This window comes from Nitrospirota bacterium (assembly GCA_040757335.1).
Classification (GTDB): Bacteria; Nitrospirota; Nitrospiria; order 2-01-FULL-66-17; family 2-01-FULL-66-17; genus JBFLXB01.
On record JBFLXB010000003.1, the window covers coordinates 71,190 to 126,991 of the forward strand.

The window sequence follows — 55,802 nt, forward strand, 5'->3', positions numbered from 1 at the left end:
GCGGTGTAGATCCGGCCGTCCGCGAGCTCAAGGACGCGATCGCGAGCGAGAGAGGGGCGACCGGCGGTTACCGCGTCGACGAAGCGCAGGTATAAGTCGTCGATGACGGTCTGGAACAGGGCGCGCTCGTCATCGTCGAGCGGATGGAACGGGGAACCCATCCCCTTGTACGGGCCGGACGTGATCTCCGCCGTCTCCACCCCGATCTTTCCCAGGAGCCCGCTGAACGACGGCCTGACCATGATCACGCCGATGCTGCCTGTGACGGTCGTGGGTTGGGCCACGATTCGGTCCGCGGCTTGGGCGATGTAGTACGCCCCGGACGTCCCGAGATCCAGAATATGCGCGACCATGGGCACCCGCGCGCGCTGCTTGTAGGCGAGCAGCTCATGGTAGAGCGTGTCTGACGCGGTGACCGTCCCGCCGGGACTGTTGATGCGGAGAATGACGCCCTTGACGCGCGAATCTTTTTCGGCCTTGCGGACGATCTCCGCAACCTCGGACACGAGGCTCGGCCGCGTGTCTCCCAACACCGCGTTGCCGCGCTGTTGACCGGAAAGAAAGCCCGCAATCTCGACCAACAGCAGCTTGTTCTTGCCCTGACCGCTCAGGCGGGTTTCCTGCAACGGCTGGGGAACGGACCGGACATTCACCGTGATGCAGGCGGTGAGGGACAGGCCGAGCAGCAGGGCAACGGCGGTGGAAGTCCATCGTGGCATGTCGATCCTCGCGAAATCGAAGAGGCATTCTACCGTGTCGGGTCGCCACATGCAACGGCTTGTCCCCTGATGACGCGACGGCACACGGGCGGTATCGCCCCCCGGGGTGAGCGCGGGTGGAGCGGGCCGGCTACTGGAGGAAATTGATGAGCAGACCGACGAGGCTGAGCGCGAGGATGACGAACCCTAACCCCCGTTCAACGCTGGCGGAACCCGGCTGGCGGGCGGAATCCGTGGTCTTCATGGAGCACCCTGATATGAACGTGTGGCGGTGAGTATAACGCGGGGAGGAGAAGTGTCAAAGGCGCAGAGAAAAGGCAAGAACGGGATAAGGTGGTTGCTTGCCCCGCGCGAATCGCGGGGCGGCGCCACCCGTAAGGTGAGAACCGCGATTTTGATCGCAAGCCCCTGGCTCGCTGCGGGTTTGACTTCATTTTGGGCGCACGTTACACTACCGCTGCTCAAGCCCATGATGTCCGTCCAACGATGATGCCCACCTCGGTTGTCGGGCACGAATCCGACGAAGAGCTCAAATCCCTGGTGCTGCGCGGTCCCTTGCCCCGGCACGTGGCCATCATCATGGACGGCAACGGTCGCTGGGCGGCGATGCGACACCTCCCGCGCGTCGCGGGACACCGAGAAGGGATCAAATCGGTCCGGGAAACCGTGACCGCCTGCCGCGAACTCGGGATTTCTGCGCTCACCATTTATGCGTTTTCCGCAGAAAACTGGCGTCGCCCCACCTTCGAAGTGCAGGAGCTGATGCTGCTCCTGGAGCTGTATCTCCAGCGAGAGCTCGTCACGCTCATCGACAAGGACATCCGCTTTCGAACCATCGGGCGGATCGAGCGGCTGCCCGCCAGCGTGGTGGATTGGATTCGGCGGGTCGAACACCAAACCGCCGCGTGCAGTGAGATGACCCTGACGTTGGCGCTCAGCTACAGCGGCCGCAGCGAGCTGGTGGATGCGGCGCGCCGCATGGTGGCGGACGCCCAAGCCGGCGCGCTCGACCCGGCCACGATCGACGAAGACACGTTGGCTCGGTATCTGGATACGCGGGACGCTCAGGATCCCGACCTGGTCATTCGCACCAGCGGCGAATACCGTATCAGTAACTTCCTGCTGTGGCAGATCGCCTATTCCGAACTGTACTTCACCAAGACATTGTGGCCGGACTTTCGTCGCCGCGATCTGATGTTGGCGTTGCTGGATTATCAACGCCGTGAGCGGCGGTTTGGTCGCACGGGGGAGCAGCTCCAGGGGAGCACCGGGTGAGGGAACACGCCGGGCGGGTGATTACCGCCCTCGTTGCCCTCCCGCTTGTGTACGGGGCCGTAGTCTGGCTGCCGGCCTGGGCGTTTGCCGTTCTGATAGGCGTCGTGGTGGTCGTGGCCCAGGTCGAATTGTACGCGATGGTTCTCCCGCTGGCCGACCGCAGTACGTGGCGCTCCGGCAGACTGCCGGTGTTCGCACTCGGGGTGCTCGGGGGTGTGGCGCTGACTGCGATCGTCGCCAGTCAAGGCGCGCGGGCGACCGCCTTGCCGATAGCGGCGACGGGGCTCGTGGCCGGGCTTGCGGTCACCGCCCTGGCATCTGGCCGCGATTTGCGGGTGGCTACCACGGACGCCGCGTTCGCGTTGTTCGGCGTCTGGTACGTGGCGTGGCTGCTCGGGCAGATCGTGTTGCTTCGAGGCGCCCCGCGCGGTGAGTGGCTGGTCTTGTTCGCGCTCTGGGTGACGTGGCTGGCGGACGCGGCCGCGTTCTACGTGGGACGTCTCTGGGGTCGGAGGCCGCTGGCGCCGCGGGTCAGTCCTCGCAAGACAGTTGAGGGCGCGGTCGCGGCGCTTGTCGGCGGCGTGTCGGCGGCGGTGCTCGGGGCCGCGTGGTTCGTGCCGGACTTCTCCCCGGGAGAAGCCGCGGTCTTGGGAGCGCTGATGGCTGCGGCGGGAATGGCCGGCGACCTGGTGGAATCGCTCATCAAGCGTGGAGCGGGCGTGAAGGATTCGGGCGGGCTCATCCCGTCGCACGGCGGCCTGCTCGACAAGATCGACGGCCTGTTGTTTACGGCTCCTCTCATCTATCATTACGTGGTGTGGGCGAAGGGATATGGAGGCGCCGGGGCCTCGCCCTGAGGACGCGACGACGCGATGACGCGCAAGCGACTGACGATTCTCGGGTCGACCGGATCCATTGGATGTGCCGCGCTCGATGTGGCGGCGTCGTTCCGCGACGAGTTCGAGGTGGTGGGGCTGGCCTCGGGTCGGGGCGGAGACGCCTTCGAACGCCAACTCCGGGCGTGGCGCCCCCAGCTGGCATCCGTCGCGTCGGCTGATGAAGCCGTGCGCCTACGCTCCCGGTGTGCTGATCTTCCGACCGAAATTCTGGGCGGCCGCGACGCGGCGGTGACTGTGGCGGCGTCCACCGACGCCGATGTGGTGGTGTCCGCGATCGTCGGCGCGGCCGGACTCCTTCCCACGTTGGCCGCGATTCGTGCGGGTCGGACGGTGGCGCTGGCGAACAAGGAGACGATGGTGATGGCCGGCGCCCTGGTCACGGCCGAGGCCGTACGTTGCAACGTATCCATTCTGCCGGTGGACAGCGAGCACAACGCGATCTTTCAAGTTTTGGCCGGGCATCGCCGCGACGACGTCAGACGGCTGATCCTGACCGCTTCGGGCGGGCCGTTTTGGGACTTGCCCAGCGATCGGCTGTCACGGGTGACGCGCGAGGACGCGCTCCGGCACCCCACGTGGTCGATGGGTCCGAAGATCACGATCGACTCGGCCACGCTCATGAACAAAGGCCTGGAAGTGATCGAGGCGCACTGGTTGTTCGGAATCCCCGCGGAGCGGATCGACGTGGTGGTCCATCGACAGAGCGTGGTGCATTCGATGGTCGAATACCGCGACGGGTCGATTCTCGCCCAGATGGGCCCGGCCGATATGCGCGGGCCCATCGCCTATGCGTTGAGTTATCCGAGGCGGCTGCCGCTGCCGGTGCCCGCGCTCGACGTGGTGGCGCGCGGTGCGCTGACGTTCGAGCCGCCGGATCTGGTCAGGTTCCCGTGCCTAGGGCACGGATACGCGGCGCTCAAGGCGGGTGGCACCGCACCCGCGACGCTCAACGCCGCCAACGAGGAGGCCGTGGCCGCGTTCCTGGAGGGGCGGATCGACTATGTGCGAATCGCCGACACGATCGACCGGGTGTTGAACGCGACGGCCGGTGGTTCGGCGGCCACGGTCGACGACGTGTTGGAGGCCGACGCCGCGGCGCGCCGCATCGCGCGCCGCGCCCTGGGAACGGCGCCCGCGGAATCGCTGGTCTCCAGCGGCGCCGGATAATGTGAGGTGATGAATGATTGACACGGTGTTGGTGTTTCTGGTTGTCCTGGGGTTTTTAATCTTCGTCCACGAGCTGGGCCATTTTCTGGTTGCGCGCTGGACGGGGGTGCGCGTGTTGCGCTTCTCGCTCGGCTTCGGTCCCAAGATCTACAGCCGGCAGGTGGGCGACACCGAATACATGATTTCGGCGATTCCGCTGGGGGGATACGTCAAAATGGCGGGCGACGACCCCACGCAGGAGACTCCCAAACAACCGGACGAGTTCTCCGCCCGCACCTTGGGAGAACGCACGCGCATCGTTCTCGCCGGTCCCGTGATGAACATCTTGGTCGCGTTCCTGTTGATGCCCGTGGTGTACCTGATCGGGACCCAGGTTCCGGCCTTCTTGGAACAGCCGCCGGTCGTGGGGTGGGTGGAAGAGGACTCTCCTGCGCAGACCGCGGAGTTTGAAGCCGGGGACCGGATCGTGTCCATCGGCGGAACCGACGTACCCACGTGGGAGGCTGCGGTTTCCCAACTCGTGCGCAACCCCGAACAGGCGGTGGACGTCGTGGTGGAGCGCGGCGATCAGCGACTCACCTTGCCGATCACCGTGCCCGCGCAGTTCGAGAAGGGCGCAGGCACGCTGGGATTCCTCCCGGAGAAACCGCCGGTGGTGGGGATGGTCAGCCCCGGCATGCCCGCGGCCGTGGCTGGGCTCAAGCCGGGCGATGAAATCGTCTCGCTCAACGGCGAGCCGATTCATAACTGGTATCAGATGTCCGCCGCGATCCAGAAGAACCAAGGTACCCAGATGACACTGGGGTACCGGCGCGACGGCGTCGAGTCCACGGTGGAACTTACTCCCGCCATGGACGACGTCTCTGATCGGTGGGTCATCGGGATCGGGGGGAAAGACGCGACGCTGGTGCGCCAGTACGGGTTCGGCGAAGCCGTGGTCAAGGGCACGGAAAAGATGTGGGAGCTCACCGGCCTCACGTTCCAAGTGCTCGGACAGCTGTTCACGGGGAATCTGTCGATCAAGGCGTTGGGCGGCCCGATCATGATCGCGCAGGTCACGGGTGAGGCCGCGGACTCCGGGTTTACCGACGTGATACGGCTGGTGGCCTTCATCAGCCTTCAACTGGGCATCATGAACCTATTGCCCATCCCGGTGCTGGATGGTGGGTGGCTGGTGTTTTTCTTGATCGAGGCGATCCTGGGACACCCGCTGAATCGCCGCGGGTTGGAGATCGCCCAAACAGTGGGGATGGTATTGCTAATCACTCTCGCACTGGTCGTGTCGTATAACGACATAATGAGGATTATTGGGTAAGCCTGTCCATGAACGGCCATCTGCTGCGTTGCCGCTGCGCTTCCGGTGCTCACGTACAACTCAGTACGCTGCGCTCCGGTTCTCGCGGCGCCTTGCATCTGACCGTTCCTGAACAGGCTAAGGGCCAACGTCAGTGAACATCGTGAGGCGCAAGACCAGACAAATTCACGTCGGCAATGTCGCCATCGGCGGGGATGCGCCGATTTCGGTGCAGTCCATGACCACGACCGAGACGTGGCAGATCGACAAGACCGTGGCGCAGATCGCGGAGCTGGAGCGCGCCGGGTGCGAGATCGTGCGGGTGGCGGTGCCGGACGTGCCCTCGGCCGAAGCGCTGCCGGAGATTCGCCGGCAGACCGCGCTGCCGCTGATCGCGGACGTGCACTTCGACTACAAGCTCGGGCTCAAGGCCCTGGACGCGGGGGTGGATTGCCTGCGCATCAACCCCGGGAACATCGGGGATCGCGACAAGGTCGAACGGGTGGTGAAGGCCGCCAAGGAGCGGCGCACGCCGATCCGCATCGGCGTGAACGCGGGCTCACTCGAGCGCGAATTGCTCGACAAGTACGGCTATCCCACTCCGGATGCGATGGTGGAGTCGGCGCTGGCGCACATCCGCATCCTCGAGGAGCTCGACTTTCACGACATCAAGGTCTCGCTCAAAGCCTCGAACGTGGGTCTCGCGGTCGCCGCGTATCGCGCGTTCTCCCTGGTCAGCGACTACCCGCTGCACCTGGGCATTACCGAAGCGGGCACGACGTTCTCCGGCGGCATCAAGTCCGCGGCCGGGTTGAGCATTCTCTTGGCCCAGGGGATCGGCGATACGATTCGCGTGTCGCTCGCAGCCGATCCGGTCGAAGAAGTCAAAACCGGGTTCGAGATTCTGAAAGCGCTCGAGCTCCGGCGGCGCGGCGTCAACGTGGTGGCCTGCCCCACCTGCGGGCGGCTGGAGATCGACGTGATCCGCATGGCCAATGAGGTCGAGCGTCGTCTCGCACACGTCAAGGAACCGTTGACCGTGTCGATCCTCGGCTGCGTGGTGAACGGGATCGGTGAAGGCAAGGAAGCGGACATCGGCATCGCGGGCGGCCGCGGCGTCGGCTTGCTGTTCAAACACGGCGAGATCGTACGCAAGGTGCCGGAGTCCGAGCTGTTCGAGGTGCTGCTCAAAGAAATCGACGCCATGCTGGCGGAACGCGGAGAGCCGCAGCCCGCCAGCCTGCCTCTTCATTCGTAGGGCGGGTTTGACCCCGCTCCGACGAACGTAGTCCCATGCGGTATTCCACCCTGCTGATTCCCACGCTGCGCGAGGACCCCGGCGAGGCCGAGACCGTCAGCCACCGGCTGCTGCTGCGCGCCGGGATGATCCGCAAGGTCGCGGCCGGGATCTACAATTTCCTGCCGCTCGGGTTGCGCGTGCTCAAGCAGGTGGAGCGCATCGTGCGCGAAGAGATGAACCGTGCTGGCGCGCAAGAGATCCTGATGCCGTTCGTGCAACCCGCCGAGTTGTGGCAGGAGACCGGACGGTGGGGCCAGTACGGGAAAGAGCTCGCCAGGCTCAAGGACCGGCACGACCGCGACTTCTGCCTGGGCCCCACGCACGAGGAGGTCGTGACCGACCTGGTGCGCCGAGAGGTCAAGTCCTACCGACAGTTGCCGATCACGCTCTACCAGATCCAGTCGAAGTTTCGCGACGAGGTTCGCCCGCGCTTCGGCCTGATGCGCGCGCGCGAGTTCCTGATGAAGGACGCGTACAGCTTCGACCGAGACGATGAAGGGAGCAAGAAGAGCTATGACGCGATGTTCCAGGCGTATTCGCGGATTTTTGCGCGCTGCGGGCTCACGTTCAAAGCCGTCGAGGCCGACGCGGGATTGATCGGCGGCAGTTCGTCGCATGAGTTCATGGTGCTGGCGGAAACCGGGGAAGACGCGATCGCGAGTTGCGATCGCTGCGGGTACGCGGCCAACCTGGAACGCGCCGAAGCCAAAGCCACGTCCGCTGCGGAGGTGCCCTCGCCGGCAACGGTTCCTTCGGCCAAAGAGGTGTCTACCCCGGGCAAACATACCGTGGCGGAGGTGGCGACGTTTCTCAACGTGCCGACCGAGCGTTTGGTCAAAACCATGCTCTACCAGGCCGGCGAGCAGATCGTCGCCGTGCTCATCCGCGGCGACCACGAGGCCAACGACGTCAAACTGAAACGCCATCTGAAGGTCGATCACGTCGCGCTCGCCTCTGATGCAGCGATCGCCCGGACGACCGGCGGCCCCAAGGGGTTTTCGGGCCCGGTGGGCCTTGGCGGAGTCAGGATCATTGCCGATCATGCGGCGGTGGTACGCGACGCGGTGGTCGGAGCGAACAAGGCCGATGCGCACTTCGTGCACGTGGAGCCGTTTCGAGATTTTCAGATCGACGCGATCGCGGACCTGCGGAACGTGGTCGACGGTGACCCGTGCCCTCGGTGCGAGGCCGGGCGGCTGTCCATCTTCCGGGGAATCGAGGTCGGACACGTCTTTCGCCTCGGCACCAAGTACACGGAGGCCATGAAGGCTATGTACTTGGATCAGGACGGCAAGGAGCGCGCCATCGTCATGGGCTGCTACGGCATCGGCGTGAGCCGCATCGCGGCCGCCGCAGTGGAGCAGAACCATGATGCCAAGGGCATTATCTGGCCCGCGCCGCTTTCTCCTTTTGCGGCGCATCTCATCCCGTTGAGCGACAAGCCGGCGGTGGTCGACGCCACTGCACGCATCGAATCCATTCTGGCCGAAGCCGGCGTGGATGTGCTGATCGACGATCGGCCCGAGCGCCCGGGCGTGAAGTTCAACGACGCGGATCTGATCGGCATATCACTCCACGTCGTGCTCGGCGACAAGTCGCTGGCCCAGGGCGAGGTCGAATTCAAAGAACGCCGCACCGGCAACGTCCGCAAGATCAAACTCGACGACGCAGCCGGCGCGATCGTCGCCTGGGCGAACGCTTCGCAATGACCCGGCGCCCGGCTCGCTGGCGTTTGCGCGGTTTCGCAACGAACGTTCATGAATAATCCGGGCTGGACGCTCGCGCGGCCCATGTCCACGGCGCGGTCGCACTGCGCGGCTGCGGTTTACAGCGATCGCATCTATGTCTTCGGCGGCGGCGGCCAAGCCTTTGCCGCGCTCAAGACCGCCGAATGTTACGACCCCGCCAAGGACACGTGGACGCCGATCGCGACCATGCCCACCGCGCGATCAGGCATCGTCGCCGTGCCATTCCAGAACCGCATCTACGTCATGGGCGGCGGTTTCAAGAAACCCGACGGCACGTTCCAGTTCCTCACGGTGGTCGAGATCTACGATCCCGGAAAAGACTCCTGGACCAAAGGCCCCGACCTCCAACGCCGCCACGACGCCCCGGCCGCAACGGTCATGGGCGGACGGATCTACCTGGTCGGCGGCCACCTGCCGGACACACCGGGCGGCCCGTTGACCGATCCTGCGTTTAATTTCTTCGAGGTGTTCGACGTTGTCAACGGCCGCTGGCTCGAACTCTCCCCCATGCCGACGCCCCGTTTCTCCCTTGCTCTAGTTCCGTGGGAAGGTAAGTTGCTTGCGATGGGCGGCGGTGCTTTTCGCGACAACACGTTCCGTAACTTCGACGTGATTGAAGCCTACAACCCAGCCAAAGGCGCTTGGGAAACCTCAGACATCAGCCCGCTCCCATGGCCCACCGCCGGGGTGGCTGCCGTGCTGGTCAATGATTCGATCTACGTCTTCGGCGGCAACGACGGTATCGGCATTCAGCCCAAAGCTGCTCGCTACACACGCGATGCCGGCTGGACCATGCTGCCGCCAATGCCCGAACCCCGGGCCGCAGCCGCTGCGGTGACCCTCTGCAGCGCCATCTACCTCATCGGTGGTCGCGCCGCTGACGGGAGGACGCCGTCGGATACGCTCATGGCTTTCCGGAACCCCTAATCTGGACGATTTGTTTTCTGCTAACGAAAATCTGCTCGGTCGATTCCCGCCTGTTTGAGGATTGAGAGGAGGGTGCCTTTCGGGAGATCGCCGCGGTGAAAGGGCACGGTCACCCGGCGTTTTGTAGTGGGGTGGTAGTACAGGCGATGGCTTCCGGACGAGTGGTCCAGGATGAAGCCGTGACGTTCGAGGATTTTGATAACCTGTTGCGACGTCAGCGTCGGCAGCTTAGGCATACCGGACGCGTAGCGTGCTTTCCAAGACCTCCGAATCGTCTGGGATGGGTTCCCCGTGTTTTTTCAGGCTCTGCAGATACACCGCGATGGCGTCGGAGGCCATTAAGCGAGCGTCCTCGACCGTTTCGCCATACGTCACGCACCCCGGAAGTGAAGGGACAAGTACGGTGTATCCCCCCTCAGGCTCCGGCCGCAGCAGGATGCGGTAGGACAACTCTTTCTTAAGAACGGGTGCCGCTTTACGTCGTTTAGTCGCCATGCCTTGGGTTTGGAGCGTCTTTCGCCGCGATATTCCTTGCCAGCGTGCTTTTGATCGTAGCGGATCGCGTCAGATGCGGTCAAGTGCGGACTTCGTTTCGGGGTGGGCTTGCATTGCCACATGGGCCGCGATAGATTCGGTCCATGACGCGCCTTGAGCGCCTCTTGGGGATCGCGCTCCTCTTGTCCGCGCGGCGGCGGTTGCGTGCGGATGACCTGGCAAGCCATTTCAGCATCAGCCTACGAACCGTGTATCGCGACGTGCGCGCGCTGCAGGCGTCCGGGTTTCCGGTGGTCGGCACGGCTGGGGACGGGTATCGGCTGCCGCCTACGTCGCAGCTCAGGCCGCTGGCGCTTGATCCGCAGGAAGCGGAAGCCTTGGCGGTCGGCGCTCGGCTGCTGGCCGGGCTCGCCGATGCGCCGTTAAAGGACCGGCTGAAAACGGCGATGGCCAAGCTGGAGGCGGTGCTCCCGCCGGCTGCGATCGACCGGGTCGCTGATGTGAGCGAGAAGGTGGTGGTGGAAGGCTCTCGGTCGGCCACCGGGCCGCTCGCAACGCTCCTGGAAGCGGTCAATGATCGGCGCGTGGTGGATCTGACCTATGACGGCATTGCGCGCGGAGAAGTCACGCGGCGCGAAATCGAGCCGTTGGGGCTCGTGCGGTATGCCAATGTCTGGCTCATCCCCGCGTACTGTCGTCTCCGCGATGATCTCCGCGTGTTCCGCGCCGACAGGATCTTGGGCGCCAAGCTGACCGCATCCACCTTCACGCCGCGGCCGGGATTGAGTCTCAAGGACTACCTACACAAGGCCGAAATAGAGGCCGCGCGTTTCCCGCACGACTCCTGACACCCTCCTGTCACCAGCGCGTTGTATTGTCCATCCGCGTGAGGATCGGCACCACTCACCCGGAGGACAAAATGAACGCGCACACGCAAACCATCACCATCAACACCGCACCCAAGGTCGTCTTTGATTTCGTCGCCAACCCGGAGAACCTGCCCAAATGGGCCGTCGTGTTCTGCCGCGGCCTGCGGCATGAGGAATCGCGGTGGATCGTCACCACGCCCGAGGGGGACATGGTGATCCGGTACGAGTCCGACGCCAAGACTGGGGCGATCGACATGTACGTGACGGTTTCGCCGAGCGTCGAGAGCCCGGCGTTCTCGCGCGTGCTGGCGAACGGCGAGGGGTCCGAGTACGTGTTCACGTTCTTTCAGCCGCCCGGCCTTCCGGATGAGGAGTTTCGCAACCAGACGGAGGCGCTGAAGAAAGAGTTGGGTGTGCTGAAAGGACTTTTGGAGGCGTAGAGGTATCAGAACGACATTGGAGGAGGCTGATCATGGATCGAGCAGACACGACAGGACAGATTGACCGGGGGCAGGTTGTCGAGTGGGCACCGTTCGAACTGGCGGACGGGGCGAGCGAGGCCGACCTGTTAAAAGCCTCTGCGGCCCTTCAGAGCGATTTCTTGGACAGGCAGCCGGGGTTTGTTCGCCGAGAGCTGCTCAAGGGCAAAGACGGCAAGTGGGTCGACCTCGTGTACTGGAGCAACCGCGAGGCGGCGGAACGAGCCGTGCAGGAGGCGGCGGCCAGCCCGGCGTGTCATCGGTACTTTCAACTGATGCGTGAAGCGGACCACGCCGACCCCGGTGCCGGCGTGGTCCACCTCGAACGGGCCATGACGTATCCCGCTTTGCCCGTTGCGTCGTGACCCCCGGGTGATCCCGGCCAGCGACAGATCATTGACCGCCAGCTTCGTACATCAGTTTCGCCTGCGCCAGTGTGGTGCCTGACGCGTCCACTACCGACACGGTCCATTCGCCAGTCCAACTCGGATCGAGTTGTTTGCTGGACCACACGCGCCAGCGCGGGGCTTTCACGTCGAAGGTCACCGCGGCCTTGACCTCTCCGGCGTATTCCCATTTGTGCGCGACGGCCTGACCTTCGAGGCCCGTCAGTTCGGTGTAGAAAAAGACCTGGGGGACGTCGTTCGTAAGCGAGGTGATCTGGTCCGCGGGTTCGCGGTCCGCCACGCCGGTGGTGAACATGGCGCGGGCGACTTTGTCGGAAGCGGGAGCTGCTCCTGGCGGAGTGGATTCCTGGGCGAAGAGCGGGGCGGTGAGCAAGAGTCCCAAGACGGTGAACACGAGTCGTTTCATGGGAGGCCTCCTTTTTTGCGGTGCCGAGAGCGGTTGGCGGGCAAAGCCTAGCGCATTGTGTCGGGTTGGCAAGGCGTGTTGTTTAGCCACGTGAGGGGGGCTGCGGCGCGCGGGATGGCGCGCTGCACCTTGCTTCGCCATGTGAGGGGAAGCCTGCGGCGTCATAGAAGGCGCACCACTTTGTGGTGCGCTGCACATTGACATCCCTCGGGCGGCTCCGGTATCATCGATCCTTCGTTCGATACGTATGGAGCTGCGGTTATGAAGATTATTCTACGAGAAGACGTGGATCACGTTGGCAAAATGGGCGATCTGGTGACCGTCAAAGACGGGTACGCCCGCAACTACCTCCTGCCCCGCGACATGGCGGCGCCGGCCACCGAGCGCAACGTGCGGGCCTTGGAGCACCAAAAGCGCCTGATCGAAGCTAAGCGCAAGAAAGAACGCGCAGCCGCCGAGGAACTGGTCAAACGGCTGACGTCGATTCCTTTGACGTTCCCCGTGCAGGCCGGGGAAGACGACAAGCTGTTCGGCTCGGTGACGAGCAAGGATATTTCCGAGGCCCTGGCTGCAAAGGATTTTGTGGTCGATAAGCGGAAGATCGTGCTGGACAAGCCCATCAAAGCGCTCGGGACCTTCACGGTCCCGATCAAGCTCTCCTCGGAAGTTGTCGGCGAGGTGACGGTCTCGGTGGTTAAACAGGAAACGGTTTAAAGCGGTCCCTCGTGGCCGCGGTTGCCTGACCTCCCCGCATCAGCTAGACTCATCCCCGTTCCCCGTCACAGAGGGCGTGGCGATGGTTTCCTTCCCAATTCTGGTCGGCTTTCTGGGATTCTTGAGCGCGTCGTCTCCGGAGACGTCCCACTCGCCCTTCCTGACCCGTGTGGATCCCGCGTGTGAGCGTACGCTGTCAACGCGCCTGGTCCAATCCGTCTCGGGGCGGTCCGGGGTGACCCTGGTCCCGCGCGATTCCCGTTCCGGCGCTCACGGCACCTGCAACTATGCGATCAGCGGCGAGATCGTGATCTTGTCGGTTGCCATCAACCCGCTGACCAATCCTGCGTTTTACGAGAGCTACCGGCGCAACTGCGGGCATGAAGCGCCGGCGGTTCGTATCACGGGGGTTGGCGACGAAGCGCTCGCCTGTGCCGCGTATGGAGGCGGAGCCGACCACGCGGTGGTGGTCCACAAGGGACGGCTCGTCGTGGTGATCCAGAGCACCAAGCGCCTGGACCCTCAGACCCGCCGGATCCGCGAAAGTTACTTCACGACCGACCAGTTGACGGAGCTGGCGCGCACCGTCGTCAGGAACCTGTAAACCGGCGCTCAGGGACGAGCCCGTTCCATCGCCGCGTCGTGCGGGTTTCGACACTGCCCGGCGTGCTTGAACTCGGCGACCAGCGGGCGTATTGTGAAAACGTTTGTCCGGCGCACCGTGCGTCGGGTGGGAGACGCGATGAGGCGAAAAGGAGATCGGATGAGTATGCGAGGGATAGCGGCGGTAGCGGTAATCGTCGGACTGTTGTCGGGAGTTGCCCATGCGCAAAACAAGCCGTCGCTCAAAACCGACCAAGAGAAAGTCAGTTACAGCATCGGGCTGGACATCGGGGCCAACTTCAAACGGCAGTCGGTGGAGCTGGATTCCAAGGCGCTAGCTGCCGGCATCTCCGACGGCCTATCGGGCGCAAAACCGGCGCTGAGCGAAGACGAGGTGAAAAAGGTCTTGGCGGATTTTCAACAGCAGATGCGGGCCCGAGCCGCTGCAATGGCCCAACAACTGGCTGATCAGAACAAGAAGAACGGCGAGGCGTACCTGGCGGAGAACAAGAAGCAGAAGGGCATCGTGACCCTACCCAGCGGACTCCAGTACAAGGTCCTGAAGGAAGCCAAGGGCGCCAAACCCAAGGCCACCGACACGGTCTCCGTGCATTATCGCGGGACGTTGATCGACGGGACGGAGTTCGACAGTTCGATCAAACGAGGTCAACCGGCCGAATTTCCCGTGAACCAAGTCATCCCGGGCTGGACCGAAGCCCTCCAACTCATGCCGGTGGGCTCCAAGTGGCAGTTGTTCATCCCGTCCGGCCTGGCCTATGGAGCGCAGGGCGCCGGCAACATGATCGGACCCAATTCTACCCTGATCTTCGAGGTGGAGTTGCTCGAGATCAAGAAGAAATAGGCGACGAACGCCGCTCCCGCGTCTGCGGCCGTGACCCACGAAACGGATCAACGGCCCACTCGGCTGTCCGATGATCTGCGCGCGATCCTCGACCGCGCCGCTGGCAACGCGCTCTCGCTCCGCCAAATCGTGGAGGTCCTGCACGGCCGGGGTTTTGACGTCCTGGTCATCATCCTGGTCCTGCCGTTTTGCCAGCCGATTCCACTGCCCGGTCTCTCCACACCCTTCGGCCTGGCGCTGATGTTCTTCGGGTTGCGCATCGCCCTCCGACAACGACCGTGGCTGCCCGACTGCCTGCTGCGGCGTGAGATCTCGTACGAGACCCTGGCCAAGATCGTGACCACCGCGACGGCCGTGGCCAAACGCCTGGAAAAGGTGATCCACCCGCGGTTCCGATTCATGAAACAGTGGTGGAGTTTCAATGCGGTCAATGGATTGGCGATCGCGTCCAGCTCGTTCTTGCTGATGCTGCCGCTGCCCATCCCGTTTTCCAACACGATCCCGGCTTGGTCGATCTTGTTGCTCGCCCTGGGCATGATGGAGGAAGACGGAGCGGTGATCGTGCTCGGTTATCTCATGGCCGGTGCGGCATGGACGTATATCGTGACGCTGTGGATGTTGGGGGAGGCGGGAATCCAGCGATTGGGTTTGTTCTAAATTAGCCCTTACGCCGCGCGACCATCACGCCGTCCCGGATTGGGTTGAGAAAACAGTCGTAGTCCGGGTCATCGGCGATCAGGCGGTTGTGTTCCCGGATGGCTTCGGTCCAGCCCGGCGCCACATCGTCCACCACGCGTTGCTGCACCACGCGGCCGTACCAGAGCGTGTTGTCCGCGATGTACAGGCCTCCGGGCCGGATGCGTTCGCGGGCCAGGCGCCAGACCTCGGGATAGGCGTCTTTGTCCACGTCGTTGTAGACGACGTCGAACAAGCCATCGGTCTCGCGGAACACGTCTTGCGCCCAACCCACCCGAAAATCGATCCGGTCCCAGCGGCCCACGCGCTCCAGGTACGCGCGGGCCTTTCGGGCGTTCTCGGCCTTCCCGTCCGTGCAGATCACGGCGCCGACGGCGCCGACCGCGCGAGAGAACCAGTAGGCGGAATACCCGTACCCGCTGCCGAACTCAAAGATCCGCCGCGCCCTCACGCTGAGCGCCATGACCTCCAAAAACGCGCCGACCACGCGGCCGACGATGGGGAAGCCGCGCGCTTCGGCCTCGGCCTCCATTTCAAGGATCACCGGTTCGTCGCGGCGCCGGTGAAGGGTCGTGAGGTAATCAAAAACCTTCGGGTGGACTGGTTCGATGAGTCCACGCGGCGTTCGACTCGGATTGAGCGGGCGTCTCGGCATGCGGACCTCCGTGACACGGGTGGTCGCGCTTCTGTACCATGAGCCCTTGTCGTCAATCAACGAGAGACGGGTGGAACTGGTTATCGACGGATACAACGTGATCGGCAGCCGCGGGGGCTTGTACGGCGACGTGGCGGCCAAGCGCGAGGCGTTCGTCGCGGAGTTGGGGCGGTACGCGCGTCTCAAAGGCCACGCCATCACCGTGGTCTTCGACGGCTTTCCGCCGGGTCTGGCCCCCACGGCGGGCGGGGCGTCCGGCGCGGCGCGGTATCCGGCGAGCGTGCGGGTGCGCTTCGCCGAGCACGAACGGGCCGACGATGTGATCATTCGCCTGGCGCAACGACTCCGCGAAGGGGGGACGATCGTGTCCTCCGACCGGGAGGTGCGCGACGCGTGTCGAGCATACGGCTGCGTGGTCTTGGGCGCGCAAGCCTTTGATCAACGACTGGTCGATGCGCTAGTCAGCAACCAGGGGTTGTCGGGCGACCCGGGAGCTGAACCGGATAAGGACAGGGATGCTGACTCCGGATTGGACGGTCGAAGGGTCAAGCGCGGCAATCCGCGGCGCCTGTCGAAGGTCGCACGCAAGACGCGAAAGCGCCTGGACCGGCTCTAAATCGGGAGCGTGAAGGCGTTCAGCGCCCCGCGATCGACGCAGCCGGGACCGTGCGTCGCTGCGTGAGACGGTCTTTGAACATCGCGCGGTAGTATCGGTACCAATCGCTCTGGAAGAGCTCGCCGGGGTCGTAGCGCTGCTTGAGCGTCAGGAACTCCGCCATCTGCGGGTAACACGCCTCGATCTGTTCGCGGGTGGCCCATCGGTGGTAGGTGAGGAAGTATTTGCCGCCGTGTTCGACGGCGCGGTCGATGATCCGCCGAAAATTCGCTTCCGCCTGCGCGAGGCCCTCCGGGGTGTGGGTCACGTGCAGGTTCATGACGGTACACGCCCACGGTTCGCTCGCCCACGCGAGGAACGACTCCTTGTCGGGTTCGATCAGCCGGATGGTGCCGTAGATCACGTGGACCGAGTGACGACGAAAGTCGTCGCGCAGCGTGGCGAGGAACGCGGCGAGCTTGGGGCGCGGGACGTAGACCTCCGTGATCATCTCCGTGCCTTGTGCTGGGGCGTGCAGGCGTCGGTCCACCTCACGGTGGTAGTTCTCGATATACACGCTGAGCTGATGGGTGTCTGACCAGTAGCGCTGCCCGGAGGTCGTGAGGTAGTAGGACGAGTACCGCTCGAAGGCCCGCTTGGTGTCGGCGTGGGCGAGGTAATACAGCTCCCGCCAGTCATCCGGAGCCAGTTCTCGCTCCACGTCCGGCATGGCGGCATCGTCCGGTAGCGGCCGGTAACACGAAAACACCCCGGTTTTCAGGAAGGCGTCGGACGGGGTGTCGATCGAGAACTGACAGTCGCCGTAAAGAAACCCGTCCGCGATGCGCTTCTCCAGGGCCGGCATCAGGTCGTCCACGTCAATGACTTCCACCACGCGTTCGAGCTTCGTGCGGGGCATCAGGCGCAGACGGACCCGTACCACGACCCCGAAGTTGCCGTACCCGCCGATGACCAGCCGAAACAATTGAGCGTTTTCGGTGCGGCTGCACGTCAGGACCGAGCCTTCGGCGTCCACCAGATCGAACGATTCCACGTCTCCGATCATGGGCCGGAGCCGCAGCCCTCTGCCGTGGATGTTGGCGCCCAAGGCCCCGCCGATGGTGAGCCGATCGGCTCCGGTTTGCTTCTGGATAATGCCCCACGACTTCGCGTCGCCGGCTTGCAGCGCGACCAGCGCCTTGATCAAGTCGGGCCATTGGATGCCGGCCTCGACCTCCACCACGCCGCGCACGGCGTCCAGATCCAGGACGCGATTCATGGGCCGCGTGTCGATCAGCACGGTGTCAGCGCCGAATTGCTGGCCGCCCATGGCATGCCTTCCGCCGGCCACGCTGACGGTCTTGCCGGCACGGCGGGCGGTGTCCAGGGCCGATCGAAGCGCGGTCAGTGAGTCCACAGCAAGAACCCGATCCACCTGCGTGGGGTTGAGCTGGGAGTGGACGTCATTGACCAGCACGCCGGCCGAGGGCCGAACGATCCACGAGCAGGCGCTCGGAAACAGGGCGAGCCCGGCGCCGCCGGCCATTGTGGTGAGGAACGTCCGTCGCGTGAGCATGTCAATCTCCCGTGGTCGGTGAGTCGAGTAGGCGGCGGGCTGTGAGATAAAAGAGCCCCATCGCGACGCCCTGGACGGCGTGATACAGCGCGTTGTGGCTGAAGTAGACGGGGTGTACCGTCACGCCCGCGCGTTGCGCCATCGCGGCCAGCAACATCAGCGCCACGGAGACCGCTCCCAGACCGAACGCAAATTGGTGTCCCTGAAAGTATCGAGTCGTGAATGCCCCGAGAAGGAACAACGCGGAAGGCGCGTAGTGGGCAATCGCCACCGCGAAGGTCTGTGTGACACCCAGCACCACCACCGCGTAACCCGCGAACGCGACCGCCGCCGCCGCGGTCACCCGACGCGCCCAGCGGGTAGGCAGCACCACATAGCCGCCGATAGCCCATGCCGACACCGCGGTGCCGCCGATCGCCAGGAGGCTCAGCGGCCACAACACGCCAAATCCCAGTGACTGCTCGTCCGGAAAGAACCCGTGCACCGTGCCTCCGGTCACGGCCGCGAGGCCGATGGTCCCAAAAAACAGGGCGAGCCACCCACGCAACCGTCGATCGGGAGTCTTGCGCCGGGCGATCCACGTTGCCAGTACCGCGCACTCGACCGCCAGACCGTAGTCCGTGAACGTGACATCAGGTTCCAGAGCCGTCATGCGGTCCATCCGGTCTCGGAAGTCGTGGGCGCATGATCGACGTGATACCGCCCAAGTGTGCACAAACGCGGACAGAACGGCACCCAAGATGAACGAGGACCGAGTGCTGGGCACAGCCTGCGCACGCTCAGGTCTGATCCAAACCCGGCAAACCGTCGATGCTGCGCGCGTTCTTGTCTTGGCGATACGCCCGGAGCATGGTCGGTCCCTTTGCGTCCGCCCATTGCTCGAGCGCGTCTCGGTCGGCGCGATGGTCGAACAGCGGGACCCCGAATCCGCAGGAGTCGGACACCCGGGTCACGTTGATCTTGATAAAGGCCCGCGTCCCAACGCGGTTGGGGAACTGTGCTCGGAGGAAGTTGAACTCCGGATGCTCCGGCGAGATGACGTCGCCCCGTCCGTGTAATCTGACGATTTTGGGCGGGCCCTCGAACGCGCAGAACATAATCACGATGCGGCCGTTGTCTCGGAGGTGGGCGATCGTTTCCACGCCGCTTCCGGTCAGGTCCTGATACGCGACGGTTCGTGGGCCGATGATGCGAAACGCATCCCCGCCTTTGGGTGAGCAGTTGACGTGCCCGTCCCGGGACAGGGGCGCCGTGGCCACGAAGAAGACGCGTTGCCGCCGAATCCAAGCCGCGAGTTGATCGTCGATCCGGTCGTGGAGTCTTCCCAAGACGACCCTCCGTTACCATGCCGTGGTGCACGGTTTGCCGTCGTACCCCACGCGGATCATGTCCTGCCGCTCTTTTCCGGTTCTGCCAGGATCATGCGGAGAACACGATGGGTTGTATTGGACCGTAGGAGACAGCAGCGTGTCAATCGTTGATTTGTGATGATTTGACCCAGGCTGCCCGTCCGCCTTTGCCGGCCCAAGAACGTCCTCCCGCCGGATTCCTTGACAGCATAGCCCGCCGGGCCTATGATCCCGGCCGTACTGCGAGGGGTTGGTGTCGAGTCGACACGGATCGTCGGCGACGACGCGGCCCACGCTGCCATGACGGCCCTCTCGTTTCTGCAACAGCCCGACGCGCTCGAGCGCTTTGTGCTCGTGTTTATCCCGATCTTCGTTGCCGTCGACATCATCGGCGTCTTGCCGACCTACTACGCCCTGACCGCCCCGCTGGCGGCCGACGAGAAACCGCGCATTGCGCGTCTGTCCGTGCTCACGGCATTTTCCATCACAGTGACGTTCATCTTGCTGGGAAACGCCACGTTCGCCGTCCTGGGCGTGCGCGTCGAAGACTTCATGGTAGCCGGCGGGATTTTGTTGCTGGTGTTTGCGGTCTCGGATCTGCTGCGCGACGGCACGCGGTCCGCCGCCCCCAAGGCGGCGCAGACGTTGGCGGTGGTGCCGCTGGGCACGCCCATCATCGCGGGGCCGGCCACGCTCACCACATCGCTGATGCTCACCGGGACGTACGGCTTCGGGCTGGTCTTCGTGTCGCTGGCGCTCAATCTCCTGCTCGCGTGGGTGGTGGTGCGGTATGCCGACCAAGTGATCGGCGTATTGGGCGTGAACGGCGCAACGGCCATCGCCAAAGTGTTCTACCTGTTGCTTGCGGCGATCGCAGTGAGTATGATTCGCCGCGGATTGGCGGGGTTTTTGACCGCCGTCTAGGGTCGTATGGAGCCCACTGCGACATATCAAGGCCGCATCGGCGCGTATCCGTTGACGCCGTCGCAGATCCTGGTCCTCTGGTTTGCCGGGGCGGTGGCGCTGGGGACGATCTGCCTGTTGCTGCCGGTCGCGTCCGCGCCGGACCGCTCGATCCGTTTCGTCGACGCGCTGTTCATGGCGACCTCGGCGATCTGCGTGACCGGCCTCGTTGTCAAGGACCTGGCGTCCGATTTGAGCACCACCGGCCAGATCATGATTCTCGTCCTGATCCAACTCGGTGGGCTCGGGTATATGGTGCTGTCCACCATCATCATCATCTTGTTGGGCAAGAAAGTCGGTATCAAGCAGCGTCTCGTGATGCAGGAAGCCCTCAATGTCTTGACCGTCGAAGGGGTGATCGGGCTGCTCAAAGGTATTCTCCTGCTGACGGTCGTCGCAGAGGGACTCGGCGCGATCCTGCTGGCCATCCGGTTTTCCGTGGAATTCCCGTGGCCTCGTGCAGCCTATCTCGGACTGTTTCACGCAATCTCAGCGTTCAACAACGCGGGGTTTTCGCTGTTTCCCACGAGTCTGGTTGCGTACCAACGCGATTGGGTGGTCAACTTCCTGGTGACGATCCTGGCGATCATCGGGGGGATCGGCTTTATCGTGTACCGGGATCTCATCCGCCTGGTCAAGCGGGAGGTTTTTCGGCTGACGGTCCACTCCTGGATGGTGTTGAGCATCACGGCGGCGTTGATTGTCGGCGGCACCTTGCTGTTTCTGGCGCTGGAAGGGGGAAACCCCAAGACGCTTGGCTCCCTTCCGCTCAGGGCTCAAGTCTTGGTGTCATATTTTCACTCGGTCACCGCGAGGACGCTGGGATTCAACACGATCGACATTGGTGCCTGCACCGGAGCCACGTTGTACCTCTTGGTGCTGTTGATGTTCATCGGCGCCTCGCCGGGCGGAACCGGCGGCGGGGTCAAAACCTCGACGTTCGGGACCATGGTGGTCGGCGTGTGGGCGGGCATTGTGGGGCGGAGTGATGTCACCGCGTTTCATCGTCGGATTCCGCAAGAGACCGTCATCCGGGCGTTCTCCGTGGCGTTGTTGGCGTTCGCGCTGGTCACGGGCGTGACACTTATTCTTCAGGTCAGCGACCGCCAAGACTTCCTGCGCACGTTGTTCGAGTCCGCCTCCGCGTTCGGCACGGTGGGTTTGTCGACCGGTGACGGCGGGGTGTTGAGCTTTTCGGCGCTGTTTACGGACTTCGGTAAGCTGATGGTCGTCCTGACGATGCTCGTCGGACGAATCGGTCCGCTGACCGTCAGCGTCGCCTTGGTGCGACTGGAGGAAACGCGCCGATTTCGGTATCCTCCGGAACGCGTCCTTATCGGGTAGGAGCACACGATGGCTCGTCAATTTGCTGTAATCGGCCTTGGGCGGTTCGGGTACAGCGTCGCAGAAACGCTCATCAAGAAAGGCTACGAGGTGCTGGCCATCGACAGCAACGAGGACCAGATCGAGGCCGTGAGCGACTTTGCGACCTACGCGGTGCAGTGCGACGCCACGGACGAACGTGCGCTCAAAGCGGTCAGCATTCAGAACGTCGACGTTGCGGTGGTGAGCATCGGGGAGAACATCGAGGCAAGCATTCTGATCGTCATGACGCTCAAGGAACTGGGGGTCAAGGAGATCATTGCCAAGGCCGTGACCCCGCTGCACGGGAAGATCCTGGCCAACATGGGCGTGACGGAAGTGATCTATCCGGAACGGGACGCGGCGATCCGGCTCGCGCACCGCCTCATTGCTCCGAACGTGCTCGAGTACCTCGAACTTGCGCAGGGTTACAGTATCGAAGAGATCGAGGTGCCGGGGCAGTTCGTGGGCAAGCCGCTGAAAGAAGCCTCGATCCGGACCTCCTACGGCATCAACGTCATTGCGATCAAGCGCCGCGTCACCAAGCTCGTTCGCGGGGAGTGGAAGAGCGTCGAGGAGATGAACGTCAACCCCGACGCGGAGGACATCCTCCAGAAGGGCGACGTCATGGTTATTGTTGGCAAAGAGGAGGACTTAGACCGTCTTTCCAAATTAGATTGACCGCCATTTTTGCAGTTTCTATCCCCACCCTGCAGTCGTAGCCCTAGAAGTCGACACTCGCGCGCCCGTTCAGGAACGCGTCAGATGCAAGGCGGAGCGAGCGCCCGCACCGCAGCGTACTGGGTCGTACGTGAGGAGCGGACGCGCAGCGACAACGCAGCAGATGATCGTTCATGGACGGGTGCTGCCTAGGCCCTTCGCCCCAAGGCCGCGGTTAGGTCCTTTAGCCGCTTGACTGTCGAAAATACGGCGTGTTACAACGTCCGCTCCGGTAAAAAAATCAAGGCCCTATGGCGTGGCGATGACTCCGGATTCCGTGCTCTCTACATACCTGGCGAACTACGGTCCAGTCGTCATCTTTATGGCGATTGCGGCGGCGTTCGGGGCCGGGACGCTGGTCTTCAGCTACCTGATCCACCCGCGGATCTACTCCACCGAGAAGCTTTCGGCGTACGAGTGCGGGAGTGAGCCGATTTCCGACGCACGGATGCCGTTTCCGGTCCGCTACTACATCATCGCCATGTTGTTCGTGATCTTCGACGTGGAACTCGTGTTTCTCTATCCCTGGGCCGTGGCGTTCGACAAAATCGGCCTGTTCGGGTTGATCGAGATGATCATCTTCATCCTGCTGTTCGTCGCGGCCTACGCGTACGCCTGGCGCAAGGGAGCGTTGGAATGGGATTGATCAACATCACGCCGAGCGCGGGCGACGGCAAGACCGGGGACGTGGGGTTCGTCACCCTCAAGCTGGAGCAGGCCGTCAACTGGGCCCGCAAAGGCTCGTTGTGGCCCATGACGTTTGGGCTGGCGTGCTGCGCCATCGAGATGATCGCGGCGGTGTCGTCGCGTTACGACATGGACCGCTACGGCGCCGGGGTGTTTCGCGCCTCGCCGCGACAATCCGACCTGATGATCGTCGCCGGCACGGTTTGCCGCCGCATGGCGCCCGTGATCCGCAAGGTGTACGACCAGATGCCCGAGCCCAAATACGTGATCGCGATGGGCTCGTGCGCCACGTCGGGCAACATCTACAACAGCTACCCGGTGGTCCAGGGCGTTGACCGCTTCGTGCCGGTGGATATCTACGTGCCGGGTTGCCCGCCGACGCCGGAGGCGTTGTTCGACGGGATTTTGCGGCTGCAAGAGAAGATCATGAAGCAGCGGGTGTTTGTTCAACGCGAAACATACGGGGCCATTAAAGCCTGATGCATCCGGTTGCTGAACAGATCAAAGCCAAGTTCCCCGAGACGTTCGTGCGGGCCACGGAGTTTCGCGGGGATTGGGCGGTGGAGGTCACGCGTGAAGGGCTGTTGGAAGTCGCCCGGTTTTTGCGCCACGACCCCGCGATGGACTACGACTACATCGTACACGTCAGCTCCGTGGACTGGCTCGGCGAGCCCGTGCGGTTCGAAGTGGTGTGGGAGATTTACTCCGTACGGCGCCGGCACCGGATTCGACTCAAGACGCGCGTGCCCGAATCCGACCCGGTCGTGGAGTCGCTGACCGGGTTCTGGAAGGGCTGTGAGTTCATGGAGCGCGAAGTGTACGACATGATGGGCATCCGCTTCGCGCATCACCCGGACCATCGCCGAATCCTGATGCCCGATGACTACCCCGAGGGGTACCCCCTGCGCAAGGATTTCCCGCTGGTGGGCAAGGGTTGGCGCGACACGTTTGACTTCATGGAAGGCGGCGCCCCGTCGCCGCCGCGTAACCCATGACCACGCCGGTCCAAACTCCCCCTCACTCCCAGAAAAAGCTGCCGCTGCTGCGGACCGAAGAACTCATGCTCAACATGGGACCGCAGCACCCCAGTACCCACGGCGTGTTGAAGGTCGTGCTGGAGTTGGAAGGCGAGCGGATCATGAAGGCCACGCCGGTGATGGGCTTCCTGCATCGTGGTGTGGAAAAGCTCGCCGAAGACGGAACCTATCACCAGTTCATCCCGCACACGGATCGGCTCGACTACGTGTGCGCGATGTACAACAACTTTGCCTACGTCCGGGCCGTTGAGAAGCTCATGGGGATCACGGTCCCTCCGCGCGCCGAATACCTCCGTACCGTCGTCGCCGAAGTGCAACGGATCATCGGGCATCTGTTCTGGCTCGGCACCCAGGCCCTCGACATCGGCGCGATGACCGTGTTCTTCTACACGTTTCGCGACCGCGAGGAGCTGCTCGATTTCTTCGACAAGCTGTGCGGCGCGCGGCTGACCACGAGTTGGTATCGGATCGGCGGGGTGGAGCGCGACTTTACGCAGGATCTGATCGACCAGCTCTACGCGTTCATCAAGACCTTTCCGCCCAAGATCGAGGAGTACAACGTGCTTCTCGAAAAGAACCGGATCTGGATGGCGCGCACCAGGGGAATCGCCGTGATCTCGGCCGAAGACGCGTTGAGTTTCGGCCTGTCCGGTCCCACGTTGCGCGGCTCCGGGGTGGAGTACGATCTGCGCAAGGCCGAGCCCTACGGCGCGTACGCCGACGTGGAATGGAGCGTGCCGATCGGCACCAACGGCGATACCTACGACCGGTATTGGGTGCGCATCGAGGAACTCAAAGAGAGCAGCAAAATCATCCGGCAGTGTCTGGACAGGCTGCCGGACGGGCCCATCATGGCCGATGTGCCTCAGGTCGTGGCGCCGACCAAGGACCGGGTGTTCAACAACCTTGAGAGCATGATCATGCAGTTCAAGTTCTTTTCCGTGGGCTTTCCCACGCCCAAGGGGGAGATCTACTGTGGGACCGAGGCGCACAAGGGCGAACTGGGCTTCTACATCGTCAGCAACGGCGAGGGCAAGCCGTACCGGCTCAAGATCCGCGCGCCCTCGTTCATCCATATGGGCGCGTTCGACTATATGTCGCGGGGCTATATGATCGCCGATATCGTCACGATTTTTGGGACGTATGACATTGTTATGGGGGAGTGCGACCGGTGATCGCCTGTCCATCAACGGCCATCTGCGGCGTTGTCGCTGCGCGTCCGCTCCTCACGTACGCACCCAGTACGCTGCGGTGCGGGCGCTCGCTCCGCCTTGCATCTGGCGCGTTGCTGAACAGGCGCCGCTACGCGGATTGGAAAGATGGCTGAAGAGTTAATTTCAATTACCACGGACAAACCTGCGGTCCAGCTCACGATCGACAACGAAGTCGTCAATGTGCCGGAGGGGACGTCGATCTACGACGCGATCGTGGGGATGGGCAAGACTATCCCGAGCATGTGTTACCACTACACGTTCAATCCCTTTGGGTCCTGCGGCGTGTGTCTGGTCGAGGTCGAGGGGAAGAAGGCGCCGGTGCGATCGTGTACGTCGCCGGTTGCCGCGGGAATGATCGTGCGCGTGGACACCAAGGCCATGTTCGACGCGCGCAAAAAGGCGGTCGAGAAACACCTGCAGACGCATCCGCTCGATTGCCCGGTGTGCGACGCGGACGGACACTGCGAGCTGCAGGACATGAGCTTCAACTTCGGCATCGTCCAGATCGGCGAGGTCAAGCAAAAGGGGTTGCCCGAAGATCGGCGCAGCACCGTGCTCGATTTCAACATGAACCGGTGTATCCTGTGCGCGCAATGCATCAACATCTGCAAAGAAGTGGTCATGGTGGACGCCCTGCAGTTTTTCAAGAAGGGCGGCTTCACGCACGTGGTGGCCAAGGGCGACAAGGCCCTGGAGTGCGAATTTTGCGGCGACTGCCTGGCGGTGTGCCCGGTGGGCGCGATCACCAACAAGTTCTCCAAGTATCTCTACAAACCGTGGCAGCTCAAGCGGACCGTGACCGCGTGCAACTACTGCGCGGACGGCTGCCAGATGCGCGTCGAGGTCAAGGACGACGCGGTGGTGCGCGTGACGTCGCTGCTCTCCTGGAAGGACAAGTGGGACGACCACACTGCGACTGTGGACGGCCACGGCGGGTTGTGCGTCAGGGGGAGGTTCGGGTTCGCGTACATCAATAGCCCCGAGCGCCTGAAGAAACCGCTGATTCGCAAGGACGGCCGACTCGTGGAGGCGTCGTGGTTCGAATCGACCAACGAAGTCGTCAGCCGGCTGAAGGCGATCAAGGCCCAACACGGCCCCGACGCCGTCGCCGGGTTGATCACCGCCCGGTGTACGAACGAGGATCTCTACGCGTTCCAGCGGTTCATGCGGCAGGTGGTGGGCACGAATCAAGTGGATTCGAGCAGCCGCTACGGCCACGCGGTCTACGTGGAGGCGATGGAGCGCGCGTTGGGCGTGGTGCAGCCCACGGTCTCGTTCCGCGACCTCACGCTCGCGCGCGCGATTCTGGTCGTCGGGTCGGACGTGACCGAGACCAATCCCATCACGGCGCTGCGGATCAAGGACGCGTTCAGCAATTTCCACAGCCAGTTGATCGTCGCGCATTCGATGCAGACCAATTTGGCCAAGCTGGCGCCGTATCCCTATCAAATTGCGGTGGCTTCGGAGGGTGCATTCATCCAGGGCTTGACCAAGGCCGTGCTGGAGGGGGAATTGGTCCCGTCCCGCGTCGTCAATGAGCACGGGACGGCGCTGAGTGCGCTCAAAACCGCGGTTGGGACTCTGTCGTGGGATGCGCTGTGTGCCGCAACCGGCCTCTCTCGCGAGGCGTTCACCGAAGCCGCCCGAGTCTTCATGTCGGACGGTTCGCGCGTGATCGTGCTCGGCGAGCAGATCGTGGATCGGCCGGACGCGTACGCCAACGTGTTGCGGGTCGCCGACCTCATGCTGGCCGCCGGGATGGTGGGACAACGTGGTTCGGGCGTGCTGCGCTTGTGTGAAGAGAACAACGAGCGCGGCGCGGTGGCGGTGGGCGCGATGGCGGATCGGCTGCCCGGCGGATCCCGGTACGGCGACGTTGCGGCGCGGGCCAAAGTCGAGACCGCGTGGGGCGGCGGGCTGCCGAACGGTGGGGCGACGCTGACCGAGATTCTCGACGGGATCCGCGCGGGCCGAATCAAGGCGTTGTACGCCGTGGGCGAAAACCCGTTGGGGACGTTGCCCTCGAATGCGGACGTGCGCGACGCGTTGACGAAGCTCGATCTGGTGATCGTGCAGGACGCGTTTCTGACCGAAATGGGTGACGTCGCCCACATCGTGCTACCGGCCGCACTGGCGGCCGAGAAGGACGGGACGTTCCTGGACGGACAGGGGAAACTGCAGCCGGTCGTACGGGCGCTGGATGCTCCGGGTGAGGCTCGAAGTGATTGGGAGATTTTTTCGGAACTGGGCCAGCTCATGGGCGCGCCGTTCGATTACACGGCGCCGGAGGAAATCCGGCGCGAATTGCTCCAGATCGCGCCGGGGGTGTTCGAGATGCCGACGCCGGTCGCGCGGCGCGACGACCGGGCGACCGACCTGACGGCTCGGTACGCGCAGCCAGCAGTGGCTGGCGACGCGCCCAGCAAGGAGTATCCCTTCGACCTGTCGCTCTACCAGGTGCTCTATCATTCGGGCAAGATGTCCACCCGAGACAAAGGGCTGCTCGAAATCCATGCCAAGAAGCTGCTACAAATCTCGGCGAAAGACGCCGAAGCGCTGGGCGTCACTGATGGCGGCCGGGTGAAGGTCACCTCGCCGTATGGGTCGGTCGAGGTCGGCGTCGAAATCAGCCTCGACCTCCCGAACGGATCGTGTCGGTTTCCCGAACACTTCAACGACCCGGCAGTGAGAGATCTGTTGCCAATGCGCGTAGATCCGGTGAGCAAGGCGCCGGTGTTCAAGTCGGGACGGGTGCGGATCGAGAAAGTCGCCCCCCCACCCGGCCCTCCCCCGCAAGGGGGGAGGGTGGAAAATCACACCGTGACCATTCCCTCCCCCTTGACGGGGGAGGGCGAGGGAGGGGGTGTGTCCGGCGCATGACGCTCAAGGAACTTTTCGATAAGGCGGTGATGACCGAGATCTTGGACGGCTTGAAGACCACGTTCAAGCACATGTTCGTGAAGCCCGTGACCTTCCAGTATCCGCACGAGAAACGCGAGATACCCGACACGCATCGGGGCGCGCTGTGCCTGTTGCGGTACGACGACGGCAAGGAACGCTGCGTGGGCTGCGATCTCTGCGAGGCGGCCTGCCCCTCGCGCTGTATCAAAGTCGTGAGCGAAGAGGACCCCGAGACCCCGCTGCGCCGGATCGCGACGGAATTTTATATCGACATCACCAAGTGCGTGTTTTGTGGGTTCTGCGTGGAGGCGTGCCCGGTCAATGCGCTCGGCATGACCAAGATGTACGAGTACTCCACGACGAATAAGCGCGATTTGATGTTCGACAAGGCTCGGCTCTACCAGATCGGCGATCAGTTGCTCGCCGACGCCAAGAAGTACCTCGTTGCGCACCACCAGGAAGAGAGCGACGAGGCCGCCCGCCAGTACCGCTACAAGTTCCCCTACGCCACCGCCAGGAAGGGCTGATTGGGCGGATGAGCGCGGTCGCTTTCTACTACCTCGCCGCGGTCACCATTGTGACCGGCGTGCTCGCCATCACGCTGCGCAGTCCCGTGCACTGCGGCCTGTCGCTGGTCGCGATGCTCATCCACATGGCCGGCTTCTTCGTCCTGCTGAACGCCGAATTCATCGCGGCGGTCCAGGTGATCGTGTACGCGGGCGCGATCCTGGTCCTCTATTTATTCGTGATCATGCTCTTGAACCTCAAGAGCGACGAGCGGGTGTTCCACAAACGCTATATCGGCATCGGGCTCATCACCATCGCGATCATCACCCAGGTGGCGATCCTGGTATTTCGCTCGCCGTATGCCGGGATGACGGGCGACGCGACCCCGGAGGTCGTGCTGGGGGTGGGACAGACCAAGGCGATCGGGATCGTCATGTTCCGCGACTACCTGTTGCCGTTCGAGCTGATCGGCCTCTACCTCCTCGCAGCGATCGTAGGCGCGATCGTGCTGGCCAAGACGCCCGCGGCATCGGATCGGCCCGCGCTGGCCGAGGGAGACCGGTTGCCGCTTGGGACGGGGGATGGCGACGGGTTGCCGAGTGCGGCATCCGAGGAGACAGCGGAGACCGTCGGCGGCCACCATGGAGGCCACGGTCCCTGATGACGATCACGCTGACCCACTACCTCGTCGTCAGCACGATCATCTTTTCACTCGGGCTTCTCGGCGTGCTGATCCGCCGCAATTTCATCATCGTGCTCATGGCCGTGGAAATGATGCTCAACGCCGCCAATCTCAATCTGGTGGCGTTTTCGCACTACCTCAATTCCCTCACCGGCCAGATGGTCGCATTGTTTACGATCGCCATTGCCGCGGGCGAGGCCGCGGTGGGGCTCGCCATCATCGTGGTGATTTTCCGCGGCAAGATCGCGACCAATGTGGATCAGATCAATCTCCTGAAATGGTGAGACCGACCTCCGTCAATCCCGGAAATCCCCCCATCCCCCCTTTTTCAAAGGGGGGTAGAGGCGGGGCGGCTCCCGTGAATCTGTTGACCCTTCCTAGTATCCCCCCTTTGGAAAAGGGGGGTGAGGGGGGATTTGGTTTTAAAACCTAGCATGCTCTCCGTCGTCCTCATCCCGCTCCTGCCGCTGCTGGCCGTCCTCATCAACGGCGTGTTCGGCCGCCGGTACCTCAAAGAAGCCTCGCACTACTTCGCGGTAGGGTCGGTCGCGATCTCGTTCGTGCTGTCCATCTCGCTCTTGCTGCGCGTGATGGGCGGCGATTCGCCGATCTCCGTTCCCATCTACTCGTGGATTTTTGGCGGAGGCCTCGATATCCACCTGGGATTCCTGATCGATCCGCTCTCCGCCGTGATGTTGATGGTGGTCACGGGCGTGGGGTTGCTGATCCACATCTATTCGATCGGGTACATGCACGGGGACCCCGGGTACTACCGCTTCTTCACGTACCTCAATCTGTTCATGGTCTCCATGCTCCTGCTGGTGATGGGGGACAACTACCTGGTCCTCTTCATCGGGTGGGAAGGCGTGGGCCTGTGCTCGTACCTGTTGATCGCGTACTACTTTGAGAAGGAATCCGCGACCAAAGCGGGCACCAAGGCGTTCGTGGTCAACCGCATCGGCGACGCGGGTTTTCTCGTCGCGATCTTTCTGATCATCCAGGAGTTCGGCACGCTGAACTATCTGGAAGTCTTCGACCGCGCCCACGAGCTGTCCACGGGCATGGCCACCGCGATCGCGTTGTGCCTGTTCATCGGCGCGATCGGTAAATCCGCTCAGATCCCGCTGTACACGTGGTTGCCGGACGCGATGGAAGGTCCCACGCCGGTCAGTGCCTTGATCCACGCGGCCACCATGGTCACCGCCGGGGTCTACATGGTAGTGCGCAACCACGCGATCTACGACCTGGCGCCGGTGGCGCTGACCACGGTGGCGGTCATCGGCGGGCTGACCGCGATCTTCGCCGCGACCATCGGCTTGGTCCAAACCGATATCAAGCGCGTGTTGGCCTACTCGACCGTGAGCCAGCTCGGGTACATGTTCCTGGGCTGCGGCGTAGGCGCGTACGCGGCCGCGATTTTCCACCTGGTTACACACGCGTTTTTCAAGGCGCTGCTGTTTTTGGGCTCCGGCAGCGTGATCCACGCGTTGGGCGGGGAGCAGGACATCCGCAAGATGGGCGGACTCAAGGCTGAGATTCCGGTGACTGCGCTGACGTTCTTAATCGGCACGATCGCGATCGCCGGGCTGCCTCCGTTGGCCGGGTTTTGGAGCAAAGACGAGATTCTTGGCATGGCGTTCAAGGGCGGGCACGGCGTGCTCTGGCTGATCGGCATGACCGGCGCATTCCTGACGTCGTTCTACATGTTCCGCCTGTTCTATGTCACGTTCACCGGTACCACCAGGATGGACCACCACGTGGCGCAACACGTCCACGAGTCGCCCGGCGTGATGACCGTCCCGTTGATGATCCTGGCCGGGTTGTCGTTGCTCGGCGGGCTGATCCTGGGTGTCCCGCCCGAGGGCGGGTTGCTCCATGCTTTTCTCGCGCCGGTGGCATCGGCCGAGGGCGGGGAGGCGCACCACGGGTTCGGCGCCACTGACGTGGTCCTGATGGTCGCGTCCGTCCTCATTGCGCTGGGCGGCTGGTGGCTCGCGTACACCATGTATGTGCGTCGTCCCGAGATGGCCGAGGCGTGGGCGCTGAAGTACGGGAATGCGCACCGTTTATTGCTGAACAAGTATTGGGTGGATGAGCTGTACGATTTGCTGGTGGTCGAGCCGTCCAAGCGTCTCAGCGAGATCTGGGCGTGGTTCGACAACGTGGTGATCGACGGCGTGGTCCGCGGTGCGGCGCGCATGACCCAGAGCAGTGCCTGGCTGTCGACCGCGATCGAGAAGTACGTTATTTATGGCTTCTTGAATGTGGTGGGCTACTCCAATCACTTGGGCGCGCGCACGTTCCGCCTCTTGCAGACCGGGTTTGTGCACCACTACGCGTTCATCCTGGTCATCGGCCTGGCGTTGATGGTGTATGTCTTCTGGTGGTGGAGCGGAGGCAGCGTGGCCGGCCTGCTGGCGCAGCGATGATGGAGCAGGTGTTCGCGGCGCAGCAGCTCGGATTCCCGATCCTCACCATCGTCACGTTCCTGCCGTTGGCCGGGGCGCTCGTGGTCTGGGCGCTGCGCGACGAAGCGATTGCCTGGAAAGTCGGGTTCGCGGTGGCGGCGGCCGACTTCGCGTTCAGCCTGCCCGTGTTTTTCGCGTTCACGCTCGACTCGTCGGCGATGCAGTTCGTGGAGCGGTACGCGTGGATTCCCGTTATCGGCGTGAGCTATCACGTCGGCGTGGACGGGATCAGCATGCTGTTCGTGGTGCTGACCACGCTGCTGGGGTTCTTGATCGTGGTCTACGCGTCCGGGGTCGTGACGGAGCGCGTGCGCGGTTTCCTCATGGCGCTTTTCGCGTTGCAGACCACGATGTTGGGCGTGTTTGTCTCGCTGGATCTTGTGTTGTTTTTCCTGTTCTGGGAACTGATGCTGATCCCCTCGTACTTCATGATTCGGCTGTGGGGCACCGAAGGCAAGGAGTACGCCGCGATCAAGTACGTGGTCTACACCCTATTGGGCAGCGTGCTGATGCTGGTGGGGATCGTGATCTTGTACCTGCAGCACTACCGGTTCGCGTCGATCCATGGTCTGGCCCCCGCGTTGTCGTTCGATCTGCTCGATCTGTTGCGGACGCCGATGTCCCTGGAAGTCCAGCTGGCGATCTTCGTGTTTCTCTTTTTCGGGTTCGCGTTCAAGACGCCGATCATTCCGTTTCACACCTGGATGCCTGATGCGCTGTATTCGGGGCCCATCGCGATGAGTGTGATCCTGGCCGGTGTCAAGCTGGGAACGTTCGGGTTCGTGCGCTACTCGTTGCCGCTGGTGCCGGACGCGGCTCGTGCCGCGCTCCCGGTGATGATGGTGCTCGGGTTGATCGGCATTCTCTACGGTGCGTACATCGCGCTGATGCAGGCCGACTTCCGCAAGCTGTTGGCGTATTCCTCGATCAGCCACCTCGGGTACGTGGCGCTCGGGATCTTCGCGCTGACGTACCAAGGGATCCAGGGAGGGCTGATCCAGATGATCAACCTCGGGATCTCGACCGCGGGGCTGTTCTTCTTCGCAGGCTTTCTCTGGACCCGGCGGCAGACGTTGACCATCGCGGAGTTCGGCGGGCTGGCCAAGACCACGCCCGTGCTGGCCACGTTTTTCCTCATCATGGTGCTCTCATCGATCGGCCTGCCGGGCACCAACGGGTTCATCGGGGAGTTCCTGATCCTGTTCGGCGCATTCAAAGCGCACTGGATCTACGGCGCGGTCGGGGTGCTGGGCGTGATCCTCGGCGCCGCGTACATGCTGTGGTTTTACGAACGCGCCGTTTTCGGCGCCGTGACTAAGGCCGTCAATGAACGCTTGCCGGACCTGGGCGGGCGTGAACTGGCGATTGCGCTGCCGCTGGTCGCGCTGGTCTTCTGGATCGGCGTGTATCCGTCGCCGTTTTTGCATCGGATCAACGGCTCGGTCGAGTCCCTGCACGCGCGGTTGCAGCCCAAAGCCGCCCTGTCAGCCACCGTTGGGGTTTCGCCTGATCAGGACGCGCTTTCTCCCCCTCTCCCAGTCGCCCCCTCTCCCCCTCGTCTTGCTTCTTCCGGGGCCCCGTGATGCTCGACCAGCACCTCTTGTCGATCATTCTGTTCGCGCCGTTCGTCGGCGCCGCCGTGCTCTTGTTCGTCGACGGCAAGAAGTTGATGCAGGTTCGCGTGATCGCGGCGGTTTCCAGCGGGATCTCGTTCGTCGCGTCGGTGTACCTGTTGTACGCCTTCAACTACGCGCCCGGGTCGCCGCAGTTTCAGTTCCTCGAACAGTACGAGTGGTCGAAGGACCTGGGGATTTCGTTCTTCCTGGGCGTGGACGGCATGTCGGTGCCGCTCGTGCTGGCGTCGTCGGTGTTGTTGTTCGCGGGGGTGTTCGTGTCGTGGCACATCGAAGACCGGGCGCGCGAGTTCTATATCTTCCTGCTGATCCTGGCGTCCGCAACGATCGGCGTGTACGTCTCGCTGGACCTCTTCTTCCTCTACTTTTTCTACGAGATGTCGGTGTTGCCCATGTATCCGCTCTTGGGCGTGTGGGGCAGCCACACCAAGGGCTACCTGGAGATGAAGGACACGGCCAAACGCGACTCCGTGGGCTTCATTTTCAACTTCGCGTCCAACAGCAAGGAATACGCCGCGATGAAGCTGACGTTGTTTCTGTCGGCCGGCGCGGTGGTGGCGTTGCTGGGGATCTTCCTGACCTATGTGGGCACCGGCCTCAACACGTTCAACCTCATCGAACTGCAGGGTCACGAGCAGCAGTTTTCGCCCGTGATGCGCAGCGTGATCTGGCTGCTGCTCTTTTTCGGGTTCGCCTCGATCGCGCCTCTCTGGCCCATGCACTCGTGGTCTCCGGTGGGCCACGCGGCCGCGCCCGCCGCGGTGTCCATGCTGCACGCGGGCGTGCTGATGAAGCTCGGGCATTTTTCGATCATCCGCGTCGCGTACTGGCTGTTCCCCCAGACCACCCAGGAGTGGGCGTTCCTGATCGCGATCCTGTGCGTGTTCTCGATCATCTACGGCGGACTGGTGGCGTTCTTCCAGCGCGACACCAAATACGTGATCGGCTACTCCAGCTCCAGTCACATGGGCTACATCTTCCTGGGGATGGCCGCGCTCAACATGATCAGCATGACCGGCGCCGTGCTCTACATGTTTGCGCACGCGCTGGCCACGGGGATGCTCTTTGCCATGGCCGGCTGGGTGTACGACCAGACCCACACGCGGGATATCCCCTCGCTGGGCGGCCTGGGCCAGAAGATGCCGTTCATCATGGGCGCGTTCGTCGTGGCCCTGGTGGCTTCGGTGGGGCTGCCGGGCACCGTCAACTTCATCGGCGAGCTGATGATCCTATCCGGGAGTTGGGAGCAGTATCCCGTCCAGGTGGTGATCGCCGTGATCGGCATCGTCATCACCCTCGCGTATCTGATGCGGATGTTCATCGGATTGTTCCTGGGCGACATGCAGCCCAAGTGGGCGCACGCCGGCGACGCGCGCTGGATCGACCGCGTGCCTTTGCTCATCATGATCTTCGGGAGCCTGTACTTTGGGTTGTTCCCCAGCCAGTTCATCCACGTGATCAGCGCGGGCATGCAGCCGATCCTGGAACAAATTAACGCGGCGGGCGCAGTAGCCTCCGCCGGGGGCGGAGGCTAGCCTGTCCATGAAGGACCATCTGCGGCGTTGCCGCTGCGCATCCGGTGCTCACGTACGCACCCAGTACGCTGCGCTCCGGTGCTCGCGGCGCCTTGCATCTGGCCCGTTCCTGAACAGGCTTGTAGGGGCACGACATTGGATGGATATCTAGGCCAATGGAATTCACACTGACCATCTCGTTTGCCGACCTGCTCTTGATGCTCCCGGAGCTCTTGCTCACGGGATTGATCGGTGTCGTCCTCTTCATCGACTTTACCTTCACCAAGGTCAGCAAGAACTCCCTGGCTTGGATCACGGTCGCTGGCCTGTGCGGTATTCTGGCGAGTCTGGTGTGGATGTGGGCCGCGGGCGTCCAAGGGGCGTTGTTCAAGCAGACCTTCGTGCTCGATCCGTTCGCGGTGTTCTTCAAAATCGTGGTGGTGCTGGCGACGATCTTGATCGTGCTGGCGTCGCTCGACTACATCAAGCGCATCGTCTTGTTCCGCGGCGAGTACTACCTCATGGTCATGTTGTCGGCGTTGGGGATGCTGTTCATGGCGTCGTCCAACGACCTCCTGACCATGTTCATCACCATCGAGTTCTCCACGTTCGGCTTCTACATTCTGGTGGCCTATTTGCGCGAGGACGATCTTCGATCCAGCGAGGCGGGTTTGAAGTACTTCGTCCTGAGCGTCTTCACCGCCGCGGTGATGGTGTTCGGGATCAGCCTGATTTACGGCGAGACCGGCACGATCATTTTCCCCGAGATCGCGGCGGCACAGCCGGTCCTGACCGGCGGTTTGATCATCGGGTTCCTCTGCTTGTTGGTGGGCCTGGGATTCAAGATCGGCGCGTTCCCGTTCCACAACTGGATTCCTGATATCTACCAGGGCGCGCCGACCCCGATCACCGCCTACCTGGGGATCGCCCCCAAAGCCGCGGCATTAGCGATCGTGCTGAGGGTGTTCTTTTCAACCTTCGGCCAGTTCAAGCCCGAGTGGGTGTGGCTGGTGATCGGCATGGCTGCGTTGTCCATGACCTACGGGAACGTGGTGGCCATTGCGCAGACCGACATCAAGCGCATGCTCGCGTATTCCGGCATCGCGCAGATGGGCAATATGCTGATCGGCCTCGCGGCCGGGACCAAAATGGGCGGCGACTCGGTGATGTTCTACCTGCTGACGTACCTGGTGGCCAACATCGGGGCGTTCGCCGTGGTCATCGTCTTCTCCAACCTGACGGGCAGCGATCGCATCGAGGACTACCGAGGCCTGGCCCGCCGCGCGCCGCTGTTGGCCGCGGCGATGTTGGTCTTTCTGCTTTCGCTCGCCGGCGTCCCGCCGTTGGCGGGCTTCATCGCGAAGATCTACGTGTTCACGGCGGCCATGAAGCAGGGGTTGATCGTGCTGGTCTGTATCGGCTTGGTCAACATCGTGATCTCGATGTACTACTACCTCGTCATCGTGAAGAGGATGTACATCAACGAGCCCACGGACCGTCGCCCGATCCCGATGTCGGCTCCGATGCAGGCCGTGGTCTACACCACGCTCGCGGGCACCGTGATCCTCGGCATCTACCCCAAGCCCTTCATCGAGTGGGCGGTCTCCTCCACCGCCCTGTTCGCGCACCTCGTCGGGCCGTAAGTCCGTTGTCGCACCGGCTGTGTCACGCTCCATTCGTATCTTGAGCGGGGTGACGGCGTATGCCATAATCCGCTTCCGAACGGAGTCGGAATGAAGACCTCGCATCGTTGGCTGCTCGCCGCGAGCAGCGCGCTCGCCATGTTGGTCGTGGCGTGCCAGACCGTGCCGCTCACGGGGCGGCAACAGTTGATCTTGATCTCGACCGAGGAGGAACTGAGTCTCGGCGCCGAAGCGTATAAAAAGACGCTCAAGGAGTCGAAGCTTAGCCAGGATCAGGCGGCCACGGCCATGGTGCGCCGCGTGGGCGAGCGCATCGCCAAGGTGGCGAATCGGCCGGACTTCACGTGGGAGTTCAATCTCGTCGAGGACAAGACTCCGAACGCGTTTTGCCTGCCGGGCGGCAAGGTCGTGGTCTATACCGGGATCTTGCCGTTCACCAAGGACGAGACGGGCTTGGCCGTGGTGGTGGGCCATGAGGTTGCGCACGCTCTCGCCCGGCACGGGGCGGAGCGCATGTCCACCGGCGTGCTGGCCGATCTTGCGGGGAAGACCGCAGGGGTCGTGTTCGGGGGCGGGAATCCCGAGACCGCCAGCGCGGTGGAACAGGCGTTCGGGATCGGGAGTGGCGTGGGTGTGATTCTCCCGTTCAGCCGCCACCAGGAATCTGAGGCCGACAAGATCGGCCTGCTGCTGATGGCTCAGGCTGGGTACGACCCGCGCGCGGCCACGGAATTCTGGAAGCGCATGGGCCAGGGGAAAGACGGCGCTCCGCCGGAGTTTCTCTCCACGCACCCCAGCGACGAGACGCGGATCAAACGCATCGAAGGCTGGATGCCCGAGGCACTGAAGATCTACCAGGCCGGGGCAGGGTAGTCCGTCGCCCACGCCGGCATGGTCTTACCGCACGCCCGTCCGCCCCTTCCGATTGAACGCTTGATCCCGAGCTGCCGGACGGGCTACAGCGGCAATTCCGTTCTGGTCAGATCTAATGTGAGGGCCGGTGTGGGCGACCCCATGACGGTCCGAAGGTTGCGCCACTCGGCGGCGAGCATCCCGCGGTCCCACGGGACGCGCTGGGTGGTGAGATCCGCGTAGCGAAACAGGTCGAGCCGCGTGCCGTCGGTGACGATTTTCACGGCCCCGTCGAGGTCGGTGCGGAACACCGCGGCGTTGAGACGGTTGTAGGCCCTGAGCGTTTGCGGAGCGGGGTGGCCGTAGGTGTTGGTCGCCCCCACCGAGATCACGGCGACCTTGGGCGCGACGGCGCGCAAGAACGTGGGGTCCAACGACCCGCGGCTGCCGTGGTGCGGCACCTTGAGGATCGTGCTCCGCAGCAGATTCCACTGCGGATTGGCGGCGACCATCAGGCGCTCGCCCGCTGCCTCGATGTCGCCCGTCAACAGGATCGAGGCCCGGCCGTACTCCACCCGCAGCACGATCGACCGGTCGTTCTCGGAGGCGTCTTTTGGCAGGGGGCTGAACGGGGACTCGGCCCAGGGATTGACCCGCCAGACGCGCACGGCATCGATCCACAGCGGCTGCTGCTTGGGAATGATCGAGGTTGGAATCCCCCGTTGCGTGAGCAGGTCCTCGAACTCGCGCGCCGTCCACCGGTCGGGCCGGCGGCCGTTGGTCCAGACCTCGCCGATCGGAAAACGATCGGCCACGAAGAGCAGACCCCCGATGTGGTCGAGCTGCGGGTGCGAGGCGACGAGATAATCGATCCGGTCGACCCCTTGGTTCCACAACATGGGAGCCACGACCAGGCGGCCGGCGTCGAGGTCAAAGAACCGCTTGCCCCCGTCCACCACCATGACGCGCCCGGATGGAAAGCGAATCACCGCGCCGTCGCCTTGGCCCACGTCGAGCCACGTGACCTCCAGCGCCGCCTTGGAGATCCAGCGCGGGGTCCCGACCAGCCAAGGCACGGCGAGGATCACCAGCGCGCCTCCGGCGAGACCGCGTTTCCAGGGTTTGACCCGCCGGTCCACCAGCGCGGCCAGCACGGCGTAGCAGACCGCAACCACCGCAATCGGAGGCGCGGCCACATGGGCGATCGCCATGGGCCACGACGCGAAGAAGTCCACCAGTCGGAGCAGGACGTCGAGCGCGGCCGCGTTCCAGTCGGCGAGGGGTAGGGTGGGTGACTGCGATGCAGCGGCGGCGACGCCGGACGCGAGTCCCAGCGGGACGACCAGGATGCCGGCCAGCGGGATCGCGATCGGGTTGGACACCACCCCCACCCAATTGACCTGGTTGAAGTGATAGGCAACCAGCGGCGCGGTGCCGACGCCCGCGGCCACCGACGTGATCAGGAGCGCGGCAGTGTAGGACCGCAGGCGTTGGGTCCATCCCAGCGCGCCGGGGTCAGCTTGTTGGGGCGCTTGAGCCGACCACCATTCCACGCCGAGCGCGATGCACCAAACCGACAGGAACGAGAGCTGAAACGACACGTCGGTCAGGGCGTGGGGATCCCACGCGAGGATCAGGATCGCGGCAAAGGCGAGCGCGTTGAACAGGTCGTCTTCCCGATGGATGATGACGGCTACGAGGTAGACCAGGATCATCACCAGCGCGCGAATCGTGGCCACCTGCCCGCCGGCCAACAGCGCGTAGAAGGTGACGGGGATCGCAGTGGCCACCGCAGCGATCTGCGAGGGCATGACCACCAGCGTCAGGCGTACCAGGAGGCGTTCCGGCAACCACAGCACGGCGCGGCGGACTACGAAGAACACCACCAGCGCGATCAGGCCGAGATGCGACCCGGAGATCGAGAGCAGATGCACGGTTCCCGAAGCCATGAACCGTTCGCGGAGCTCCGCCGTGAGGTAGCCTGTCTCGCCGGTGATCATGGCGAGAAAAAACGGCGCCGTGTCCGCGGGCAGCGATGCCAGCGCCGCGACGCGAATGCGCTCCCGCCACTCGTAGACGCGATCAAGAATCCGCGACGGTTGATGTCCGATGCGCGCGATGGCGCCCGGTTTGATCGTAGCGACCGCACCCACGCCCTGGCCCGCCAGCCAGTGTCCGTAATCGAAGAGACCCGGGTTGCGAAAGCCGCGGGGTGCCCGGAATTGCCCCTCAACCCGGATGCGATCCCCGTACCGAAGTTCCGCGAACGCTTCGGGAGGGCCCGACAGCCTGAGGCGCCCCCTGACCAGCGTGGATGAGGGGCGTTCGACCAGGCGCACGTCGGTCGCGGTCACCGAGGACCACTCGTTCATGTGGCGGACCGGGGCGTCGAGGACCGCTTCGAGGGTCACGCGTCCCGACAGCACCCGGGGGTCTGGGGAGGGCGGTGGGGTCGCCATCGTATACGCCATTGCGACGCCCAACACGATCCAGTGCGTGGGGCCGAACGCCAGCGCCCGCGGCAGGGTCCGGCGCATCACGATGGTCGACGCCACGATGATCAGGCCGATGGCCACTGCAGAGAGCGGAAAACGCGCGGCCAGCGTGCCCAACGCACTGCCGACCGCGAGCGCAAGTGCCAAGGGCACTAGCGGCCTGACGACCCGCGTATCAGCCGAGACTTGCACCGACGCGGGCGACTCGCGCGCGCCGGATGCCGGCGGCTCGTTCGTCAGCGGTCGTGGCAGATGAAGCAGAGATCCTGGGCGGGCGCGCGGAGAAACGGCGCGCTGCCGTTATCGTGGGGGTCGTGGCAGCTGTCGCATTGGACCCGTCCCTCCGAGGTGCGGACGACCTGAACGCCCGGACTCGCGTCGTCCGCCGACACCGCGGGGACGGCCAGCAAACGCGAGGTGGGACCCGTCGGCAGGACCAGATCGCCGTTGCGAAGGTCGGGAATCGACCAATACCGGTATTGGTTGACCGTGGGGCGCTCGGGGATGAACTTGCCGTTGGCGCGGCGAGGGTAGACCACGTTGTACGGGTGGTCGAACTTCTGCGCGTCCGGGTCGCCCATTTGGTGAACCTCCTGGCCCAACACGCCGTCGTGACACCCGAGGCACGCCGTCGAGGACCCGCCGGTGGCCAAGGAGACGGTGTAGGCCGGTGCCCCTCGTTGCCAGAGCGGGGGTGCGGGAGGGGGCTCCGCGTCGAGAGGCGCACTCAGCGCGGGTGGGACCGCGACCTCCGGAGCTTGCGCTTCGTCCGCTCGCGGCGAGGTCGCGCCCGGACCGACGCGCCCGGGTCCTTCCGCGTGGCAGCCGTAGCAGACGCGGCTTCCGATCGGGAACTCGGTCCGTGCAAAGAAGTTGTGCGGGCTGGACAGGACAGTTTCGTACGGCTCGAGCGCTGCAGCGCCCGTCGGGGCCAACGCGACCAGCGTCGCGAGGAGCAACCACCGGATCATTGGTCCACCGTCGAACCGGCGCCCACACGACTTCTCAGCGCCTCGGCCAACTCTTCGGCGACGCGAGAAATCACGTGGAAGTCCTCGCCCTCCACCATCACCCGCAGCAGCGGTTCGGTTCCGGAATACCGGACGAAGATTCTCCCCTGGGGGCCCAATCGACGCTCCAAGTCGGACACGATTTGGGTGTAACCCTGAATGTCGGCGAGTTCGCGGCGCTCGGCCACGCGGACGTTGACCAGCACCTGGGGAAAGACCGTCATGCACGCGCTGAGTTCGGACAACCGTTTCCCGGTGCGCTCCATCGTGGCGAGGACTTGGAGCGCGGTAATGAGTCCGTCGCCGGTGGTGTTGAAATCCAGGAAGATGACGTGTCCAGACTGTTCGCCGCCGAACACGCACCCGTCTTTGAGCATCCGCTCGAGCACGTACCGATCGCCGACCGCGGTGCGCACGAGCGAGATGCCCGCGTGGCGCAACGCCAGTTCCAACCCGAGGTTGCTCATGACCGTGGCGACGACGGTGTGTCCCGCCAGTCGCCCCGCACGCTCCATCTCGAGCGCGCACAACGCCAGGATTTGGTCGCCGTGCACGACTTTGCCCTGCTCGTCGCAGAACACCACGCGGTCCGCGTCGCCGTCGTGGGCGATGCCGATGTCCGCGCGGTGCGCCGCCACCGCTTTCTGCAGGGCTTCGGGGTACAGGGCTCCGCAGTGCTGATTGATGTTGGTGCCGTTGGGCCGGTCTCCGATCGTGATCACCTCGGCACCCAACTCGCGCAGCACCGTCGGCGCGACCTTGTACGCGGCGCCGTTCGCGGTGTCCACGACGATCTTCATGCCGTCGAACTGCATGCCCTTCGGCAACGTGTTCTTGACGAATTCGATGTAGCGGCCGTCGGCGTCGTCCACGCGGAACGCCTTGCCGATCTCCCGCGCGGTGGGACGTTCGTGGTCGATCGCCCCGGAGAAGATCAACTCTTCGATTTCTTGTTCCACCCCATCGGGCAGCTTGAAGCCGTCGTGTGAAAAGAACTTGATGCCGTTGTCTTCGAACGGGTTGTGCGAGGCGGAAATTACGACGCCGGCGTCGGCGCGGAGGCTCTTGGTCAGAAAGGCGATGGCCGGGGTGGGCATCGGCCCCACCAGCAGGACGTCGACGCCCATCGAGCAGATGCCGGCCGTCAGGGCGCTCTCCAGCATATAGCCGGATAGGCGGGTGTCCTTTCCGATCACGAAGCGGTGGTGTCCGGTCCGGTGCTTCTTGAAGAGATAGGCCGCCGCTCGCCCCAGCTTCATGGCGGTTTCGGCGGTGACCGGCTCGACGTTGGCGGTGCCGCGAACGCCGTCGGTTCCGAAGAGTCTGCGCTCGACGCTCAGTCTCGACACGATGTCGGTCATCTTAGCAGGCAGGTGCCACCTTTTCAACCAACGCGCTGCGCGGTGCGAAGCGGGTCAGGGCGTCTCGCAGCATCCGGTCCCCAGCAGCCCCACCCCGGCCAGCGTCAGCCCCACTCCGAGCCATTCCCTCCCGGCGAGGCGCTCCTGGAGGCGATGTCGCGCGATCAGGATCGTAACCAAGGGATAGGCCGAGGCGATCGGGGCCGCCACCGCGGCCGGAGCGTCGCGAAGGGCGACGCCGTACGCGAAAAATGCCGTCAGGTCGAGCAACGCGGCCGCGACCACCACGCCCCAGAGTCCGTTGCGAGGCTCTGCGCGAGGTGCTGCGACGCTGGCGGACGAGGCCGGTTCGCGAGGCGTGCCGCTGGATCGGGATCGCCCGATCAGCCACCAGGTGCTGATGATCGCCAAAACCTCGAGACGCAGGGTGGCGACGGGAACGAACGCTCCCGCGCTCCGCACCGCGGGCAACAGCAATGCCGTCCCGGATCCCCACGCCAGCAGGGTGACCACCCCCGCGCGGATCCCCTGCCGACGTCCTATCGGGGCCAGGGCGCCGATCGCGCCGGGGTCGGCTGAGAGGACGCAGATTCCGATCAAGGTCAGGCCGATGCCCCCGAGCCGGGCTCCGGACGCGGCTTCGCCGAAAAAACCGATCCCGGCCAGCACCGGCACGGCCGCGCCCGCGCTGCTGATGGGGCTGACCAGCGAAATCGCGCCGACGCGAAGACCGTAGAAGAACGCCAGATACCCGACCACGAAGCAGCCAGCGGCGGGCGTGATCCACACGAGATCGCGCGTGTCGGGGAGGGGCGCACGGAGGATGGCCCACAACGACAACAGGACGGGCACACCGACCAGTTGGATGCGGAGCAGCGCACCAATTTCCCCCACCCGGCGCGTGACGCGCGCGGCGAGATAGTCCGCCACGCCCCATGCGAGACAGGTGACGACCGCACAGGCGATTCCGAGCGCCGGGGCGGTCACGGCGGGAATCGTCTGGCGATTATCGTCGGATCCCGCACGCCCGCGCGACGCCGTCTCGGTATGCGAGCCACAGATCGAGCGAACGCTCCATGGCGTGTACGACGCGCTCCTGGGCTTCAGGAGCGGTTGCGTAGTCCATCACCATCTTCCAGGCGTCCCGGCGGTGGAGCCCTTCGACGGCTCCGTGCGCGCGGGCCAGCTCCAAGTACCGCGGAGCCACGTGATGGTACTTCACCAGCGGGTGTTCGGCGATCTTTCGCTCGATATCGGGTTCCTCCCGGACCGTGCCGTTCAACACCGCACGCTCGTGGACGCTCCCCTCGACAAAGATCGTGGCGACCGCCGCGCCCTCGATCCACGAGGCCGTGGTGGTGACTTGGTCAAGCCATCGCCGATAGGCCGCGCTTTCGGGCAGCAATTCAACGGTGTCGAAGTCCTGGGGGGAAAACCCGAGGCCTTCCATCAGATACAGGAAGAGGTCGGGGTGGGCGCGCCCGCGGGTCAGCCCGCCGGTTTCTTCCTCGTACAGGTTCTCGGCGAGCGCCCGCCGAACCGGAGTGGGCGGGTTCTTGCCGTGCACGCGGGCCAGAAAAACGGGGAAATCGCGGACGTAGACCGCGTACTCCTGTTGGAAGTGGGTCTTGAGTTGATCGACGGTGACCGCGCCGGTCGCGAACGCGTTCCACGCCCAGTGGTCCTTGTGATCCATCACGTTCAACAACCGCTCTCGAAACGCATCGTGCGTCGTCATACCGGTCCTCCGTGCCCTTCGATGTGCGGACGTCATTGTAACACAGCGCTGTGAGAAGCCGTGCGCGCCGACCATCACGATGTCCAGTCGGTCGCCTGGAAATGACCGGCGCGGGATCTGTGTTGACAAACGTTTTCCGCGCGGCATACAATTCGCCATGAAAATCGGTATCTTGCTGACCACCGGCAGCGATCATGAGAACGGATACCTCGTGGGGAAATTGTCGGAGGCGTGGCTGAAACAGGGCCACGAAGTCGACCTGTTTCTGATGGGGGAGGGCGTGTATCACGCGCAGGCCATCGCGTCTCCCAAGCGACCCTACGCGGCGATGCCGGCGTTGCTGGCCCTGGGTGCCAAGGTTGCCGTGTGTGGCGTGACCGCGGAGGCGCGGGGCGTGTCCGAAACCGACCTATATCCCGGGATTGAAATCGCAAGTCAGTACGAGCTGTCCCGCATCGTGGACCGAGCCGATCGGTTCCTCACCTTCGGCGACTGATCGACGGTGAAAGGCGTGGTGGTGGCCGTCCGGAGCAGCCCCCTGACCACGGGGCGGGTTCATGAAGCGCTGCGGATGGCACTCGGAATGACGCTCTCGAATCACCGCGTCACGGTGGTATACACGGGCGACGGTGCGTCTGCCGCGCTGACGCTGAACGGCGAAATCCTGCATCGCCCGGGGCTCGCCGAGTCGCTGGAGCTGCTGGACGCGTGCCAGATTCGAGAGGTGGTCGAGCGGGAGGCGTTGGCGCCCGGCAACCGATCCGCCCTGCGAAAACGCGTGGAACTTTTGGATCGCGACGCCGTAGTCGGGCTGCTCGCGGCGTCGGATGTGGTGATTGCATGGTAGCCGGCCGTGCGCTCCATATCGTCCGACGGCGAGCGGACGGTCTGGCCATGTCCGTGATCGCCGCCCAGAGCGGCGTGCGACCGGTTGAGGTGGTATTGGTCCAGGACGGGGTCTTCGCCGACATTCCCCCGCCACTCGCGGTCTGCGTCAATGACGAGGACGTGGTCGCGCGCGGTATCGACACGCGGTATCGGCGGGTGGGATACGACGAGATCGCAGAAATGGTCTGTGACGCCGTCTGCGTCACGGTGTGGTGACGCGGGACGAACCGCAGAGAAAGGGTGGAGCACACGACGATGGGTGCAGCGTACACGATCGATCACGTGTTGGACTGCAAAGGACTGAACTGTCCGTTGCCGGTGATCAAGACCAAAAAAGCCATTGAAAAGATGACGGTCGGCCAAATTCTGCAGATGGTGGCGACCGATCCGGGGTCCAAACCTGATATGGCGGCGTGGTCAAAGAGCACGGGTCACGAATTGCTCGAAACACGGGAAGAAGCGGGTTTGTACACGTTCTTCATCCGGAAGACGAAGTAACGACCGTGCGGCCGCGATCAATCATGAGGTGAGCGATGGGGACGACGTCACAAGATCTCGATCAATTGGTGGCGGCCAAAGTCAAGGAGCTGGCCGAACACCGACTTGAAGAACTTGTCCGCGAACAGGTCAAAGTTGCGCTCGACGCGGAAGCCCGTAAGGCATCTCGGCCCAAGCGGATCGCCATCGTCTCCTCCAAAGGGACACTCGACGCCGCCTACCCGCCGCTGATTCTGGCCACCACGGCGGCCGCACTGGACATGGAGGCGGGGGTCTTTTTCACCTTTTTCGGGCTCCACATCCTGAAAAAGGAAGGCATCGAGAAGCTCAAATTCGTTCCGCTGGCCAACCCGGCGATGCCCATGCCGATGCCCAACCTGGTGGGGGCGCTTCCGGGTATGACCGGGCTCGCCACGTTCATGATGAAACAGACCATCAAACACAAGCACATCGCGTCGATCCCCGAGCTCATGGATCTCGCCAAGGAGAGCGGAGTCAAGCTCTGGCCGTGTCAGATGACCATGGACATGATGGACATCAAGCGGGAGGATCTGATCGAAGGCCTCGAAGACCCGGTCGGGGCGGCGACGTTTTTGGAGTTCGCTTCACACAGCGACATCACGCTGTTTGTGTGACGACCAGTAACGACGCGACAAGGGCACCCGTAGGGGGTGCCCTTCGCGTATCGGAGATCCGCGTGGGCGCGGATGGCGACGGACAAGGAGGAGGACTGATGTCGGATATTTTGGTGGTATCGTCGAAGATCAAGAAGTTCGTTCGGGAGAAAGCCGGGTTCAATACCTCGGCGGAGACGCTGGAGGCGCTCAGTCAGCGGGTTGAGAAGATCTGTGCCGACGCGATCGAGCGCGCGCGGGCCGACGGACGCAAGACCGTCAAAGCGCGTGATATCGTCTGAGCGCCGGCGGAGCCAGAGGCTGTGGATGGTGCCGGCGGGGCGAAATACCGTTTGACACGTTTGGGCAGGCCCCGTATAATATGAGCCGGTTTCCGTATCTTCCAAGCGCTGATCCCCAGACATATTCGCGGTGGTAGGGACATCCAACCCCCAAGTACGATTTGAACACCAACGGGCTTCGCAGTAGGACACACTAACCGAACGGACCACACTGTCCAACGCACGGGGATAAGCGCATTTGCGCGACACTGGCGAACGGTGGGATCGCGCGCGTGGGGCGTGATCTCAAGCCGGTAGGAGGACCCATGAATCTGAGCGAACTTAAAGAGAAGACGATCGCGGACCTGAACGAAGTTGCCAGGGACCTGAAAATCGAAGGGGCCAGCAACCTGCGAAAGCAGGAACTGATCTTTGCGATCCTACAGGCGCAGGCCGAGAAGAACGGGACGATCTACGGCGAGGGAGTTCTCGAGACGCTGCAAGACGGTTTTGGGTTCCTGCGTTCGCCGGACTACAACTACCTCCCCGGTCCGGACGACATCTACATTTCCCCGTCACAGATCCGTCGGTTCAATCTGCGGACCGGCGACGTGGTCTCCGGCCAAGTCCGCCCTCCGAAGGAAGGTGAGCGGTACTTTGCGATGCTCAAGGTTGAGACCATCAACTTTGAAGACCCAGAGGTCGCCCGCGACAAGATCCTCTTCGACAACCTTACGCCACTCTATCCCATGGAGAAGATCCGGCTCGAAGTGCCGGGAATGGATGACATCTCCACGCGCGTGATGGAGCTGATCGCGCCCATCGGCAAAGGGCAGCGTGGGCTGATCGTCGCGTCGCCGAGGACCGGGAAGACGGTATTGCTGCAGAATATCGCCAAGGCGATCATGAAGAATCACTCCGAGATCGTATTGATCGTCCTGCTGATCGACGAACGTCCGGAAGAAGTCACCGATTGGCAACGACAGGTCAAGGCCGAGGTCGTCAGTTCGACCTTCGACGAACCGCCGCAGCGACACGCTCAAGTTGCGGAGATGGTGCTCGAAAAAGCCAAGCGCCTGGTCGAGCACCGTCGTGACGTCGTGATCTTGCTCGACAGCATCACCCGCTTGGCGCGCGCGTACAACACGATCGCGCCTCCGAGCGGAAAGGTCCTGTCGGGTGGACTGGACGCCAACGCGCTCCAGCGGCCCAAGCGGTTCTTTGGCGCGGCGCGCAATATCGAGAACGGCGGGAGTCTGACCATTATGGCCACGGCCCTCATCGATACCGGGAGCCGGATGGACGACGTGATTTTCGAAGAGTTCAAGGGAACGGGCAACATGGAACTCCACCTTGACCGGAAACTCGCGGACAAGCGAATTTTCCCGGCAATCGACATCAACCTGTCGGGCACGCGGAAAGAAGAGCTCTTGGTCGAGCGGGACGATCTCAACAAGATGTGGATTCTTCGGAAAGTCCTGAGCCCCTTGAGCACGGTGGAGAGTATGGAATTCCTGCTCGACAAGATGCGAGCGACCAAAACCAACCGGGAGTTTCTGGAGTCCATGAACAAATAGGCGGGGTCCGGTCCCGACGCGACCACGCCTTGACTTTCTTGCTCGCTTCCTTTCTAATCGTCCCGCATATCGTTCAGTCAGGCAGTTGGGAGTAGGACCGCACGGTATTCCTTTCTCGATTCGAACGCCGAAGGCTCCTGCGTCTCGGCTCGTACAGCGTCCCGGATGGCGGCTCCATCGAATGGGCTCACAATGGTGAGACCGCAGAACCAATCACAGGTAGTGGTCATCGGCGCCGGGGTATCGGGTCTCGCCGCGGCATACGGTTTGGCCCGCGCGGGATGCGACGTCACCGTCCTCGAAGGAGCGGACCGCGTGGGCGGCTGCGTGTGGAGCGAGCGCACGCCCGAAGGGTATCTCCTCGAACACGGGCCCAACAGCCTTCTCAATCTCAACCCAGAAGTCGACCAGTTATGTCGTGAGCTTGGTCTCGACGGCGTCCGGGTGTTTCAACACCAGGAGTCCCGTCGGCGGTTCCTGGTCAAACAGCGGTCGCTGGTTCCGGTTCCGTCCCGATTGGCCGACCTTCCCGGCTCGCCCTTGTGGGGCGCGTGGGCCAAGGTTCGGGCGCTGGCCGAACCCTTGATTCGCGTTCGCGAAACGACGGCCGCCGACGAGAGCGTCGCCGCGTTCGTCCGCCGGCGTTTTGGGGCCGACATGGTCGACTACGGCGTCGAGCCGTTTGTCGCGGGGATCTTCGCCGGTAACCCGGAAGAACTCTCCATGACCAGCAGCTTCCCCCGGGTCGTCGCGCTGGAGCGAACCTACGGCAGCGTGGTGTGGGGCGTGCTCCGGACCCGGGTGAAACACGGGAGGCGGCGTGGTCCTCTGCGGGTCTTCTCGTTCCGTGAGGGCGTCGGTCAGCTTCCCCGTGCGTTGGCCGACGCGCTTGGTGGGCGGGTCGTGACCCGCGCACGAGTGATGAGCCTGCATCGTGAAGTCCGAGACGGGATCCCTCGGTTTTCGGTGGAGTCCGTCGTTGAGGGTCACGCGCGTCGCATCTATGCCGACCAATTGGTGCTAGCCACTCCGGCTGACGCGGCGGCGAAACTGGTGGCCGATCTTTCTCCGCTGTTGGCGGATCAATTGGAACAGATCCCTTACGCGCCGGTGGGGCTCGTTCATCTTGGGTTGCCCCGGGACGCGTGCCCGCGGCTCCCTCAGGGGGCGGGATGCCTGGTGCCGAAGCGGGAAGGACTGCCGATCCTCGGGTCGCTGTGGAGTTCGAACGTCTATCCGGACCGTGCGCCCACGGGCCGCGTGTTGCTGACCAACTACGTGGGCGGCATGAGAGATCCCGACATCCTCAAGTGGAGCGATGACGAGTTGACGCGTCTGGTCGTCACAACGCTGCGCGACCTCGTGGGGCTCACGCAGGAGCCGGAGTTGGTCCGAGTCGTCCGTCATCCCAGGGCGATTCCGCAATATTTGATCGGTCATCCCTCGCGCATCGTCGCCATCGAGCGGCTGTTGGCTCCCCTCGATGGCGTCTATTTGACGGGCAACTACCTCCGGGGTGTGTCGGTTCGAGACTGCCTGACCCACGGTCTTCAACTGGCCCAGACCATCGTCGACCGTGTCGGACGGACGGGATCAACCCGTGGGGTCGAAGCACTGGGTCGCGACTCGGTGGTCAACGTGGCGCGCTAAACCCGCGACCTGTGATCTTCCCTTGACAGACCGTTTGAGTTGGGCGTATAGTACGCGGCGTTTTTTAGGACCGGGTGGGTACCGTTAAAAGGGAGTTGGTAGTTCCCGCCGTGTTGTGGCGTGTCCGTTCGGACGATCTCGCGTCGGTCGGATTCCCTGCGAAGCCGTTGAATAGCGCGAACGCGCAATCGTCTAAAGAGTGAGTGCGGACCATAAGAGATCCACGGCAAGCGGGGGGTTGCGTGGGATGGAAGCGGGTTGCGAACGGATGGTCGTGTTCTATAACGGGAGGAGTGCGATGAAACTCAGCAGTGCGTTGGTGGGTGCGGTGGTTGGGGTGGGGTTGGCGTTCGGGTCGGTCGCGAAGGCCGAGTATGCGGAAGCGCCGGTGGCCGACGGCGGAACGTTGACCGGTAAGGTCGTGTTCAAGGGTGCGGTGCCTGCGCCCAAGACCTTTGCGTTCGCAAAGTTTCCAAACCCTGGTTTTTGCGACAAGTTCGACTCGGACGGCAAGGGCAATCGCGTAGTCCAGCAGGTCAATGTCGGTAAGGACAACGCGCTCAAAGATGTCGTGGTCTACTTCGAGAAGATCGAGAAAGGCAAGCCGTTCAAGTTCGATGGAACCGACGTGAAGGCGGAGGGATGTAGATTTTTGGTCCAGGGCGGGCCCTCGACGCTGACCGGTGTGGTGATGAAGAAGAAAGAGATCCGCGTGTTGAACATGGACGCCGACCCCACCGACCCCAAGGCCGCGACTGGGGTGCTCCACAATCCCCACAGCTATGAGGTGGCTGGTGCGAGCCGCACAACGATCTTCAACCTGCCTTTGCCCGAGAAGGGGCAAACCGTCAAGAAGCCGGTGATCCTCCGTAAGAAAGAAAGCACCTTTTTCGTGGAGTGCGACCAGCACAACTACATGCAGGTGCACTTCCAACCGATCGAGAATCCGTACTACGCGATTGTCGGCGAGGACGGAACCTACAGCATCGGCGATATTCCGCCGGGCACCTATGAAGTCTATGCGTGGCATCCGGTGCTTGGGAAGCAGGAGGCTAACGTCACGATTCCGGCGAAAGGTCAAGCCAAGGCGGACTTCGCCTTCGCCGCCGCGAACTAACGCGTCGCTCCGCGAGCGATTGGACTCGTGGAGCACCACGAACCACTTGGTGTTTGTCGACATGGCGGGGATTTTCCCCGCCATGTCCGTTTAAGGGGTTGGAGAGGCGCAGTCGCAAGCCGGGGCTATCGTTGTCTCGCGACGCGGACCCGCGCGGTTGGAGGGAAGTTGGATGGACGAAAGCCCGCAGTCGCCTGAACGGGAGCCGATCAAGAAGGACGCCCTGTTTTACGGAATGGTCGCCGCGTTCATCGCGTTTGTGCTCATGGTGGTGTTTATGCTGTACGCGATGGTCCAGTCGCGGGCGGTCGGTCGCCTGGCTGCGCAGACGGCCTCGGCACCCCCGGAGGCTGTTCAAACCGAGCAGTGGGATTTCAGCCGTCTCCGGATCGCCACGCAAGAAGATGGATCCGCGATGGTGCTGGTGCCGGCCGGGCCGTTCCTGATGGGCAGCCCCCCGGTTGAGGGAGACCAGGACGAAATGCCGCAACGGGGCGTCTTCCTCAAGGCGTTTTGGATCGACCTGTACGAGGTCACCTTCAAGGACTACGCCAGGTTCGTTTCCGCCACCAGAGCGCCCCAACCCGTGATCCCGGTGCTGCAAGACGACCCCGCGAAGTTGATGGCGCCGGAGCAACCCGTGGTCGCGGTTTCGTGGCCCCAGGCCAACAGCTACTGTACGTGGCTAGGGAAGCGGCTACCGACCGAAGCCGAGTGGGAAAAAGCCGCGCGCGGCGAGCGGGGAGTCCAGTGGCCGTGGGGCCACCGGTTCGGCCCAGGCCTGGCGAACCATCAGGGCGAGGAGGACGGGTTTCGTTACACCGCTCCGCCCGGATCGTTTCCCAAGGGCCGGAGTCCCTATGGTCTGTATGACGCAGCGGGTAACGCGGCGGAGTGGGTCGCGGACTGGTACGGCGACAAGTATTACTTGGGCGCGCCCTTCGAATCGCCCGCCGGACCTGAAACCGGCAAGCACCGCGTCTATCGAGGGGGATCGTGGAACGATACGCCGTCCGATCTCCGAACCGCGAAACGGTTCACGGCAGCCCCCCATCAAACCAGCGCGGTGATCGGATTCCGGTGTGCGAAGGACGTCGAGGAGTGAGAACGGTCAGAGCAGGTCGAAGTAGTAGAGGATCATGAAGACGGCGATGACGAGGTTGATGACCATCCCCAGCAACACGATCCAATCGAAAATCGACCGCTTGCGCGCGGCGCGTTCGTCCTGGGCCTCGACCTCGCCTTGCATTTGACCGTCCATGCAGTCTCCCCTGGGCCGGGGTAGCATGCCAAAACAGGGGAGGCGAGTCAAGCGCGATGTTGCTTGACTTCGCACCGGCCTCTTTCTATAATGCCGCCGGGATTTCCCCCATGTACGAGTTCGGCATCGGTCATTACCTCTTCTATCCCCTCGGCATCTTTCTCTTCAGCGCGCTGTTTTTCGTGTGGGGGTATCGAGTCGGTCGCCGCAGGGAACGGGCGCGCGCAGCCGTCGTGACAACGGTGGGGCTCCGATGCGGTTGAGGTTCTATGTCGCCGCCATCGTGGTCATGGTCGTGGCCGCGTTTGCCGTGGATCAGCTCCTGGGTAAGCTCTACGTACGGTACATGATCTTGTTTTCGGGGGCAATCTTTTTATGGGGCATGCTGGTGGGCCAGCGCTCCGAGCAAGCGTGGCTGCGACGTCGAGCCGGGCGCGCGCCAAGGGCTCCCGCAGGGCTGCGACCGGTGTCGTCGAATCAGGAGGTCGGACGGTGAAACACCTGTTCTACGCGTTTTACGTCTCATTCTACGCGGGGGCGATGTTCGTCGCAGGTTTGTTTTTCGGACAGTTCATGGAGCGGCGCTGGGCGCTAAAGGAGCGCGAAGAAGCCGCCAAAGCGGAGCGCCAGGATGTCGACGAGGTGCTCGTCCTTGATCGCAAAGCTCCGGTCGCCTTGTCAAACCACTCCACTGTTTCGCACTAAGGGTTTGCTCCTTCCTTCGCGGCCGCGGCATCTCTGCGTCCGGCAGTCAGTCGTTCCCTCGGTTTCACTGCGATGAGTCGACTGTTCAAATGGCTGTACCTCGGATTGGTGTTGGTCATCGTCGCGATTCTACAAATCGGGATCTCACGGACCGGGCAGGTGCCGGGTTCTGACGACGGCGAAGCAGGCTACACCCCCTTGGCCGCCAAGATCAAAGCCGCCGAAGAAGGGATGAAAAACGCCGAAGCGCAGTTGGCGGCGGTGAAGATCGATCCGGAGTTCGATCGGATGGTCCTGATCCCGGGCGGGTCGTTCACGCTCGGTGATCGACGCGGCGGGGCGATCGAACAACCCGAACGCACCATCACTCTGCCCCCGTTTTTCATCGATGTCTACGAAACCACGTTTGCGCATTATCACGCGTTCGTCTCCGCCACCGGCCATCGTAAACCCCGATTAGCGGGGTATCTTGCGGTCGACAGCAGCGGGCTGCCGCTTCTCATGAATCCCTTCAATCCCGTGGTGGGCGTGTCGTGGGACGATGCGAGCGCGTATTGCCTGTGGAAGGGGAAACGCCTCCCCACCGAGGTCGAATGGGAGCGAGCGGCCAAAGGGCGAACGCAGCGAGAATGGCCGTGGGGCAACGAGGCCGTGCCGCGGAAGGCGAATCTGGTCGGTGAGGACGATGGGTTCAAATATACCTCGCCGGTAGGCACGTTTCGCAGCGATCAGAGCCCGGAGGGCGTGTTCGATCTGGCTGGAAACGCTATGGAATGGACAGCTGATTGGTTTGACGAGCGATACTACGCCATGATGTCGGGCACGAATCCGCTGGGCCCTCCAACGGGCACAGAACGGGTCATCCGCGGCGCGTCGTGGAACGACTCGCTGACCCGTGCCAAGACCCCCACTCGGTTTAAAATGCGTCCTGATTATCGCGATGTAACCATTGGATTTCGCTGTGCAAAGTCAGCGCCGCAGACCATGGTTCCAGAGGGGCTGGATCTCTGACTGAGGGGCAGCTTTTTTCGCTTGACACGGTATATCGCCTTCCCTATAATGCCGCTGTCCTTTTACGGACAGAGCCTGAGCCGACTCGCCCACGAGGAGTTCTGATGGAAAAAAAACAACAAACCCAGCAGGGTAGTGGCAGCCGTGCAGGTGCCATTATCTACATCGTCGTCTCCGTTATTTCGATCTGGTTTTTCTACTGGTTCGGCAACATCGCGGCAAGCAGTCACAGTTACGGTGGGCACTAGTCCAATCCCGTTTGGCGTGGAAAGGGTGCAAGAACGATGAAGATGGTGATCATGCTGGCAGTGGCAATCGTCGCATGGTTTTTTTACTTCCAGACCATCGACTGGTTGTTCATGAAGATTCAGGGGCTGGATTACTTTACCTTTCTGAAGATTTAGTCTGACGCCAAGAACCTCCGGAGTCGACTCACCATCCGAGCGGTCGGCAAAACGAAGGAGAATCCTATGAAGCTGATGAGAGCGATGGGGAATGGAAAGAGGGTATGGTCCCTCTTGATGCTGGGGGCAATGGCGTTCACGCTGCTCCTTCCTCTGGCGCTCGTTGTTGTCCCGACCACCGCGCTGGCCGACGAGGCTGCTACGACGGCCGCGGCGACCGAGGGGTGTGAAAAGAAAGGCAAAGACGTCTATTTCAAGATTGAGGGCTGTGTTTCCGGTCCTCCGGCGCCGCAGACGACCGCGACCGACTACCCATCGTATAACCTGCCGTACCCCTTGAGTGAAAACCGAGTGATCGTCTGGACCGTCGCGCAGCAGCACCTCTATTTCGGGAGCTTCGTGTTGGCGGTGCCGATCTTCTGCATGATCATCGAGCTGGTCGGGATCATGTCCAAAGACCGGGCGATCGGCAAGCGATACGACGACCTGGCTCATGACTTCGTCCGCATCAGCTTGACTGCCTACTCGGTGACCGCCATCCTCGGCGGTCTGTTGCTCTTCACGTTCATCTCGCTGTACCCGGTATTCTTCAGTTACCTGACGTCGCTCTTCAAGCCGTTCATGCACATCTACGCGCTCCTCTTCCTGGCGGAGAGCGGGACACTCTACATCTACTACTACGGTTGGGACCGGATGAACGACGGCGGGTTTCTCAAGTGGATCCACGCCACGCTGGGCGTCCTTCTCAACGTCTTTGGCAGCGTCTTGATGATGTTGGCCAACTCCTGGGCCAGTTTCATGATGTCCCCGGCCGGCGTCGATGAGAAGGGCCAGTTCCTGGGGAATCTGACGCACGTGCTCCACAACGCGCTGTGGAATCCGTTGAACGTGCACCGCATCATCGGCAACATGGTGTTCGGGGGCGGGATCGTGGCGGCGTACGCGGCCTACAAATTCCTCTCGTCCAAAACCGACAACGAGAAGGCATATTATGACTGGATGGGATACGTGGCGATGTTCCTGGCCATCGCGTCCCTGATCCCGCTTCCGTTCGCGGGCTACTGGCTGATGCGCGAGGTCTACGCCTACCGCCAGCAGATGGGCATCACGCTGATGGGCGGGTTGCTCGCCTGGTTGTTCATCATTCAGGCCGTGCTCATCGGCGCCCTGTTCTTCACCACCAACTACTACCTGTTCAACGGCATGGGGCGGATGCGGGGTTCCGAACCCTACCGGAAATACATCAAATACATCCTGTTCCTCACCACCGCGGCGTTCCTCGTGTGGCTGACGCCCCACACGCTGGTGATGCGCGCCGCCGAGCTCAAAGCCATCGGCGGCCAGCAGCATCCCGTGATCGGGAACTTCGGGGTGATGTCGGCGAAGAACGGTGCCGTGAACACGATGTTGATGACCACGATCATTTCGTTCATCTTGTACCAGCGGTGCAACAAGATCATCACGGTCTCGTGGGCCGCCTGGGGCAACGCCGTGATGATCGGGATGTTCGCGGTGGCGATGGTGAACAACTGGTGGCTGGCGATCATCGGCTACTACATCCCGGCGAACGTTCGCGTCGGCCTCTCCGTACCCCAGGTGATGGGGACCCTGACGTGTCTCTTCGTCGGTCTCGCCCTCAACAGCGCCATGATGAGGGGCGCCAAGCTCACCGGTCCGGTCGAGTGGGGCAAGATCTCCGTGCGCTCCCAGTACGGGCTCTTTGCGCTGGCGGTGTCCTTTACGTGGTTGATGGCGCTGATGGGGTATATCCGATCTTCGGTGCGATTGTTCTGGCACGCGATGGAGGTGTTCAGGGACAACTCCCCCTGGGCCTTCACCCACACGATCGGATTTGCGGCGAACGTCATGTCTTTCAACGTGTTGATCTTTTGGGTCTTCACATTGTTCGTGTTCTGGCTTGGGGAATTCTCTACGCACAAACAACTGCCTTCGATGGTCGACGAGCGCAAACC

General features: G+C 63.2%; 61 protein-coding genes (2 of these 61 cut by a window edge). 47 read left to right on the forward strand and 14 right to left on the reverse strand.

Features of this window, described 5'->3' with window-relative positions:
- On the reverse strand, positions 1-719 hold the 5' portion of the coding sequence (gene sppA, locus AB1451_03090; GenBank protein ID MEW6681893.1) for a signal peptide peptidase SppA. The gene continues 220 nt to the left of window position 1, outside the view; only the first 719 of its 939 coding nucleotides appear in the window; it begins with the start codon at positions 717-719; the stop codon falls past the left edge of the window.
- A 489-nt stretch (positions 720-1,208) separates the two neighbouring features.
- Between sppA and AB1451_03095 the strand changes: the two genes are divergently transcribed.
- From AB1451_03095 to AB1451_03125, 7 genes are all read left to right on the forward strand, one after another.
- Positions 1,209-1,994, forward strand: coding sequence for an isoprenyl transferase (locus tag AB1451_03095; GenBank protein MEW6681894.1), 786 nt, complete (start codon positions 1,209-1,211; stop codon positions 1,992-1,994).
- The gene (locus AB1451_03100) at positions 1,991-2,851 is read left to right on the forward strand and encodes a phosphatidate cytidylyltransferase (GenBank protein ID MEW6681895.1); all 861 of its coding nucleotides are present in this window, start codon (positions 1,991-1,993) and stop codon (positions 2,849-2,851) included. The genes AB1451_03095 and AB1451_03100 overlap by 4 nt, the downstream gene beginning before the upstream one ends.
- A 15-nt stretch (positions 2,852-2,866) precedes the next feature.
- On the forward strand, positions 2,867-4,060 hold the full coding sequence (locus tag AB1451_03105; protein MEW6681896.1) for a 1-deoxy-D-xylulose-5-phosphate reductoisomerase: 1,194 nt from the start codon (positions 2,867-2,869) through the stop codon (positions 4,058-4,060).
- A gap of 13 nt (positions 4,061-4,073) precedes the next feature.
- Positions 4,074-5,375, forward strand: a complete 1,302-nt coding sequence (gene rseP, locus AB1451_03110) for an RIP metalloprotease RseP (GenBank protein MEW6681897.1) — start codon at positions 4,074-4,076, stop codon at positions 5,373-5,375.
- A gap of 142 nt (positions 5,376-5,517) precedes the next feature.
- Complete coding sequence (gene ispG / locus AB1451_03115; GenBank protein ID MEW6681898.1) at positions 5,518-6,612, forward strand: flavodoxin-dependent (E)-4-hydroxy-3-methylbut-2-enyl-diphosphate synthase; 1,095 nt, start codon at positions 5,518-5,520, stop codon at positions 6,610-6,612.
- A 35-nt stretch (positions 6,613-6,647) separates the two neighbouring features.
- Positions 6,648-8,363, forward strand: coding sequence for a proline--tRNA ligase (locus AB1451_03120; GenBank protein ID MEW6681899.1), 1,716 nt, complete (start codon positions 6,648-6,650; stop codon positions 8,361-8,363).
- Between the two features lie 48 nt (positions 8,364-8,411).
- Positions 8,412-9,329: a kelch repeat-containing protein gene (locus AB1451_03125; protein ID MEW6681900.1), complete on the forward strand. Its 918-nt coding sequence runs from the start codon at positions 8,412-8,414 to the stop codon at positions 9,327-9,329.
- Positions 9,330-9,349: 20 nt separating this feature from the next.
- On the opposite strand, the gene AB1451_03130 is transcribed toward AB1451_03125, so the two are convergent.
- Entirely contained in the window at positions 9,350-9,565 is a 216-nt protein-coding gene (locus tag AB1451_03130; protein MEW6681901.1) for a type II toxin-antitoxin system HicA family toxin, read from the reverse strand.
- The gene (locus AB1451_03135; GenBank protein MEW6681902.1) at positions 9,558-9,824 is read right to left on the reverse strand and encodes a type II toxin-antitoxin system HicB family antitoxin; all 267 of its coding nucleotides are present in this window, start codon (positions 9,822-9,824) and stop codon (positions 9,558-9,560) included. The genes AB1451_03130 and AB1451_03135 overlap by 8 nt, the downstream gene beginning before the upstream one ends.
- A 143-nt stretch (positions 9,825-9,967) precedes the next feature.
- On the opposite strand from AB1451_03135, the gene AB1451_03140 reads away from it, so the two are divergent.
- From AB1451_03140 to AB1451_03150, 3 genes are all read left to right on the forward strand, one after another.
- On the forward strand, positions 9,968-10,672 hold the full coding sequence (locus AB1451_03140; protein ID MEW6681903.1) for a WYL domain-containing protein: 705 nt from the start codon (positions 9,968-9,970) through the stop codon (positions 10,670-10,672).
- Between the two features lie 71 nt (positions 10,673-10,743).
- A complete protein-coding gene (locus tag AB1451_03145; protein ID MEW6681904.1) occupies positions 10,744-11,133 on the forward strand; it encodes an SRPBCC family protein in 390 nt (129 codons plus the stop codon).
- A gap of 32 nt (positions 11,134-11,165) precedes the next feature.
- Complete coding sequence (locus AB1451_03150; GenBank protein MEW6681905.1) at positions 11,166-11,537, forward strand: hypothetical protein; 372 nt, start codon at positions 11,166-11,168, stop codon at positions 11,535-11,537.
- A 28-nt stretch (positions 11,538-11,565) separates the two neighbouring features.
- Here the strand turns inward: AB1451_03150 and AB1451_03155 are convergent, their stop codons facing one another.
- Positions 11,566-11,985: a DUF2914 domain-containing protein gene (locus AB1451_03155; protein ID MEW6681906.1), complete on the reverse strand. Its 420-nt coding sequence runs from the start codon at positions 11,983-11,985 to the stop codon at positions 11,566-11,568.
- Positions 11,986-12,246: 261 nt separating this feature from the next.
- Here AB1451_03155 and rplI point away from each other — a divergent pair, with 261 nt between their 5' ends.
- From rplI to AB1451_03175, 4 genes are all read left to right on the forward strand, one after another.
- Positions 12,247-12,699, forward strand: a complete 453-nt coding sequence (gene rplI / locus AB1451_03160) for a 50S ribosomal protein L9 (protein MEW6681907.1) — start codon at positions 12,247-12,249, stop codon at positions 12,697-12,699.
- 82 nt (positions 12,700-12,781) lie between these two features.
- Positions 12,782-13,303, forward strand: a complete 522-nt coding sequence (locus tag AB1451_03165) for a hypothetical protein (protein ID MEW6681908.1) — start codon at positions 12,782-12,784, stop codon at positions 13,301-13,303.
- A gap of 165 nt (positions 13,304-13,468) precedes the next feature.
- Entirely contained in the window at positions 13,469-14,164 is a 696-nt protein-coding gene (locus tag AB1451_03170; protein ID MEW6681909.1) for an FKBP-type peptidyl-prolyl cis-trans isomerase, read from the forward strand.
- Positions 14,165-14,194: 30 nt separating this feature from the next.
- Positions 14,195-14,821 (forward strand): exopolysaccharide biosynthesis protein, encoded by a 627-nt coding sequence (locus tag AB1451_03175; protein ID MEW6681910.1) that lies wholly within the window; start codon positions 14,195-14,197, stop codon positions 14,819-14,821.
- Between the two features lies 1 nt (position 14,822).
- On the opposite strand, the gene AB1451_03180 is transcribed toward AB1451_03175, so the two are convergent.
- Positions 14,823-15,515 carry an O-methyltransferase gene (locus AB1451_03180; GenBank protein ID MEW6681911.1) on the reverse strand — a complete coding sequence of 231 codons (693 nt, stop codon included), beginning with the start codon at positions 15,513-15,515 and terminating at the stop codon, positions 14,823-14,825.
- Positions 15,516-15,585: 70 nt separating this feature from the next.
- Between AB1451_03180 and AB1451_03185 the strand changes: the two genes are divergently transcribed.
- Complete coding sequence (locus AB1451_03185) at positions 15,586-16,131, forward strand: NYN domain-containing protein (GenBank protein ID MEW6681912.1); 546 nt, start codon at positions 15,586-15,588, stop codon at positions 16,129-16,131.
- A 19-nt stretch (positions 16,132-16,150) separates the two neighbouring features.
- Here AB1451_03185 and AB1451_03190 read toward each other — a convergent pair whose 3' ends face one another.
- The 3 genes from AB1451_03190 to AB1451_03200 form a co-directional block, all read right to left on the reverse strand.
- Complete coding sequence (locus AB1451_03190) at positions 16,151-17,686, reverse strand: FAD-binding oxidoreductase (protein MEW6681913.1); 1,536 nt, start codon at positions 17,684-17,686, stop codon at positions 16,151-16,153.
- Position 17,687: 1 nt separating this feature from the next.
- A complete protein-coding gene (locus AB1451_03195) occupies positions 17,688-18,338 on the reverse strand; it encodes a hypothetical protein (GenBank protein MEW6681914.1) in 651 nt (216 codons plus the stop codon).
- Positions 18,339-18,465: 127 nt separating this feature from the next.
- Positions 18,466-19,014: a pyridoxamine 5'-phosphate oxidase family protein gene (locus AB1451_03200; protein MEW6681915.1), complete on the reverse strand. Its 549-nt coding sequence runs from the start codon at positions 19,012-19,014 to the stop codon at positions 18,466-18,468.
- A gap of 246 nt (positions 19,015-19,260) precedes the next feature.
- On the opposite strand from AB1451_03200, the gene AB1451_03205 reads away from it, so the two are divergent.
- The 16 genes from AB1451_03205 (at position 19,261) to AB1451_03280 (ending at position 37,240) form a co-directional block, all read left to right on the forward strand.
- Positions 19,261-19,959, forward strand: a complete 699-nt coding sequence (locus tag AB1451_03205; protein MEW6681916.1) for a MarC family protein — start codon at positions 19,261-19,263, stop codon at positions 19,957-19,959.
- Between the two features lie 6 nt (positions 19,960-19,965).
- Positions 19,966-21,342, forward strand: coding sequence for a TrkH family potassium uptake protein (locus AB1451_03210; protein ID MEW6681917.1), 1,377 nt, complete (start codon positions 19,966-19,968; stop codon positions 21,340-21,342).
- Positions 21,343-21,351: 9 nt separating this feature from the next.
- Positions 21,352-22,041 (forward strand): TrkA family potassium uptake protein, encoded by a 690-nt coding sequence (locus tag AB1451_03215; GenBank protein ID MEW6681918.1) that lies wholly within the window; start codon positions 21,352-21,354, stop codon positions 22,039-22,041.
- A gap of 301 nt (positions 22,042-22,342) precedes the next feature.
- On the forward strand, positions 22,343-22,726 hold the full coding sequence (ndhC, locus tag AB1451_03220; GenBank protein MEW6681919.1) for an NADH-quinone oxidoreductase subunit A: 384 nt from the start codon (positions 22,343-22,345) through the stop codon (positions 22,724-22,726).
- On the forward strand, positions 22,717-23,247 hold the full coding sequence (locus AB1451_03225) for an NADH-quinone oxidoreductase subunit B family protein (GenBank protein ID MEW6681920.1): 531 nt from the start codon (positions 22,717-22,719) through the stop codon (positions 23,245-23,247). Before ndhC ends, AB1451_03225 begins: the two co-directional genes overlap by 10 nt.
- Positions 23,247-23,762 carry an NADH-quinone oxidoreductase subunit C gene (locus tag AB1451_03230; GenBank protein MEW6681921.1) on the forward strand — a complete coding sequence of 172 codons (516 nt, stop codon included), beginning with the start codon at positions 23,247-23,249 and terminating at the stop codon, positions 23,760-23,762. The genes AB1451_03225 and AB1451_03230 overlap by 1 nt, the downstream gene beginning before the upstream one ends.
- 44 nt (positions 23,763-23,806) lie before the next feature.
- Positions 23,807-24,979, forward strand: a complete 1,173-nt coding sequence (gene nuoD / locus AB1451_03235; GenBank protein MEW6681922.1) for an NADH dehydrogenase (quinone) subunit D — start codon at positions 23,807-23,809, stop codon at positions 24,977-24,979.
- Positions 24,980-25,123: 144 nt separating this feature from the next.
- Positions 25,124-27,898 (forward strand): molybdopterin-dependent oxidoreductase, encoded by a 2,775-nt coding sequence (locus tag AB1451_03240; GenBank protein ID MEW6681923.1) that lies wholly within the window; start codon positions 25,124-25,126, stop codon positions 27,896-27,898.
- Entirely contained in the window at positions 27,895-28,446 is a 552-nt protein-coding gene (gene nuoI, locus AB1451_03245) for an NADH-quinone oxidoreductase subunit NuoI (protein ID MEW6681924.1), read from the forward strand. The genes AB1451_03240 and nuoI overlap by 4 nt, the downstream gene beginning before the upstream one ends.
- An 8-nt stretch (positions 28,447-28,454) precedes the next feature.
- The gene (locus AB1451_03250; protein MEW6681925.1) at positions 28,455-29,087 is read left to right on the forward strand and encodes an NADH-quinone oxidoreductase subunit J; all 633 of its coding nucleotides are present in this window, start codon (positions 28,455-28,457) and stop codon (positions 29,085-29,087) included.
- Positions 29,087-29,392, forward strand: a complete 306-nt coding sequence (gene nuoK, locus AB1451_03255) for an NADH-quinone oxidoreductase subunit NuoK (protein MEW6681926.1) — start codon at positions 29,087-29,089, stop codon at positions 29,390-29,392. The genes AB1451_03250 and nuoK overlap by 1 nt, the downstream gene beginning before the upstream one ends.
- Positions 29,393-29,542: 150 nt before the next feature.
- Positions 29,543-31,537: an NADH-quinone oxidoreductase subunit L gene (gene nuoL, locus AB1451_03260; protein MEW6681927.1), complete on the forward strand. Its 1,995-nt coding sequence runs from the start codon at positions 29,543-29,545 to the stop codon at positions 31,535-31,537.
- The gene (locus AB1451_03265; GenBank protein MEW6681928.1) at positions 31,534-33,159 is read left to right on the forward strand and encodes an NADH-quinone oxidoreductase subunit M; all 1,626 of its coding nucleotides are present in this window, start codon (positions 31,534-31,536) and stop codon (positions 33,157-33,159) included. The genes nuoL and AB1451_03265 overlap by 4 nt, the downstream gene beginning before the upstream one ends.
- Entirely contained in the window at positions 33,159-34,745 is a 1,587-nt protein-coding gene (locus AB1451_03270; protein ID MEW6681929.1) for an NADH-quinone oxidoreductase subunit M, read from the forward strand. The genes AB1451_03265 and AB1451_03270 overlap by 1 nt, the downstream gene beginning before the upstream one ends.
- A 155-nt stretch (positions 34,746-34,900) precedes the next feature.
- On the forward strand, positions 34,901-36,367 hold the full coding sequence (locus AB1451_03275) for an NADH-quinone oxidoreductase subunit N (GenBank protein ID MEW6681930.1): 1,467 nt from the start codon (positions 34,901-34,903) through the stop codon (positions 36,365-36,367).
- 90 nt (positions 36,368-36,457) lie between these two features.
- Complete coding sequence (locus AB1451_03280; protein MEW6681931.1) at positions 36,458-37,240, forward strand: M48 family metallopeptidase; 783 nt, start codon at positions 36,458-36,460, stop codon at positions 37,238-37,240.
- 83 nt (positions 37,241-37,323) lie between these two features.
- Here the strand turns inward: AB1451_03280 and AB1451_03285 are convergent, their stop codons facing one another.
- From AB1451_03285 to AB1451_03305, 5 genes are all read right to left on the reverse strand, one after another.
- Positions 37,324-39,861 carry a DNA internalization-related competence protein ComEC/Rec2 gene (locus tag AB1451_03285; protein ID MEW6681932.1) on the reverse strand — a complete coding sequence of 846 codons (2,538 nt, stop codon included), beginning with the start codon at positions 39,859-39,861 and terminating at the stop codon, positions 37,324-37,326.
- Between the two features lie 89 nt (positions 39,862-39,950).
- Positions 39,951-40,685 (reverse strand): cytochrome c3 family protein, encoded by a 735-nt coding sequence (locus tag AB1451_03290; GenBank protein MEW6681933.1) that lies wholly within the window; start codon positions 40,683-40,685, stop codon positions 39,951-39,953.
- The gene (gene glmM, locus AB1451_03295) at positions 40,682-42,064 is read right to left on the reverse strand and encodes a phosphoglucosamine mutase (GenBank protein ID MEW6681934.1); all 1,383 of its coding nucleotides are present in this window, start codon (positions 42,062-42,064) and stop codon (positions 40,682-40,684) included. The genes AB1451_03290 and glmM overlap by 4 nt, the downstream gene beginning before the upstream one ends.
- Positions 42,065-42,139: 75 nt before the next feature.
- Positions 42,140-43,072: a DMT family transporter gene (locus AB1451_03300; GenBank protein ID MEW6681935.1), complete on the reverse strand. Its 933-nt coding sequence runs from the start codon at positions 43,070-43,072 to the stop codon at positions 42,140-42,142.
- Positions 43,073-43,091: 19 nt separating this feature from the next.
- Complete coding sequence (locus tag AB1451_03305; protein MEW6681936.1) at positions 43,092-43,823, reverse strand: iron-containing redox enzyme family protein; 732 nt, start codon at positions 43,821-43,823, stop codon at positions 43,092-43,094.
- 157 nt (positions 43,824-43,980) lie between these two features.
- Between AB1451_03305 and AB1451_03310 the strand changes: the two genes are divergently transcribed.
- The 10 genes from AB1451_03310 (at position 43,981) to AB1451_03355 (ending at position 51,553) form a co-directional block, all read left to right on the forward strand.
- The gene (locus AB1451_03310) at positions 43,981-44,319 is read left to right on the forward strand and encodes a DsrE family protein (GenBank protein MEW6681937.1); all 339 of its coding nucleotides are present in this window, start codon (positions 43,981-43,983) and stop codon (positions 44,317-44,319) included.
- Between the two features lie 6 nt (positions 44,320-44,325).
- Complete coding sequence (locus tag AB1451_03315) at positions 44,326-44,670, forward strand: DsrE family protein (GenBank protein ID MEW6681938.1); 345 nt, start codon at positions 44,326-44,328, stop codon at positions 44,668-44,670.
- Complete coding sequence (locus AB1451_03320) at positions 44,664-44,927, forward strand: hypothetical protein (protein ID MEW6681939.1); 264 nt, start codon at positions 44,664-44,666, stop codon at positions 44,925-44,927. Before AB1451_03315 ends, AB1451_03320 begins: the two co-directional genes overlap by 7 nt.
- A gap of 39 nt (positions 44,928-44,966) precedes the next feature.
- Positions 44,967-45,209: a sulfurtransferase TusA family protein gene (locus tag AB1451_03325; protein ID MEW6681940.1), complete on the forward strand. Its 243-nt coding sequence runs from the start codon at positions 44,967-44,969 to the stop codon at positions 45,207-45,209.
- 35 nt (positions 45,210-45,244) lie between these two features.
- Positions 45,245-45,844, forward strand: a complete 600-nt coding sequence (locus AB1451_03330; protein ID MEW6681941.1) for a DsrE/DsrF/DrsH-like family protein — start codon at positions 45,245-45,247, stop codon at positions 45,842-45,844.
- 98 nt (positions 45,845-45,942) lie between these two features.
- Positions 45,943-46,125 (forward strand): histone-like protein, encoded by a 183-nt coding sequence (locus AB1451_03335; GenBank protein MEW6681942.1) that lies wholly within the window; start codon positions 45,943-45,945, stop codon positions 46,123-46,125.
- 305 nt (positions 46,126-46,430) lie between these two features.
- Positions 46,431-47,681: a transcription termination factor Rho gene (rho, locus tag AB1451_03340; GenBank protein MEW6681943.1), complete on the forward strand. Its 1,251-nt coding sequence runs from the start codon at positions 46,431-46,433 to the stop codon at positions 47,679-47,681.
- 66 nt (positions 47,682-47,747) lie between these two features.
- Positions 47,748-49,331: a protoporphyrinogen oxidase gene (gene hemG / locus AB1451_03345; GenBank protein MEW6681944.1), complete on the forward strand. Its 1,584-nt coding sequence runs from the start codon at positions 47,748-47,750 to the stop codon at positions 49,329-49,331.
- A gap of 298 nt (positions 49,332-49,629) precedes the next feature.
- The gene (locus AB1451_03350; GenBank protein MEW6681945.1) at positions 49,630-50,448 is read left to right on the forward strand and encodes a hypothetical protein; all 819 of its coding nucleotides are present in this window, start codon (positions 49,630-49,632) and stop codon (positions 50,446-50,448) included.
- A 172-nt stretch (positions 50,449-50,620) separates the two neighbouring features.
- On the forward strand, positions 50,621-51,553 hold the full coding sequence (locus AB1451_03355) for an SUMF1/EgtB/PvdO family nonheme iron enzyme (GenBank protein ID MEW6681946.1): 933 nt from the start codon (positions 50,621-50,623) through the stop codon (positions 51,551-51,553).
- A gap of 6 nt (positions 51,554-51,559) precedes the next feature.
- On the opposite strand, the gene AB1451_03360 is transcribed toward AB1451_03355, so the two are convergent.
- Positions 51,560-51,709, reverse strand: a complete 150-nt coding sequence (locus tag AB1451_03360; GenBank protein MEW6681947.1) for a hypothetical protein — start codon at positions 51,707-51,709, stop codon at positions 51,560-51,562.
- Positions 51,710-51,819: 110 nt separating this feature from the next.
- Here AB1451_03360 and AB1451_03365 point away from each other — a divergent pair, with 110 nt between their 5' ends.
- From AB1451_03365 to AB1451_03390, 6 genes are all read left to right on the forward strand, one after another.
- Positions 51,820-51,972 carry a hypothetical protein gene (locus AB1451_03365; protein ID MEW6681948.1) on the forward strand — a complete coding sequence of 51 codons (153 nt, stop codon included), beginning with the start codon at positions 51,820-51,822 and terminating at the stop codon, positions 51,970-51,972.
- Positions 51,963-52,205 carry a hypothetical protein gene (locus AB1451_03370; GenBank protein MEW6681949.1) on the forward strand — a complete coding sequence of 81 codons (243 nt, stop codon included), beginning with the start codon at positions 51,963-51,965 and terminating at the stop codon, positions 52,203-52,205. The genes AB1451_03365 and AB1451_03370 overlap by 10 nt, the downstream gene beginning before the upstream one ends.
- On the forward strand, positions 52,202-52,414 hold the full coding sequence (locus AB1451_03375; protein MEW6681950.1) for a hypothetical protein: 213 nt from the start codon (positions 52,202-52,204) through the stop codon (positions 52,412-52,414). Before AB1451_03370 ends, AB1451_03375 begins: the two co-directional genes overlap by 4 nt.
- Before the next feature lie 72 nt (positions 52,415-52,486).
- Positions 52,487-53,425 (forward strand): formylglycine-generating enzyme family protein, encoded by a 939-nt coding sequence (locus tag AB1451_03380; GenBank protein MEW6681951.1) that lies wholly within the window; start codon positions 52,487-52,489, stop codon positions 53,423-53,425.
- 104 nt (positions 53,426-53,529) lie between these two features.
- Positions 53,530-53,673 (forward strand): hypothetical protein, encoded by a 144-nt coding sequence (locus AB1451_03385; protein ID MEW6681952.1) that lies wholly within the window; start codon positions 53,530-53,532, stop codon positions 53,671-53,673.
- Positions 53,674-53,895: 222 nt separating this feature from the next.
- Positions 53,896-55,802 carry the 5' portion of a cytochrome ubiquinol oxidase subunit I gene (locus AB1451_03390; GenBank protein MEW6681953.1) on the forward strand. 43 nt of this gene lie beyond the right edge of the window, so the window shows 1,907 of its 1,950 coding nt (coding positions 1-1,907); its start codon is at positions 53,896-53,898; its stop codon lies off the right edge, out of view.

Coding starts and splice junctions, on each gene's coding strand:
- AB1451_03370 (MEW6681949.1), top strand. CDS start 51,963: ATGCGGTTGAGGTTCTATGTCGCCGCCATCGTGGTCATGGTCGTGGCC.
- rplI (MEW6681907.1), top strand. CDS start 12,247: ATGAAGATTATTCTACGAGAAGACGTGGATCACGTTGGCAAAATGGGC.
- AB1451_03335 (MEW6681942.1), top strand. CDS start 45,943: ATGTCGGATATTTTGGTGGTATCGTCGAAGATCAAGAAGTTCGTTCGG.
- AB1451_03135 (MEW6681902.1), bottom strand. CDS start 9,824: ATGGCGACTAAACGACGTAAAGCGGCACCCGTTCTTAAGAAAGAGTTG.
- AB1451_03205 (MEW6681916.1), top strand. CDS start 19,261: ATGATCCCGGCCGTACTGCGAGGGGTTGGTGTCGAGTCGACACGGATC.
- AB1451_03380 (MEW6681951.1), top strand. CDS start 52,487: ATGAGTCGACTGTTCAAATGGCTGTACCTCGGATTGGTGTTGGTCATC.
- rseP (MEW6681897.1), top strand. CDS start 4,074: ATGATTGACACGGTGTTGGTGTTTCTGGTTGTCCTGGGGTTTTTAATC.
- AB1451_03095 (MEW6681894.1), top strand. CDS start 1,209: ATGCCCACCTCGGTTGTCGGGCACGAATCCGACGAAGAGCTCAAATCC.
- AB1451_03250 (MEW6681925.1), top strand. CDS start 28,455: ATGAGCGCGGTCGCTTTCTACTACCTCGCCGCGGTCACCATTGTGACC.
- AB1451_03120 (MEW6681899.1), top strand. CDS start 6,648: ATGCGGTATTCCACCCTGCTGATTCCCACGCTGCGCGAGGACCCCGGC.
- AB1451_03350 (MEW6681945.1), top strand. CDS start 49,630: ATGAAACTCAGCAGTGCGTTGGTGGGTGCGGTGGTTGGGGTGGGGTTG.
- AB1451_03360 (MEW6681947.1), bottom strand. CDS start 51,709: ATGGACGGTCAAATGCAAGGCGAGGTCGAGGCCCAGGACGAACGCGCC.
- AB1451_03195 (MEW6681914.1), bottom strand. CDS start 18,338: ATGACGGCTCTGGAACCTGATGTCACGTTCACGGACTACGGTCTGGCG.
- AB1451_03180 (MEW6681911.1), bottom strand. CDS start 15,515: ATGCCGAGACGCCCGCTCAATCCGAGTCGAACGCCGCGTGGACTCATC.
- AB1451_03325 (MEW6681940.1), top strand. CDS start 44,967: ATGGGTGCAGCGTACACGATCGATCACGTGTTGGACTGCAAAGGACTG.
- AB1451_03330 (MEW6681941.1), top strand. CDS start 45,245: ATGGGGACGACGTCACAAGATCTCGATCAATTGGTGGCGGCCAAAGTC.
- ndhC (MEW6681919.1), top strand. CDS start 22,343: ATGACTCCGGATTCCGTGCTCTCTACATACCTGGCGAACTACGGTCCA.
- AB1451_03150 (MEW6681905.1), top strand. CDS start 11,166: ATGGATCGAGCAGACACGACAGGACAGATTGACCGGGGGCAGGTTGTC.
- rho (MEW6681943.1), top strand. CDS start 46,431: ATGAATCTGAGCGAACTTAAAGAGAAGACGATCGCGGACCTGAACGAA.
- AB1451_03290 (MEW6681933.1), bottom strand. CDS start 40,685: ATGATCCGGTGGTTGCTCCTCGCGACGCTGGTCGCGTTGGCCCCGACG.
- AB1451_03385 (MEW6681952.1), top strand. CDS start 53,530: ATGGAAAAAAAACAACAAACCCAGCAGGGTAGTGGCAGCCGTGCAGGT.
- AB1451_03305 (MEW6681936.1), bottom strand. CDS start 43,823: ATGACGACGCACGATGCGTTTCGAGAGCGGTTGTTGAACGTGATGGAT.
- AB1451_03190 (MEW6681913.1), bottom strand. CDS start 17,686: ATGCTCACGCGACGGACGTTCCTCACCACAATGGCCGGCGGCGCCGGG.
- nuoI (MEW6681924.1), top strand. CDS start 27,895: ATGACGCTCAAGGAACTTTTCGATAAGGCGGTGATGACCGAGATCTTG.
- AB1451_03310 (MEW6681937.1), top strand. CDS start 43,981: ATGAAAATCGGTATCTTGCTGACCACCGGCAGCGATCATGAGAACGGA.
- AB1451_03170 (MEW6681909.1), top strand. CDS start 13,469: ATGCGAGGGATAGCGGCGGTAGCGGTAATCGTCGGACTGTTGTCGGGA.
- AB1451_03355 (MEW6681946.1), top strand. CDS start 50,621: ATGGACGAAAGCCCGCAGTCGCCTGAACGGGAGCCGATCAAGAAGGAC.
- nuoK (MEW6681926.1), top strand. CDS start 29,087: ATGACGATCACGCTGACCCACTACCTCGTCGTCAGCACGATCATCTTT.
- AB1451_03270 (MEW6681929.1), top strand. CDS start 33,159: ATGCTCGACCAGCACCTCTTGTCGATCATTCTGTTCGCGCCGTTCGTC.
- AB1451_03145 (MEW6681904.1), top strand. CDS start 10,744: ATGAACGCGCACACGCAAACCATCACCATCAACACCGCACCCAAGGTC.
- AB1451_03210 (MEW6681917.1), top strand. CDS start 19,966: ATGGAGCCCACTGCGACATATCAAGGCCGCATCGGCGCGTATCCGTTG.
- AB1451_03105 (MEW6681896.1), top strand. CDS start 2,867: ATGACGCGCAAGCGACTGACGATTCTCGGGTCGACCGGATCCATTGGA.
- AB1451_03265 (MEW6681928.1), top strand. CDS start 31,534: ATGATGGAGCAGGTGTTCGCGGCGCAGCAGCTCGGATTCCCGATCCTC.
- AB1451_03225 (MEW6681920.1), top strand. CDS start 22,717: ATGGGATTGATCAACATCACGCCGAGCGCGGGCGACGGCAAGACCGGG.
- AB1451_03275 (MEW6681930.1), top strand. CDS start 34,901: ATGGAATTCACACTGACCATCTCGTTTGCCGACCTGCTCTTGATGCTC.
- AB1451_03365 (MEW6681948.1), top strand. CDS start 51,820: ATGTACGAGTTCGGCATCGGTCATTACCTCTTCTATCCCCTCGGCATC.
- AB1451_03165 (MEW6681908.1), top strand. CDS start 12,782: ATGGTTTCCTTCCCAATTCTGGTCGGCTTTCTGGGATTCTTGAGCGCG.
- AB1451_03240 (MEW6681923.1), top strand. CDS start 25,124: ATGGCTGAAGAGTTAATTTCAATTACCACGGACAAACCTGCGGTCCAG.
- AB1451_03280 (MEW6681931.1), top strand. CDS start 36,458: ATGAAGACCTCGCATCGTTGGCTGCTCGCCGCGAGCAGCGCGCTCGCC.
- AB1451_03130 (MEW6681901.1), bottom strand. CDS start 9,565: ATGCCTAAGCTGCCGACGCTGACGTCGCAACAGGTTATCAAAATCCTC.
- AB1451_03215 (MEW6681918.1), top strand. CDS start 21,352: ATGGCTCGTCAATTTGCTGTAATCGGCCTTGGGCGGTTCGGGTACAGC.
- AB1451_03320 (MEW6681939.1), top strand. CDS start 44,664: ATGGTAGCCGGCCGTGCGCTCCATATCGTCCGACGGCGAGCGGACGGT.
- AB1451_03155 (MEW6681906.1), bottom strand. CDS start 11,985: ATGAAACGACTCGTGTTCACCGTCTTGGGACTCTTGCTCACCGCCCCG.
- AB1451_03125 (MEW6681900.1), top strand. CDS start 8,412: ATGAATAATCCGGGCTGGACGCTCGCGCGGCCCATGTCCACGGCGCGG.
- nuoL (MEW6681927.1), top strand. CDS start 29,543: ATGCTCTCCGTCGTCCTCATCCCGCTCCTGCCGCTGCTGGCCGTCCTC.
- AB1451_03230 (MEW6681921.1), top strand. CDS start 23,247: ATGCATCCGGTTGCTGAACAGATCAAAGCCAAGTTCCCCGAGACGTTC.
- AB1451_03140 (MEW6681903.1), top strand. CDS start 9,968: ATGACGCGCCTTGAGCGCCTCTTGGGGATCGCGCTCCTCTTGTCCGCG.